Consider the following 57,671-nt stretch of genomic DNA (forward strand, 5'->3'; position numbering starts at 1 on the left):
GTATGCAAGCAGAGCATAATAAATCTCACGGTCGCCTGCATCCTTTACATCCTTTTTCAGTTCATTCTGTAAAAATGTCGCTAAATCAAGCATAATATTCCTCCATTTCCATGCTCTTTTTCAGTATTACTTTACCATAAGTTTCCATTCTTGTCTAATAGGATATGCTAAATTTTTGACAAACACCCACTATGATATAAAATTTCCCTCAAAAACACCGTCTATGCATTGACACAACAATAGAATTGCTCAAAAAAAAACGCAGGGCAAGAATTCCTCCTGCCATACGCTTTTCTCCCAAAACATAAAATTATTCTGCCGCTGCCTTCTCCACCTGGGCGATAGACGACTTCTGCATCGGAATCCTACAGTTTCTGTTACTTCCAAACTCAACAATCACATCACTGTCACTGATATCGATGAGCACACCGTAGAAGCCGCTTGTCGTGAGAACCGTATCCCCTACTTCCATCTCTGAGATCATAGCCTGAACCCGCTTCTGCTCCTTCTTCTGGGGCCTTAAAAAAATAAAATAAAAGCCGCCGAAAATAACCGCATAAACCAGAATCAGTAATGCCCAGCTTCCCCCAGCACTCTGCGTTGCCAATGTGTACATAAAATCCTTCCTCCTAATATCTGTCTTAATCTCTGTCTTAAAAAAACACTATTGCTATCATACACAAAAATCAGACATACATCAAGTAATTTTATAGAATTCTTGTTTTTTTCATTATATTTTAATGGTTTATGCCATGCCGCTAAGCTTCTTAGCCTTATACTCTCTATAACGACCTTCCTCGATTGCTTCCCTAATCTCCTCCATCATCGTATTATAGAAATACAGATTATGAAGTACGCACAAACGCATACCGAGCATCTCCTTGGCCTTTAACAGATGACGGATATACGCTCTGGAATATGTCCGGCAAGCCGGACACTGGCAGCCTTCCTCAACGGGACGCTCATCTAACTCATACTTTGCATTAAAAAGATTCAGCTTCCCTTGATTGGTATACACATGTCCGTGACGCCCGTTGCGGCTGGGATACACACAGTCAAAGAAATCAACGCCTTTGTCTACCGCCTCCAGAATATTCGCCGGCGTCCCCACTCCCATCAAATAGGTAGGCTTTGCTGTGGGCAGATAAGGCACCACCGCCTCCAGAATCCGGTACATTTCTTCATGGGACTCTCCAACTGCAAGCCCACCGACTGCATAACCATCAAGGTTAAGCTCTGTAATCTCCTGTGCGTGGCGGATACGGATATCCTCATAAACGCCCCCCTGGTTAATCCCAAATAACATCTGATGCCTATTGATGGTATCCGGCAGACTGTTAAGCCTGTCCATCTCCTTTTTACAACGGTTAAGCCAACGCGCCGTTCGAGCCACCGACCGTTCCATATACTCTCGGTCCGCCACACTGGACGGGCACTCGTCAAATGCCATGGCAATGGTGGAGGCCAGATTGGACTGAATCTGCATACTCTCCTCCGGCCCCATGAATATCTTTCTTCCGTCTATATGGGAGTTAAAATACACTCCCTCCTCTTTGATTCGTCTTAAGCCTGCCAGAGAGAATACCTGGAAACCGCCCGAATCCGTCAGGATTGGCTTGTCCCACGCCATAAACCTGTGAAGCCCTCCAAGCTTTCTCACCACTTCATCCCCCGGACGGACATGAAGGTGGTAGGTATTGGAAAGCTCTATCTGAGTCTTGATTCCTCTCAGGTCATCAGTGGAAACCGCTCCCTTAATAGCAGCGGCCGTCCCCACATTCATAAATACAGGGGTCTCAACGACCCCATGTACTGTATGCAATCTTCCTCTCTTGGCAAGACCATCCTGTTTGATTAACTCATACATGGTCTATTCTCCTTCTCTTAATAATGGCAGATTACTGGCACACCATCGTACATCAAATCATATAACTGCTGTGCAATGCTGTAGGGCAGGTTCACACACCCGTGAGAGCCATGGGTCTGATATCTTCTGCCGCCAAATGATGACTGCCAGGTCGCGTCATGGAATCCAATACCTCCGTTAAAAGGCATCCAGAACGCAACCGGCGTCTCATACTCATAGGTTCCGTCCGGCTGTTTTTCTCCTCTAAGCGTCCTGTTCTTCTGCTTCCAGGCCAGAGAATAGTAGCCCTGGGGCGTGGCATGCCCTTTATTCGGATTACCGGTAACACAATCGGACTGTAGTACCACCTGACCGTCCTTAATAAAATACATTCTCTGGTTCGTCAAATCAACCTCTGCGTACGTACTGCCCACATCGGTGCCTCCGTGGCTGATTCCCCGACTGGAATAGTTGGGCTCTCTGGTTACCGTCTCTGCATTCTGGATGTTGGCCAATAACGCGCCAAACTCCGCCTCCTGGTCGATTCTCCATCCGAAGCCGCCGCCTTCCACCGTCACCACATTGCCGCTGGCCGTGGTAAATGGCCTTGGAACTCCCTTGGTATTATACTTATCAGCCAAGGTCTGAATATACCCCCTGACTGCTTCCTCGTCAAAGGTTACATTCATCTCCCCGTCAACCCTCACCCACTGAGAGATTACGGATGAATCCACCACCTCTGTATTGGGGTTAAAATCATAAGTAATATTCGCTCCCAGGTAACTGTTCATAGCTGCTGCCGCTGCCGTTACCTCCGGAGAATCAGACACAAACCTTGGCAGGGCATAGCACCCCGTCTCGGAAAGGTCCAATGTGGGCTGGAAACCATTGATGGCCTCCGCCACCTTCGCATTAAATACCTCGCTGTTAATCTGGGTTCCCACCACCTCCGGCACCACCACAAACTGTCCCTCCTGAAACTCCGGGTGAGCGTCCACGGAGGGCGTCTGCGCCTCTGGATTCATACATCCAAGAGCCGCGATTGATGCACCCAGCGCCGCCTCGTCATACTGAACCCCAATCTCCGTCTCAATCTTCGGATGGTCCCAAAGAGATTTGGGCCACAAAAATCCATTCTGCTCCTTCACAATCTCGTCAAGCTTCCCGCCTGGCACATACTGAATTGAAATATCCGAACCAACAATCGTCTCTGTCCCTCCGCCGGATTCCTTAAGGGTCAGTGTATAATCTCCCACCTTCTTTTTCATCTCGTCTTCCACCTGGTCAACGCTTTTCATTGAACAATCTGTACCGTTAATCTCCGTGAAAAACATAAAATGACTGTTGAAATACATGGCAAAACCTATGTAAACTGCCAAGAGCACGCCCGCTACGCTTCCCACCGCAATAAGCGCCGCCTTCTTGGCCTTCTTACTCTTATTCTTGTCCTTTTTCTTCCTTCTCCCTCTCCTGCTCATCTTATCCTCATCTCGGTCGTCAAAATCGTCAAAATCGTCCATATCATTGACACGCTCCGTCTCATCAAGCTTTTCTGATTCCCGATCTCTCAACTTATCTTCACTATATGCTTTTTTCTTCCTGCGCTTATCTGAGACATCCTCTCTGGCTTCCTGTCTTCTCATTCCAGATACGTCTCTGTCAGAAGATACGCTAGAAGGGTTAGAGTTCTTCTTACGAGCCTTCCTTTTAGGCGGGCGATTCTCCTCCCTAGCCTCCCTGCGCGAAAGGGCTTTGGCAGAAGCATCTTCAGACCTTCTTTCCTTAGAGCCCCCTTTTGAAGACGCCTCCTTTTCCCCGCTCTGCCGCGAAGCCTTTCTGGGAGACTTTTCCTCCCTGGAGGAATTCTCCCTCTGAGCTTGATTATCCCTTCGTGGCTGCCCATTCCTTTGCGGAGTCTTTTTACCGGAAGATTTTTTTCTTGGAATATCATAACTACCATCCGTTTCTTTCCTAGATTTTGATTGGTTAAGGTCCTCAAAGCTCCTCTTTATGGATTCTTCGATTATATCCTCCGGCCTTTTATCTCTACTACTCATCAACCTTACTCCTCTGATCGAATTTCAAATCATGTCGGACAAAATCCCACCGTCAGGATATTCATTACAGCCACCCTGACAGTACACTTATACATTATAATATGCACATTTACAAAAGTACAGGAAAAAAAACCAAAAAAATAATGAATATTTCCTGAAGATATTGCAATTTTATTACAAATATATTAAAATTATACAATTTATTATTCTTCCATCTGACAGAAGTATATGCTAGAATAAATGAAATAACTACTTTACAACATCTGTTTTTCTGAATCAGAATGATAAAAAGGAGATTTACAAATGGCTGGATCAACATATGGGAACTTATTTTCAATCACAACATGGGGTGAATCTCACGGACCGGCAATCGGAGTTGTCATTGATGGCTGCCCTGCGGGTCTTCCCCTCACAGAAGACGACGTACAACAATTCTTAAACCGCAGAAAACCGGGCCAGAGCAAATATACCACCGCCCGCAGCGAAGCCGATAAAGCTTTGCTTCTCTCCGGTGTTTTTGAAGGCGTCACCACGGGAACCCCCATCTCTGTGATTGTACATAATCAGGACCAACGCTCACGGGATTACCAAAAGATTAAGGACTGCTATCGTCCGGGACACGCGGATTATACATTTGACGCCAAATATGGCATCCGCGACTATCGGGGCGGCGGAAGAACCTCCGGCCGCGAGACCATTGGGCGGGTAGCTGCTGGAGCCGTGGCCTCCAAGTTACTTCAAAGGCTTGGAATTCGTGTTATGGCCTATACCAAAGCCATCGGCAGCATTACGATTCCAGAGACGGAATACGACTATGGGTGTATCAACGACAATCCCTTGTATATGCCAAACAATGAATACGCAAAAAAAGCCGCCGACTGTCTGGAAAAATGTGTGAAAAACCAGGATTCCATGGGCGGCATCATAGAGTGTGTCATCGACGGTATGCCCGCCGGAATCGGGGAACCTGTATTTCATAAATTAGACGCTGCTCTATCCAAAGCCCTCATGTCCATCGGCGCTGTCAAGGGTGTGGAGATTGGCGACGGGTTTCAGGCCGCCTGTGCAGCCGGCAGTAAGAATAACGACGGATTCTATATGGAGAAAGGAAAGGTCTGCAAGCGAAGCAACCATTCCGGAGGAACCCTGGGCGGATTAAGCGATGGAAGCCAGATCGTGCTTCGTGCAGCGGTGAAGCCCACCCCGTCCATCTCACAGGACCAGGAGACGGTGAATGTATATGGGGAGGATACTCCCATTACAATTACCGGACGCCACGATCCTGTGATTGTGCCCAGGGCTGTGGTGGTGGTGGAGTCTATGGCGGCCATTACCATTGCAGACCTTTTGATGACAAATATGAGCGCAAGGGTGGAGTATTTGGAAAGAATTTATGGATGACTCTTTCGTATACAAAATAAACCGAATTACTTAGAATGTATAAACTAACAATAAAACAGTAACAAAAATCACGTAAGAGGTAGGTTACCCATCGCCTACCTCTTTTTAAAGATAAAAGATTCATTATCTAATTCAAACTTGGACATCAGTTTTCTGAAGGTATCTTGTCCATCCAGACAAGTGCCTGTCAGATAGCCTTTCTCCCGTTCCCATTCAGATAGCCCCCTGTAATAATACATTTTTTTGGCATCTTCAATGATAAACGGAGTAAGCCCGAAACGCAGGCACTCTTTTAAAGCAATCAGCCTGCCCACTCTGCCGTTGCCATCATTAAAAGAGTGAATACACAAAAAATCATATATAAAACAGGAAGCAATGCACCCAGCCATTTTTCCGTGACGCTAAAAGCAGCGTCTTTGGCCCGTATGTCAGATAAGGCTTTCGTTTCCTCCTGTAAAGCTCCTTCATTGGATTTCACTTCAGACGGTTCACCCACTCAGTTGACGCATCCATGGCAGTACGGCAGGCATTCGTCTGGTCCAGAGCGTTCAGCATCACAAAATCATGAATCGTCCCCTGTATCCGCAACGCTGTTACTTCCACGCCTGCACACCGGAGCCTTTCGCCAAATGCTTCCCCTTCGCTGCGTAAAACATCTGCCTGGCCGTTTATAATCATCGTCGGCGGAAAACACTTTAGACAATCTATATCCGTCCGGAGAGGGGATGCAGTAATCTGATTTCTATCTTCCATAGATGCTGTATACTGCCGCCAGAACCATTTCATCCCTTCCCGATATAGATAATAGTCCGCTGCAAATTGACGGTAACTTGGCGTGTCAAAACAGGCGTTTGTTACTGGATAATACAACAGCAGCTTGTGGATACACGGACCATGCCGCATAGATGACATCAGAACCATAGCGATTGCCATATTCCCACCAACACTGTCGCCTGCTACTGTGAGCGGGGCGCCGATTGCCATCGGAAAACAATTCCCCATGATTTCCCATATATGGGAAAGGAGAAAATAGCACTGTTCTATCGCTGTTGGGTATTTCGCTTCCGGCGACCGGCTATATTCGGGGAAAACGACCAGTGAATCCGTCCTTGCGGAAAGTTCCCTGACTAACTTTTCGTGTGTATGGAAGCTGCCAAACACCCAGCCTGCGCCATGGATATAAAATATAATGTTTCTGATCTTCCCATCCCTAGGCCCAATAAAATATACCGGAATGCTTCCCCATATCCCAGTATTGACACAAACTGAGGATATATCGGCAGGATATTTATATACAGACGTATCCTGCATTTCCTCTAATGCCCTCCTGCCTTGCTCTGGCGGCATCTGAAAGATCAGAGGAGGCACAGAGCTTTTATTGCAGACAAATTCTGCAGCAGGTTCCAACGGAACACATCGTTTCATATTTCATTCTTCCTCTATGCTATAAATGATTTTTATTATTATATGTAATTCTTCCGTTTTTGCATATCTGCCAAAAAATAAAAAACTACATCTTATGAATAACGCACTTTCAATCCCATATCTTCTCCTACACACTCTCACGCCTGCAATATATCCTCACCGTCAGAACCAAAAACAGCGGAATTTCTATCGCAGCCGCCCCTACTATAAGATACGGCGTCCAGATTACCGCAGGCCCCACATGGACAAAATCAGTCCCCAAAATCTCAAAGAGAAATGAATTTGTAAACCCTATTCCACCAGAGGGCAGAATACACCGGATAAGCTTCGCCAAATTTGCCGATGAAATCATGGAAATAATTGTAGGCAGTAAACCTAGCAGTACCGCAATTTTCAAGGAATCCTGAATGTTCTTACATCTTGCGGACAAAAATAGCGTACAACATACCGTGGCCAGAAGGGACAAGAACATACCTGCCGTCACCACCGCCTGGGTCTGCCCTATTGTAAGAGCCGGAATCACTAATACAGTATATAACATCTGCACTGATGCTTTCAATCCCTCTATGCCGAACGTCACATCCGTAATCAGCAGGAACACGGCCATTCCAATCAAAAAAGTCACTGTAAATACCGCTAATGCCGTCACAATCTTCGCAGCAGCCAAATGTACCCTTCCATACTTGGCGCAGCGCAGGATGCTGTCAGCCCCTGTCTGGTATTCAGCCGAAAATATGGGGGAAATAATCACCATGAACACCAGCATTATCAACAGAATATAGATGGTCAGGTACTCAAAAGACGTTATGTCATATCCTGAAATATACACAAAGGGCATCTTGATGTCCTTGCTCAATTCCTGAATCTTCTCCTGCTCGGCGTCACTGTTCCCCATCATAGCCAGCCGCTTTCGATACTCGTCATAAAGCCGCGGGGCGTCCTCAGGCGAGAGCTCCTCGTCCGTCATGGAATAAAGATTGATTCCATCCGGCAGCAGTACTGAGGCAGCCATGTAAATCACAGGATAAACAGGCTCAATCCTTCGGACATATTCCTCCCTTGGCATCTCCGGCGGAAAGATTGCGCCGTACTCTCGGTAACACTCTTGAAATATGGTAATTGCCTGACGAATCTCCTCCTGAGTAAGCACTCCGTTTATCCCCTTTTCCTTCTCCTTTAGGCAGTCGATTGCCTCCTTCCCTTCCAGGGAAATTAAATTCCCCTGTTCATCCACATCAAAGGTTTTTACAAATGATATGGGCAAATATGCCAGCACAGCCGACAAAAGCAGAAGCAATGCCAGCATCACCCAGGTAGACCTGGTTGTGACCACCCGTTTCAATTCCAAATAAATCAATCGTTTCATCTATATGCCTCCTCATTCTTATAACAAACATTTTCATACCGTCAATCTTCTTTCCCACTCTCCGGAAACAGCCACAGATACAAATCCTCCATCCGAGGTTCTTCACTCTTAGACCCAGGAATTACCTCTGTCTCGGCAAGATAACGCACCTTCACATCCCCGTTTTCTTCATTGTAAACATTTACCATGGGAATACGATGCTCATACTCCTCAAGCTCTCGGCTGTCGATATTGGCTGACCAGACCTTCCCTGACACCATCTGGACCAACTCCTTCGTCTTTCCCGTGGCAATAATCTTCCCTTCCTTCATGATGGCATTGCAGGTGGCAATGTACTCTATATCCGACACGATATGAGTGGAAATAAGCACAATCCTGTCGTGGGCAAATTCTGACAGAAGGTTTCTGAATTTTACCCTCTCACCTGGGTCAAGCCCGCTGGTCGGCTCATCCAGAACTAGCACCTCCGGCTCATTAAGCAATGCCTGGGCAATCCCGACCCGCCGCTTCATACCGCCGGAGAGCTTGGATATCTTTTTATTTCTGACATTGGAAAGGGACACCCTCTCAAGAAGTATCTGAATACGCTTAAGGGACTCAGCCTTTGTAAGCCCCTTAAGCGCGGCAATGTATTCCAGATAGTCCTGGATGCTAAAGCTTGGATAAAAGCCGAACTCCTGGGGCAGATATCCGAAAATATCTCGATACGCCTCCTTCAGTGTGCCAATCTCGATTCCATCATACCGGACGCAGCCCGATGTGGGCCGCTGGATTCCAGCAATCATCCGCATAAGCGTCGTCTTCCCCGCCCCGTTTGCGCCCAAAAGCCCCCATACTCCAGGGGTAAGCGTCAGCGAAACCTGGTCAACGGCACATTTATCCTTATATTGTTTTGTAATTCCACAGATTTCTAGTTCCATATTCTTCTCCTTCTTTTCAATCCTTCTTTATACTAATCAGCAGCTCGTTCTCCTACTTCCCCGCTTTCCTTTACCCACCTATAAACCGATATCAGAAACAGCGGAAGAATACATACCATAAACAGCGCCCACAGCCTGACATTGTCATAGACAACCGGCATTCTGTGATACAGAATAATTAACGCCGCCCCAAGACAGGCGCAATAGCCCACGCACACTCCGACTCTCTGGGATACCTCCTCCCACCCATCCGTACGCCTGATAATCTGCACACATCCCGTACACGCCAAAAACAGCGGAGGCAGAAAATACAAAGCCATACTCCCTGCCGAAAGCCCAGCCACGCCTGTTGTCAAGCCCGCAAAAAAAGCAAAAACTGCCAGATACTCCACGGCCAAAAGCATGATCTTCGCCATAAGAAGCCTTGGAAACGAAATTCGCGACGCCAATTCAACCTCTTGCATCTGATAGCGGCAGGACATCAGCAGTAGCGGTACAGAAGTCATCACCAACACAACCGCCAGGATTCCCATAAGCAGCGGTATATGACATATACTCAAATATTCCAGCTCCCCGTCCATCGTCCGATATATGACCAAGAACAGAACTGCCGCGGCTAACCCTTGGGTCATCCACATCTCTTTCCCCATAAATGGAAGCTGCCTTACCATGAATGCAAAAAAGCCGATTCTTTTTTGAGGCCGCCAAATAGACTCTAGCTTTCGTACAGATGCAAGCACCCTGGCCTTATTTTCCTCCAGACCTTTGCCCTCCAGACTCTCCCTGTGAAGATTTGCTTTATGCTCATTTCCATCACTCTTATCTGATACGTCAATCTTCAGAGCCCATCCCAATTCTTCATGTATTTTCTTCACAATGCCTCACACCTCTCCTTCCATCTCACGTTTCAAAAGCTTCAACGCTCTCCGAAGCCTAGACTGCACCGTCCGCATGGGAAGGTCCAGCACCATGGCAATCTCCTTAAAACTTAATTCCTGGGCATACTTAAGATATACAATCTCCCTTAATTCTTCCGGAAGCTTACGTACCATATGCTGGAAATTCACCTGTGCCTCCGAGTTTGCATACCCCGTCTCCAGAAACTCCATATCTTCCGGAAGCTCTGCCGCCTTTTTCTGTCTCCATAAATCCGTACAGGTATTGGACGCCACCTTATATAAAAAGCCTCGAAATTTCCCCCTGTCCTGATACTGAGGAAAGTAGCGTATTACCTTGAGAAATGTGTCCTGTACTGCATCCCTTGCCCCTTCCATGTCCGGCGAATGGTAGATACAGTATCTAAAGATATCTTCATAATATATGGACACCAATTCCTCCCAACATAAAGTATCTCCCTTTCTAATTCGATGCAGTAATTCATTTTCACGCGTCAAAATTCTTCCTCCTTGTAATGAGAGGCGTCCCTCTCTGTAATAGATAACGTACTACAAAGAGAAAATGATTTCAAATTTTAATGGAATTTTAAAATGGGTGAAACCCAAAAAGATAAAATAAGATCTGTACTGGCAGGAGAATAGATTTTCTCCTACCAGTGCCTGCTGTGGCAGCAGATATGTAAAATAAACTTTATTCAGTGAAAAGCCTTTTAAAAGCGACGGCCCTCCACCATACCCCTTTTGTAACATAATCGGTATCCACTAAAATATTTCCTCCCCTAAGTATTTGTCATGTGGAACTATTAAGCACTTTTCGATAGACTTCCAATAACTATTGTAAAGATTTTTTTGTGCTACTCCATAGCTTTCTTTCGTATCAAATTCCCAGTAAAGCATATACTTAACACTTTTTACAATACGGGTGATTTTAAGAGGTGGAAGCCCCTCCTTAATTTGCGCCATGTCTATGTGATACCCTCTTTTGACAAACCGAAGCAGAAGCAATCCCTCCTGTTTTTCCAAAAAACTTTTTGCCTCAAGCATCAGTGCTTCAAATTCTTCCACCTTTTGCGGCTTGACCTGATAAATACATATTTCAGTAAATGGCATATTTAATTCTCCTTCATTTTAATATTTCTATGTGGACGTTTGCCCTGTGAATGTTTTACCCGCTCATATCCCCGCAATATCAACCAATGTCAATTTCTTAATATCCGTATTCTCAAGACTGGTAATCAGCGCCTTCGCCGTATCAATAGCCGTCAGCACATTCACTCCCGTCTCAATGGCATTTCTGCGGATCACAAACCCATCCCGCGCTCTGTCTGCCCCCTGCTGGGGCGTATCAATAACAAGATCAATCTTATGCCCCAGAATCAAGTCCATAAGGTTTGGCGACTCCTGCTCAATCTTCCTGACCATATTAGCTTTTATGCCATTGTCCTTCAGCGCCTCCGCTGTTCCCTTGGTAGCAAAAATCCGATAGCCGATATTTTGGAATCTGCGTCCAATCTCCAAAGCCTCCTCCTTATCTTCATTCCGCACAGTCAGAATCAGATTCTTATGCCTTGGCAGGCGGATTCCTGCTCCTAAAAACGCTTTATATAATGCCTCGTCAAATGTTCCTGCAATCCCCAGACATTCTCCGGTGGACTTCATCTCCGGCCCTAAGCTTATATCCGCCCCTCGAATCTTCTCGAAGGAGAACACCGGCATCTTTACTGCATAATAATCTGCCTCCGGCTGTAATCCCGGCGTATACCCAAGCTCTCTGATTTTCTTTCCGGTCATCACCTTAGAAGCCAGCGGCACGATGGGTATCCCCGTCACCTTGCTGATATAGGGAACCGTACGGCTGGATCTGGGATTCACTTCGATGACATATACCTCCTCCCCGCACACGATGAACTGAATATTAATCAGTCCGATTACATGGAGAGAACGGGCAAGCTTTCTGGTATAATCCTCAAGTCTTTGCTTCGTATTCTCGGAAATACTCTTTGCCGGATATATGGAAATACTGTCGCCAGAATGGATTCCTGCCCGCTCAATGTGCTCCATGATACCTGGAATCAGAATATCCTCCCCATCACATACAGCATCCACCTCAATCTCCTTGCCCTGCAGATACTTGTCCACAAGGATTGGGTGATCCTGGGCAATCCGGTTGATGATTCCCATGAATTCCTCCACATCATGGTCATTGATGGCAATCTGCATTCCCTGTCCGCCCAACACATAGGAGGGTCTTACCAACACCGGATATCCAAGGCGATTGGCAACCTCCTTGGCCTCGTCTGCGGTAAATACCGTACCGCCGCTGGGTCTTGGGATACCGCATTTTTCCAGAATCTCGTCAAATAATTCTCTGTCCTCCGCCGCATCCACATTTTGGGCAGAAGTCCCAAGAATTGGTACTCCCATCTTCATTAAGGCTTCCGTCAGCTTGATGGCTGTCTGCCCGCCGAACTGAACCACCGCCCCGTCCGGCTTCTCCACGTCCACAATGCTCTCCACGTCTTCCGGTGTCAACGGCTCAAAATACAACTTATCTGCAATATCAAAATCCGTACTAACTGTCTCAGGATTGTTGTTTATAATAATGGTTTCATAGCCTTCTTTGGAAAACGCCCAGGTACAGTGTACGGAGCAGAAATCAAACTCAATCCCCTGTCCAATCCGAATAGGACCTGAACCAAGCACCAGAATCTTTTTCCTTTTCCCTTCATTCTCATCCCCATTTGCGAAAGAATCCCAAACCGCCTCATTTTCACTCCCGAACACAGAATAATAGTAAGGCGTCTCCGCCTCAAATTCCGCCGCGCAGGTATCCACCATCCGGTAAGCCGCAGTAATTCCCCACTGATGGCGCATTTGATGAATCTGTCTTACCGGCCTTTCTGTAAGCTTTGCTATAACCTCGTCAGGAAACTCCAAACGCTTGGCCTCTTTTAAAAGCTGCTCGTCCAACTGCTCTGTGCGAAGCTTCTTTTCCATTTCCACGAGAATCGCAATCTTATCAATGAACCACAGATCAATCTTGGTAATTCCATGAATTACCTCATAGGAAATACCCCTGCGTACTGCCTCGGCAATCTTCCAGATACGGGTATCGTCCACTCTTCCCAGTTCTTCCAGCAGCTCATCCTCATGAAGATGGGAAAAGTCATAGGACATGAGGCTGTCCACATGCTGCTCCAGAGAACGGATGGCCTTCATCAGCGCCCCTTCAAAATTGTCACAGATACTCATCACCTCTCCTGTGGCCTTCATCTGTGTGGTCAGAGTACGCTTTGCACTGATAAATTTATCGAAGGGAAGTCTTGGAATCTTCACCACACAGTAGTCAAGCATAGGCTCAAAGCTGGCATAAGTCTTTTTCGTAACCCCATTTTTAATCTCATCCAGAGTATACCCAAGGGCAATCTTGGCCGCAACCTTGGCAATGGGATAGCCTGTGGCCTTGGAGGCCAGAGCAGAAGAACGGCTGACACGGGGATTCACCTCAATCACACAATACTCAAAGGTCTTTGGATTAAGGGCATACTGAACATTACAGCCTCCCGTAATGTTCAGCTCGCTGATGATATTTAGGGCAGAAGTTCTAAGCATCTGGTATTCCTTGTCCCCAAGGGTTTGGGACGGGGCGACCACAATACTGTCCCCTGTATGTACGCCCACCGGATCAAGATTCTCCATGTTGCAGACCGTGATGCAGTTTCCCTTGCCATCCCGCACCACCTCATACTCAATTTCCTTCCATCCGGCGATACACCTCTCCACCAGAACCTGTCCCACACGGGAGAGGCGCAGCCCGTTTTCCAGAATCTCCTTAAGCGCCCTTCTGTTATCTGCTATACCGCCGCCGCTGCCCCCAAGAGTATAAGCGGGACGAAGGACCACAGGATAGCCGATTTCTTCTGCAAATCTTACCCCCTCCTCCACCGACTCTACTACCAGAGACGCTGCACATGGCTCCCCGATTTTTTCCATTGTGGTCTTGAATTCCAGACGGTCCTCCGCTTTTCGGATTGTCTCAGAGGTAGTCCCAATCAAAGCCACGCCATGTTCTTTTAAGAAGCCCTTTTCCTCAAGCTCCATGGCAAGGTTCAAGGCTGCCTGTCCCCCTAAGGTGGGAAGCACACTGTCTGGCTTCTCCTTTAAAATCAACTGCTCCACCACCTCCGCTGTCAGCGGCTCAATGTAGACATGGTCTGCAATGTCCTTATCCGTCATGATGGTCGCTGGATTGGAATTGAGAAGAACCACCTCAATTCCTTCCTCCTTCAAGGAACGGCATGCCTGCGTGCCCGCATAATCAAACTCCGCCGCCTGCCCTATAACAATAGGGCCAGAGCCTATAACCAGAACCTTCTTAATTGCATTATTCCTTGGCATAATTTACGCTCCTTTCATCATTTCCATAAACCGGTCGAACAGATACCCTGAATCCTGAGGCCCCGGACACGCCTCCGGATGAAACTGCACCGTAAAAATCTTCTTTCCCTCGTACACAAGCCCTTCATTTGTTCCGTCATTCACATTGACAAACGCCTCTCTTGCAACCGCCCTGTCCATACTGGCGGCATCCACAGCGTAACCATGGTTCTGGGAGGAAATATAGACCCTGCCATTTTCCAAATCCTTCACCGGATGGTTCCCACCCCTGTGCCCGTATTTCAGCTTATAGGTCCTTCCCCCATTGGCAAGGGCCATAAGCTGGTGGCCAAGGCAGATGGCAAATATAGGGATATCCGTTTCATATAATTTTCGTATCTCTTGGATGATGGAGGTATTCGTCTCCGGATTTCCCGGTCCGTTGGACAGCATGACTCCATCCGGCTTCGATGCGATAATCTCCTTTGCATATGTATGAGCGGGATAAACCGTCACCTCACATCCCCGACGGTTCAAAGACCTGGCAATATTGTTCTTTGCGCCGAAATCCAAAAGGGCAACCCGCGGCCCTTCTCCCTTTAAGACGTACCGCTGCTGGCAGGATACCGCGGACACCACGTCGCCAATCCTGTACTCTTTAAGACGAGGAAGGATTTTTTCTAAGTCGTAGTCTTCGTTGGTGGTAATCATCCCGTTCATGGTTCCCATCTCCCGCAGACGTTTGGTCAATGTACGGGTGTCAACTCCGGCAATTCCTGGGATATCCTGCTTTTTTAGGAAATCCGTAAGGCTTCCCTCACAGCGGAAATTACTTGGCATCCTTGAGATTTCCCGCACAATATAGCCGTCTGGCCAAGCGCGCCTTGACTCCATATCCGGCGTCACCCCATAATTTCCAATCAACGGATATGTCATCACCACCGCCTGTCCGGCATAGGAAGGGTCTGTCAATACTTCCAGATAACCTGTCATCGAAGTGTTAAACACAATCTCGCTGATCATCTCCCTGTCTGAGCCTATGCTGGTTCCTGTAAAGACTGTCCCGTCTTCCAATATAAGAAATGCTTTCATATACCACCTGTCCCCTTTCTCTCATATGGTAACTTCCTGCCATCCCCGCAAAAAAAGGCAGTATGCACATGCACAACTGCCTTATTATACATGGAGCAGCAGACCTCATCGTCTCCTTAAGTCCGAAAGTAATCGCCCCTAATGGGCGGACTTCATCCAACAAAGTATACTACAAAAAACAAGGATTTTCAAGACCTAGTCATACTGCCAGTAAACCGTAATCTTATTAAGCTCAGGCTCATCCATATACTGATACCTCACCTCGGTAAGCCCATACCAGTCCGCCAGATTCTGGGCGGCAGTTTTTATAACATCCTTAAGCACCTCCTCATGAGCCTGATCGTAGAGGGCGTCGGTTGCAAATTTCAGCACCACCGGATTCTCTCCAGATGAAATGACGTCATTCATCCGCATCAACACCAAATCCGGATCGTAGGAGGTATAATACATATTATTCATCATATAGTAATTCCGGTTCATGGTCGTACATGCCGGAAGGGGCACATCACGATCTGGAGTGTGATTTTTCAGAAGCTCCCCGTCGTCACAGAGCATAAAATCATAGCTGATCATCTGGAACTGATTGACGTCCTCTCCCTCGGAGGCCTTAAAAACCGGATCCCCCCAGGTAACGTCCATATAATAATAGTCCCCCTCACATTTCACCAGATTCCACGCATGGTTCTGCCCGCCGCTGGTGGTTCCTGTCACATAGGTACAGAACACACCAAGCCGTTCAAGAAGATACTGAGCTGCCTTTGAATAACCTGCACAGACAGAGCGCCGGTGCATGAATACGCTGTAAATGTTCTGATTATCCGGCGCCTCCAAATCATAATCAACCGTATTCACAATATACTCATAGACATACAAAATCTTATTGTAATCCAAGTCGCCTGCCGAGATTCCCGACAGACACTCAAACGCCTGTGCCTCAATCTCCGCCTTCATCCGCTCTTTTTCTTCCCCAGCATATGCATAGGTAGGCCTTAAGACCGTATAGGGCTCTGCGCCTTCATAGCTGGTGGCAGAAATCGTACCGTCACACCAAAAAATCTCCGGACAATCCTTTAAAATATACTGGAATATCTCGTTGGCCCGCTCGGCATCAGATGCATGGATATAGATTTCCTCTGTGTTTTGGTTCACACCCTCCAAAATCTCCCGATAGGTCAGCCGGTCCGCCTCATTTAGCTGCTGGTAATAGAATTTCTGTCCAACCTCCTCCTCCTGAATTACCACCTGCTGATAGGGAATCTCCTGCGGACCCGTAAGCTCCCGTTCAATCTCTTTCACCACATCCGGCTTAAATCCGATGCCATAGGCAATACAAAAGGATGCAACAGCCAGACAAAACAATCCGCTTGTCACCGCAAGGGTATGCAGGCATCCTCTTTTTCTTCGTCGTTTTTTCTTCATATCTACTCCTTGATGTATCTGTTCTAAACAGTCACACAACCGTCGATACTCTATATTATATTCACTTTTTCTAAAATATACAATATCAATCAAAAAACATACCCGTAGGCCTTGCGACTGTATAAAAGCTCTACATCAAGGGTGCAGCCGCCTTGACAAGCCGACCTGTAAGCTTCACCGTCCATTTTTCCCTGCGCACCATGTCCATCGTAACCAGTCTGCATTTTCCAAGAGTATTCTGGAAATCCTCCTCAAGCTCTTTGATACAGTCCACACCATAGAGATAAGTGGCACATTCAAAATGATGGTACAGACTTCGGTAATCCAGATTGATGGTGCCTACCACCGCCTCCCGTGAATCGCTGACAAACACCTTGGCATGGACGAAGCCCGGTGTATACTCATAGATCTTTACACCTGACTCAAGCAAAGAGGCATAGTGGGTTTTTGCCAGAGCATAGGGCACAAATTTATCAGGAATCCCCGGCAGAAGCAGCTTCACATCCACTCCCCTCTCAGCCGCGAATTTCAGCGCTGTCTCCATCTCCCCATCAAGAATCAGATAGGGCGACATGATATGTACATATTTCAGAGAGCGGTTCAAAATATCCATATACACCCTCTCTCCCAGCTTGTCTTCATCCAGGGGACAGTCGCCGTAAGGAATCACATATCCCTTTGCTGCTTCCACAGGAAAAGACGGGTAAGCCAAGAAGCGTCCATACTCCTCCTTTTCCTCCAGAATCCCCCACATCTGCAGAAACATTAGCGTAAAACTCTTAACTGCCTCCCCCTTCAGCATGACAGCAGTATCCTTCCAGTGGCCGAATTTCTCCTTCTGGTTAATATACTCATCCGCAAGGTTCACCCCGCCGTTAAAAGCCGTATGCCCGTCAATGACCAGAATCTTCCTGTGATCCCTGTAATTATAATGAGTGGAAACAAAAGGCGTCACAGGGGCAAAGATCTTGCACTTAATTCCCAGCTTGCGCAGACGCTTGGGATAATCCCTTGGCAGCAGGGCGAACTCACAGGAACCGTCATACATGACGCGGACATCCACGCCCGCCGAAGCCTTCCTTGCAAGAATCTCAAGAATCCTGCCCCACATCAAGCCCTCGTCCACAATAAAATACTCCATAAAGATAAAATGCTCTGCCGCCTCAAGCTGTCTAAGCATTTCCTCAAACTTATTCTCCCCAAGAGGGAAATATGTGACAGCGGTATGCTCATATACTGGATGGCATCCGCTTCTCTGTATATAATGAGCCAGTGACGCCACGCCCTGATTCTCTCTCGTGAGCATCTCCATCACATCTTCTGACTGTGGCACACTCTCCCTGGTATTGGCAATAATCTGGTTCATACGCGCCTTAAGGGCCCGATGCCCAATATCGCTTTGGGTATACGCAAACAAAAGGACGCCAAACACAGGCACAAGCATGATTGCAATCAGCCAGGTAATCTTTGCCGTAGGGTTAATCTTACTGTTAAGCAGGTAAATAACCATTACAACCGTAAACAGTGCCGTTCCACCCATGATATGGGGTAAAAATTCCTCAAACCATCGGAAGATGCCAAACAACATCAAAACCTGGATAATCAGAAGAAGCAGTATCAGTCCAAAACGGCTGAACACCCCATGGATGATCCCTTTTTGTCCTTTTTTCAAGAGGTTAAGCCCCTTACTCTTATAATCGGTCTGCATTTCCTAACCTCTCTTTCACACATTGTACTTATCTACTATTACATCATCATAAACCATCCGGTAACTGTACAGTCAAGTCTCAATCTTTATTTTATATCAAAGAATCCGGAGAGAAATTCTCATAATCAATCTCACAACGCTCAAACGCATTGATTATCTGGGTTTCCTGGTACACATCATGCCGCTTATGCCGCCTGCCGTAAGACATATGCACATGCCCATGTAAGAAAAACTTTGGTTTATATTTCTCAAGAAGGGCCCTGAACACTTGGAACCCCTGATGGGGCAGGTCCATTCCATCATTGAGCTGATACGCAGGAGCATGGGTAACCAGAATATCAAATCCCCTGTGCTTAAGCAGTTGGAACCACAGCTTTCTGACCCGATTCTTCATCTGCCACTCCGTATACTGATAATCCCCAGGCCGGTAACGCATGGAGCCTCCAAGCCCAAGAATCCGCACCCCCTGGTGAACATAGATCTTGTCATCAATGCAGATACATCCGTCCGGCGGAATCTGCCGGTATTTCTCATCGTGGTTCCCATGTACATACAGAATGGGCACAGATGTAAATGTCGCCAGGAATGAAAGGTATCTGGGGTCTAAGTCGCCGCAGGAAATAATAAGGTCAATCCCCTTAAGCTTACTCTTTTCAAAATAATCCCACAGATAGGCAGACTCTTCATCCGCAATCGCAAGTATTTTCATAAATCCATTCTAACCCTTCTTATTCTCAATTCCCTGCTGTGACACAACAGGTTTGGACTGCTCCTTCAATTCATCCTCCCTGGGTATGCTTCCAATCACATTTTCCGCCAGCCAGTCCATGGTAACAATCTCCTCCGGCGACAGCACCTTCGACGGGTCGTCCTGCACGACTCCCTCCTGGGAATACAAGATACCGGAAAAAGGATTAAACTGTCCCAAGGTTATGGTCTCCCGCAGCACCTCAATAAGCCGCTTCGTCCCAATAGGAAGATTCTGCGAGCACACCACGTCGATAACGCCAGCCGACATTCCCCACCAGTAATTGATCGCCTTCTTAGAGGACGGATCATCATCATATTTCCAGGTACCGTCCATGATGGTACGTATCATCTGCTCATAGAATTTCCCCCAATGCCACAGTGGCATGGCAAGGTTTCTGGCAACCTCTCCTTCCAGATGGTAGATTCCAAAGAACCTTGACCCCTCCTCCGGTATTACCATATCCTTACCGGAAATACAATCCACCTGCTTCCTTAGCACATTTTCCATCACGTCCGTATCCTTCTTGGCAGTCCATTCCAGATAAACCTGGGCTCTCGGATTAATCATCTTGGCTCCCAGCGCAAATGCATTGATATTCGCAATCGAGCCATAGATGGGATAATCTGCAATGTAAGCCACTCTGTTGTGGTCCGCCATAGCCCCTGCGATGGCTCCCATCAGGAATTTGGCCTCGTGCATACGGGCATAGTAAGTACGGATATACCGGTGGGAGGTATTAACCGAGCAATTTAAGATTCGCACATTCGGATTGGCGATAGCCGCCTTCACACTTGCCTGCACAAAGGAAGGCGTCGTGGTAAATATAATGTCGCAGCCGTCTGCGATGGCTTCGTCTATGCACTCCTCCGCATTGTCTAAAGTGACGTTCTCATAATAGACTGTACTGACCTCCTCTGGAAAGGTCTGCTCTAAGTGAAGCCGCCCTAACTCATGGGCATAGGTCCAAGCCGACGAGCCCGGCGTCTTCTCATAGATAAACGCAACCTTAAGCCGTGACAGTCCGAAGGGCATAAGCAGGCTTAACAGAGACTTCTTCTCTGTATTGGGGGCCATTTTCAGATCTACGTCCTCGTCCTCCTCCAGAAGCGAGAACTCCTCCCAGGATTTCTCCACCAGGTCTTTTAACTCCTTTGTGGTCAGCTCGTCGATTTCCTTATAGCCGTACAGCTTGATAAACGCAAGGAAAGCGTCACCCACGGTAACCGACATCTTCCCCTTGTCCTGTGCAGTATATTCTGCCATAAACCTACGATAAATCGAGCTGAACTCCAGCCGCTCGTCGTCGTTCCATTCTTCATCCTGCTCTTTTCCCACTGCCTCCAGAAGCTCTTTAAAGCTTCCTTCCTCCGAAAACCAGATATAGTTAATCTTGGTCAGCTCATAGAAATCCAAAAATTCAAAATAAATCCTATTCTCTTTATCATTGGTCCGCTTCGGCACAATCCGCGTCACAGTTCCGGGAACAGAAACCACTCCATAGTATTTCATAACGCTGACGCGTTTATTCCCCTCCAATACATAGAATTTGTTCATATATTCGTATGCCTTGATAGGCTCACGGATTCCCTCCTTCTCATGGCTTGAGCTGAGCTTCGCCCACTTCATGGCGAATTCCGAGGTCTCCCGCAGGATTGGCATGAAGTTGGCCGCAAATGCATTACTCCTTCCTCCGGTCTTGGTTCCCACAATCTGGTCGATTGGAATCTGAACCAAGCCTAACGGCACCTCAGAAAATGTACCCTTAGAAGGGATGATATCGTCTAATACCTCAAGCGTAGGCAGCTCTCCATGAAGCATCCGGTATTGATAATTCTTTTTTCCAAGCTTATATGCTTTCGCATAATCGGTTAATGACATATATATCCTCCTTAAAATAACTTAAGACTTGCTAACATTCCAGCCTATTATATACCATATATTGGAATGTCAGCAAGTCTTACATGCTTTTCTTTATAAATTCATTTACAAGATCTTCTCAAACCCAATGCGGACGTCACCATCCTCACATCCTCCCACCAGACGAAGCCTGCCGCACGCTTTGAAGCCCGCCTTATCCAAAGCCCTCTGCATAGGCAGGTTTTCTGGATGAGTGTCAATTTTGACTGACAAAAAACCTGCTTCTTTTGCCAGCAAAAAACCATACGCGAACATCCTGCCCGCAATACCTTTTCCCTTACAGCCGTCTGCTACGCATACCCTGTGCATAGAGGCATAGGCGCCGTCGGTCAGCCATCTTCCTTCGATTACCTGGTAGGAGGGGTCAGGAGTCGTCTGAAATGCAAACATTCCCAGAATCTCTCCATCCTCAACCGCCAGATAAGCGCAGCCTTTTTGAATGTCTGACAGCCACACCTGGCGGCTTGGATACCCTTTTTGCCACTGGTCAAGGGAAAGCCTCCTAAGCTGACTTTTTGCCTGGTCTGTAATCTCACACATTCTGTCTAAATGCTCTGATGCAGCCACTATGAACTCCATATCTTTTTCCTTTCACTTGTAAGGCATTTCTTGCCCTTACTGGATTCCTGTCACCTGGTAATCCAAAGCCTCTACCGTCTTTTTCAGTACCTCGTCTAAAACGTCGGCATTCAGCGTTACTACCGCTGTCCCTGCCTCATGGCTTACCTGGGCCTCCTCCACCTCTGTAAGAGCCTCCAAACACTTCTTTACACTTGCCTCACAGTGTCCGCACATCATTCCTTCGATTTTCATTGTCTTTGTCATCTTTGTTTCCTCCTGTTTTTGCTGTTTTTCAAATTTATTCTCAAAGCTGCTGTTCTGATTTACAGCTTTGTTCTTCCGTTTTTTGTCCCTTGACCCGTCATACATCCGAAACAAGTTTAACCTCAGCGCGTTGGTCACCACACAGAAGCTGGACAGACTCATAGCCGCTGCTCCGAACATGGGATTTAACTTCCATCCAAACAGAGGGTACCAGACTCCTGCTGCCAGAGGGATTCCAATCACATTGTAGAAAAATGCCCAGAACAGATTCTCGTGAATATTGCGAAGGGTGGCGCGGCTTAAGCGGATTGCCGCCGGAACATCGCTTAAGCGGCTCTTCATCAGCACAACGTTTGCCGCGTCGATGGCGATATCCGTACCTGCGCCGATGGCAATGCCCATGTCGGCTCTCGTAAGGGCAGGCGCATCGTTAATGCCGTCTCCCACCATAGCTGTCCTTCCCTTTTGGGAAAGGCTCCTGATTACCTGCTCTTTTCCATCCGGCAAAACGCCTGCAATAACCTCGTCAACCCCCGCCTGCTCTCCGATTGCCCTGGCAGTCCTTTCATTGTCTCCGGTCAGCATGACTACATGGATTCCCATATTCTTAAGCTCCTCCACCGCTTTGGGACTGTCCTCCTTGATTACGTCCGCAACGGCAATTATACCCATGAGACGTCCGTTTTTCCCAAAGAACAGAGGCGTCTTGCCCTCCTCGGACAGCCTGATTGCCCTCTGCTTCATTTCCTCTGAAACCTCTGCGCCGGCGCTTATGAAAGATAAATTCCCGCCTGTCAGCAGGTCGCCCTTTTGCATCCCGCGAAGCCCGTTGCCCGCCACAGCCTGAAAATCAGTCACCTCCAAACCAGACGGAGCGCCGCCCTTATCCTCATAAGCCATCCCCCTCTCCTTCGCAAGCCCAATAATAGCCTTGGCCAAGGGATGCTCGCTCTTTCTCTCCAGGGCATAGGCCATTTCCAGTAGCTCTTGTTCTGACACGCCATTTGCAATCACATCCGTAACCTTTGGCTCGCCGCTGGTGATGGTTCCCGTCTTATCCAAGGCAACAATCTGCATCTTCCCTGTTTCTTCGAGAGAAACCGCTGTTTTAAACATAATCCCATTCTTCGCGCCCATTCCATTGCCCACCATAATGGCAACCGGTGTCGCAAGCCCAAGGGCGCAGGGACAGCTAATAACCAGCACAGAAATCCCCCTGGCCAGAGCAAATCCAATCCCCTGCCCTGCTGCAAGCCACAAAAGGATCGTGACAATGGCAATGGCTATAACCGCCGGTACGAACACCCCTGACACCTTGTCTGCAATCTTGGCAATGGGAGCTTTTGTCGCCGCCGCATCGCTGACCATCTGGATAATCTGGGAAAGGGTGGTGTCCTCCCCCACTCTGGTTGCCTCACACTTAAGGAAACCAGACTGATTAAGGGTTGCCGCCGACACCTGACTTCCTGCCTCCTTATCCACAGGGATACTCTCCCCTGTCAGGGCAGACTCATTTACCGCGCTGCTCCCTTCCAGAACCACACCGTCCACAGGAATATTCTCTCCTGGCCTTACCACGAACACATCCCCTTTTAGCACTTGTCGGATGGGAATCTCCTGCTCCTTCCCCCTCCCTTACCACAACCGCAGTCTTAGGCGCCAGCTTCATCAGGCTCTTAAGAGCATCCGTAGTTCTGCCCTTGGAACGCGCCTCCAGCATCTTCCCTACAGTGATCAGGGTCAGAATCATTGCCGCAGACTCAAAATAAAACTCATGCATCAGGGACATAACCCTCTCCATATCCATATGCATCTGGGCGTCCGTCATGGCAAACAAGGCGTATGTGCTGTACACATAGGATGCCCCCGCCCCTAAGGCCACCAGGGTATCCATATTCGGCGCACGATGCCACAGGCTTTTAAATCCGCTGATAAAAAAACTTCTGGTTGACCATCATAACCGCTGTCGTAAATAAAAGCTGTATCATTCCCATTGCCACATGATTGCCCGCTAAAAACTTCGGAACAGGCCAGTTCCACATCATATGCCCCATAGAAAAATACATAAGCGGTATCAGGAAACACAAGGAGGCTATAAGCCTCTGCCTAAGCACAGGCGTCTCCATGTCCTTAAGCATCCCTTCATCCATTGCCTCTGCCTCAGACGACTCCTTTTGGCTCTTTTCCCTTTTCTGACTAGCCCCGTATCCCGCTGCCTCCACGGCTTCGATTACCTTAGCGGCGGAAACCTCCCCCTCTACTCCCATAGAATTGGTCAGAAGGCTAACCGAGCAGGAGGTTACTCCGTCAAGCTTTGAGACAGCCTTTTCCACACGCGCGCTGCACGCAGCGCAGCTCATGCCTGATACTGTATATTGCTCCATCTGTCATCACTCCTTTATTCTTTAGGCCAGTTCACGCCATATTCACACAATAAATACCATACCAGGGTATCATCTCATCAACTTCTGCAAGGTGGCCACCAATTCGTCCACCGTCTCATCCTTCCCCTGGCGGATATCCTCCGTCACGCAGGTACGGATATGGCTGGCGAGCAAAACCCTGTTGAAGCTGTTAAGCGCTGCGTTCACAGCCGATACCTGAATCAGAATATCCGGACAATACGCGTCATTCTCCACCATCTTCTTGATTCCGCGAACCTGCCCTTCAATCCGGCTCAAACGATTGATTAGGTCCTTGTATTCTTTCTCTAATCGTTCCTTTGTCTTGTGACAGCATTCCTGCCTTTCCTCCATATGCAACACCCCGCTTCCAAGTATATTATATACCCCACCAGGGTATAATGCAAGAGGCAATTCATAAATTCACAAAAAAATCCATTGGTTAAGGATAACATTTCCTTTCTGCCAATGGATTTTTCTTTTGTAACCTTTAGTCAACATCCAAATATTCTATCTCACACACCCGAAGTACATTTTCTTCAACCTGAAACCGCACCTCCATCCCTGCATATTCCATTCCGTAAATCCTGTGGGCATCCTCCTGATAGGAGGGCCGTGGATCCTGTGACAATACCTGCTTAAGAATCTCCCTGTGCTCTGTGGGTATCTTATCCATCCACACCTTGGGAATCTCTACCTGAAGCTCATACTCCTTAAGCCTCTCCCCAAATCCCCCTAACGCTTCTTCTTTGCAGTCCACATAAGGAAGATAGGGTTTAATATCGTAGATGGGCGTCCCGTCCATAAGGTCAGCGCCTCTGACATGGAGAAGGATTCCTTTCCCCGCCCTTCTCTCCATCCCCTCAAGGGTCACACAGGACAGCCCGATTGGGTTGGGACGAAAGGGCGAGCGACTGGCAAATACACCCACCCGTTTATTGCCGCCAAGCCTTGGGGGTCTTACAGTGGGACTCCATTCTTGCCGGATGGATTTAGAAAATCCCCAGAGCAGCCAGAGGTGTGAAAATTCATCAAGCCCCCTAAGGGCGTCTGGATTGCGGTATTTTGGCTCAAATATAATCTCAGCCCTGGTATCTGCAAGTCCGCTCTGCCTGGGAATCCCAAACTTCGCCGGAAAATCTGTCCGAATATGCGCAATCACTTCTAATGTTAGGCTCCTGTCCATTCTGTACTCTCCCTAAGTAAATCCCTATTCCTGTCTTTCATCAGTGGGCCAGTCTCTCCTTAAGCATCCAAATCTCCTCCTTATGCCCTTCGTCGTCAAGAGGCGTTTCCAGATAGAAGGGCAACTCCTTAAGGGCCGGATGGCGCATCACCCGAAGCAAAGGCTCTAAGCCAATCTCCCCCTCCCCCACGGCTGCATGTCTGTCCTTATGAGAGCCTAAGGGCATCATGCTGTCATTGAGATGAATGGCTTTCAGCAAATGAAGACCAAGTACACGGTCAAATTCTAAAAGCACACCCTCCAGGTCGTTTACAATATCATACCCTGCTGCAAATACATGACAGGTATCCAGGCAGATTCCGATTCTCTCCGGATGGGCCACTTGGTCCCGAATACTTTGTAAATGTTCAAACCTTGCGCCAATCTCCGTTCCTTTTCCCGTCATAGTTTCCAGTAATACTGTAATCTTCTCCTGTCCGGTAATCGCCTGGTTAAGTCCCTGAATAATGTTCTGGATTCCCCGCTTGGTCCCGATTCCTGTATGGCTTCCTGGGTGAAATACCAGGTATTCGATACCAAGGGCATCCATCCTGGCCACATCCTCCCGCAAAGCGGTGCATGCAAACTCATACACCCTCTTTGTATCGCTTGCAAGGTTCATAGTATAAGGGGCGTGGGCCAGAAGGGGGCCAAAATGGTGCTCTGTACGCAGCTTCTGAAACTTCTCCACCTCTTTGTCCGTATATACTTTAAAATTGGAGCCTCTGGGGTTCCGGCTGAATATCTGCATGGTGTTTGCTTCCATCCACACCACATTCTCGGCAGTCTTCGCCAACCCCTTGGCAATCGACATATGTGTTCCAATGGTCAACATCTATTTTCTCCCCACCCATTCTCTATAAGTGATCTTTATATGGTACAATCATTATATCAATGGGTACTCCTGGTGTAAAGCCCTTATTCTTTTAACCAAAACTGTTACTATTCGCTCACCAATTCTTTCACCGTCACTCTGTTAATTACCTTCACAACCACACATGTCCCTATAAATATACATACCGGCAGTAAACTAATCCCTGCCAATCCCCCTGAAAATGAACTAGCAAATGGAAATTCCGTAATCCCCAACCCTTTCGCATAGGGAGTCAGCATTCTCGGCACAATAAAGGTCCCCGCCAAAAGCCCCAGAGTATTCCCAAAAGCAGCAGCCAGACAATTTCTCCACAGATAAATCTTTAAAATCTGCCAGGAGGTCATCCCCACGGCTTTCAATAACCCAATCAGCTTTTTCTCTCGCCTGACCAGTAAAAACGTAAGATTCTCTGTAACCAGGACCAAAATCATAAGCAATACCGCCAGTATCGTCCCCACGGCAGGGGCTAACATCCCTGTAATATTCTCCCCGTTTGACTTTGAGGCAATAAACGTAAACATTCCATCATATTTCTCATTCAATTCCTCCGCGTATTTCCATTTATCCTGGGACTTAGAAAGCACAAGCATATAATCTCCGAAGCCTCCAGAAGCCTCCACAAACTCATCCAAATCCTTGGTCACCATGCGTATAACCTTTCCGGAGTTGGATAAGGTCTGGAAAATTCCTGTAATCTCATACTCCTTCTTTTCACCGTTTATAAACAATTCCATTGTATCACCGATTTTAAGCCCATATTCCTCTGCCAGCGTAAGCCCTATCCCAATCTCATTTTCTTCCTTGGGACGTCTGCCATACAGAGATTTGTCCTTAATTTTTTCATTCCACGGCAGCTCATAGAGCTCAGTCACCATGCTCTGCCATTCTTCTTTCCCCTGGGGCTGATACTTAGGATATACTTTATTTACCCCATATGTATAATCCACCCCTGGGTCCTTTTCCAATTCATCTATAACCGAGCTCACAGGCGTATTTTCTAAGGAGGTGACATAGATATCAGTCCTTATAAACCCCCATGCCTCCGGCTCTCTGTCAATATTCTTAACCGCATGAAGACACCCCATACAAACGCTAAGCAGACACCCAAATATCATTGAAATACCGGCGATATACAGATACCTGACCTTTTTATTCTCCATCCCTCTGACAGCATAGTACCATTCAAATGAACTTCCTCCGTCATAGTAGGTGGGCCCTCCTACTTTCCTTTCTTTTTTATCTGTTTTCCATATTCCATTTCTTATGGCATCGGAGGCATTTAACCTTCTTATTTTAAAAATAGCTCCAAAACATGCGACCATAATCACTGTCACCACAATAAACCATACCAAAACCGGATAATATTTTATCCCATTAAAGGAAATATTATAGATTCCCATATCTCCCAAAATTTTTGTTATGATCCCCTTGCTCATCCAGCCGCCTAGTGTGCTTCCCAGGGCTGCTCCTGCCGTTCCAATGATTCCGTAACAGAAAAGATATGCGCCTATGATTTGTCCCCCTGTCATGCCTAAGGATTGATAGATTCCCATATTCCTCACATCTTCATCCATATCGCTTTTGATCAAAAACAGGGCCAGCGCGATAACAGTAACGGAAAGGATGACGCTCACAAGGCACAATACTTTGCCCGCCATCTGGTATACTGACATATATCCGCCTTTAATCTGCTCATATGTGTAGAGCGTATCGCCCAATGGCATTTGAAAATATTCCTCTGTCTCACGGATAAATGTCTGCTCTGTCAAAGGGCTGTATTTGCCAAACCGAATTTCCAGATAGCTCACCGAATTATTTTCTGAAAGCGGAAAATCTGAAAGCATGTTGTACCCACACCACATCCGGTATACGTTGGTGCTGCTGCCGCCAAAGACAGGGTCCGCGACTATTTTCGCAACCTTGACCTTTACAGATGTATCGGCAAGCTTAAGAGAAACCTCGTCCCCCACTTTCAGCCCCAGAATATTTGCTATCTTCGTAGTAATCCATATCTCATCCTTTTTTGGCATCTCTGCCTCAGAATCCTCTAAAATCTTAGGCGAGAGCAAACTTATTTTGCTGCTTGGAGTATTTTCTTCTAACTCCCATCCCCTATGTATGTCCTTTGGAAGCTCTAGTAATATGCCGTTACTCAGCTTTACTCCATCCTTTTCAATATAATCTATGGTCTTTGTATTTTCTGTTATCTGGTAATGAAAATCCTGGGACGACCCTTCCAGATATTCCTCTACCGCATCACAGGAGACGGCTCCTTTACTCCACAGGCAGCACATTTGCGCCCCTTCCATTCCCTCGTATGCCCTGTTAAATATAACGTCTAATTCCTTCAAAAAGACAACGGCATTTACCAATAAAGCGGCTGTAATCATAATACAGATTCCCATCAGCAGATTGGGGATTTTCCTTCTTTTCACTTTTGCCAGTCCGCACATTATGCTTGCTCTCATATTACCACCCTCTTTTCCCCAGAAAACTCATTAATTTCTGCTCTCTGTCATTCCTTCTTTCCTGTTCTGTTTCCTCATATTCATTTTTCTCAAACTTCAGTTCTCCCTCCACACGTCCATCCTCAATATAGACCACCCGTTCTCCTCTGATGGCAACCTTCATATCATGTGTGACCAGAATAATCGTCTGCCCCTGTCTGTTAAGCTCATTTAACAAATCCATGACAAGCTCTGTCTGCGCCGAATTAAGGCTCCCCGTGGGCTCGTCGCACAGCAAAATCGGCGGTTTGTTTATGACAGAACGCAGGATTGCCGCTCTTTGCTGCTGCCCTCCTGATAACTGGGAAGGATATTTGCTCACATGCTCCTTTAATCCAAACTGGCTGCACAGATTGAAAATAGTTTCCTTCCTGGAAGCCCTAAAGTCTTGGCCCCTACCATGTCCTACATGGCTTTTTTCTCCTGTGGGCCGACGAACCAGCATCATGGGCAGCATAATATTTTCATAAACCGTAAGATCTGGAATGAGGCATTGCTGCTGAAAAACAATCCCTATGTTTGTACGCCGAAACAAAGCCTTTGCCTTTTCCCCCATATGACCGAAGCCCTCCCCCTCTGGACATATAGAATATTTCACTGTACCCTCATCACAAGTATCAATTCCCGCGATCAAATGTAAAAGGCTTGTTTTCCCAGAGCCGGATGCGCCCATAATCACAACAAATTCTCCCTTTTTAACCTCCATGCTTACATTGTCAACGACTCTGTTTTCCGTGGTTCCCTCATAGTACTTTTTTGTAAGATTTTTAATTTCCAATAGTTTTTCCATTCCTGTTTTCCTCCATTTCTCATACTGATTTCTTAAAATATTCTAATCAAACGTCCCTTGATCTGTACCTTTGTCAGCAAACATCCCCTTGATCCGAAATAACAGAATCACATAGCTTGTCTCTGCGATTGACGTATAAAAAAATGCCAATACAATCTGGGCTAATCCGGGCCCTATAATGGTAAGGTCATCTAAATAATTCAACAGAGAAAACAATCCAACCGACGCCATAAGACCTCCAAGAGTCAGCGATAACGCGGCCACGTATTTGACGGCTTGTACGGCTGATTTCATCTCTTTTATTGACAATTCCGTTCCTGCAAAGCATGCCTTCCATGCATTCAAATAATCATGAAATCGGCCAAAAATTGATAGAATCAGAATTTTTGCTCCAAACAGGTAAAACAATGTGGGCAAATCAAAAATATCAGCTATTCTTCCCATGGGCAGCGAAGAACCTATTAGTCCCATAAAAGCCAGAGCAATGCAGGCCATACCCAGTATTGTTCCAATGCCTCTGCCCTTTCTCTCTTTGGCATTTTCATTCAGTTCATCCACCAGCTTCACAAGATTGCTTTCTGACTTTTTCACATATTCTTCTGATGAAAATTCTTCTGACAGAAATTCTTCACCTGCAAGTAATTCGTTTACATCAATCTTCAATTCCATGCTAAGCTTAAGCAGAACTGACGCGTCCGGCATCCTGTTTCCTGTCTCCCATTTTGAAATGGTTTTATCGGTGACGCCAAGCCTCTGTGCAAGCTGCTTCTGTGACAGCTCTTGCTTCTTTCTCATAGCTGCGATAAATTTCCCAATTTTAATCTGGTCCATTGTCTTTCCCTCCGTCTTTCCCTCTTATTGCTGATAAAACTATATGATATTTTAGCTTATGGTTCAATCCCCAAATAGGCGATTGGCTCTCCGATTTGGAGAATCTTGATAATCAGCGGTTTTTCTGTGTTTTGAACATAAAAAGGGACATGACGATATCCGAAAATATCAACATGTCCCCAGATATAATTGCTGCTAATTGTGAAAAAAGTTCATTAATATATGCATTACGCAGTTCTTGTCAATTAATCCTCAATCTTTGCCCCACATAAATAAGATTAGGATTCCGAATCCCATTAAGCTGCATCAATCGTTGATACGTCGTACCGAACCGAGCGGCAATCCCGCTTAAAGTATCCCCCCGCTTCACCACATAATACGTCGGCTGTACCGGACCGGAAGAATCAACAGGAATCCTGATTACCTGCCCAACATAAATTCGGTTCGGATTCGCAATTCCATTTAGCTGGGCCAGAACCGCCACTGTCGTCCCATATCTGACGGCAATTTTGCTTAAGGTATCTCCACGCTTAATCCTGTAAGTAATCGTCGGCTGAGGCTGAGGCACAGGGTCTGGCAAAGGCGGCTCTACACTCCCTTCCTCTCTTGCATAGCGATCCCAGTCACCAGAGTCTCCATAAAATACGTCCAGGTCAAGATAACCATTATATCCTGGAAGCCTCCCCTCTGAGGTATACTGGTACAGTAACGCCCCTCCCCATGGTCCAAGCTTTTGGGGCAGCGGCGCATCGGGATTGTAGCCCATCGGCGTTCCATAAGCATAATAATACGCGTTCCACATAGGGTATCCCGCTGATGCCACAGCGTTCCAGTCAAGATGGTTCGCCATATAATTACTCATATAAATCAACGGCTTTACCCTTGTCAGTTCATAGACCCTGTCTAGCCACTGTTTCGACCAGATTGCCCCATTTTCCATATTCTGTATCTCGAAATCCAGCACCAGAATCGCTTTTCCAATATACCCCCTAATATTCCTTACAAAATATTCGGCTTCAGCCGCCGCATTACCGCCGCCTGCAAAATGATAGACTCCTAACTTCTTTCCAAGCTCTGCTGCCTGCCGAAAATGCTGATCACAATAAGGGTTCACATAAGTGGTTCCTTCTGTTGCTTTTATAACCACAAACTCGCAGGGAACTGCCGCCAGGTTGATTCCTGCCTGCCATCTGCTGATGTCTATTCCATTCATACTCATAAAAAATCACTCCTTCACTATATAAACTATGAAGGAGGCTGACAGCAAGTTCCAAAACAAACGAAAAATCAGAAAAAAGGGATGTTTTCAGCGCCCTAACACCGAAAACACCCCTCCAAGATCTTAACCGCCTCCCTAATCTGCTCCTCTGTCAGATTCGCATATCCCAGTAATATCGTCGCCTTTTCCTCTCCTGACTTAAGAATCCGGTAATCCGACAGCCCATACACCCGTACGTCCTTCTTAGCCGCCCTTTGAATCAGTTCTTCCTCCGACAGCCCATTTTGAAATGTCAAAAGAAGATGGACTCCTGCATGTTCCCCTGAAACCGTCAGGATATCCGACATACCCTTAAGCCCCTCCAGCAGCACATCATGGCGGCTCTTATACAGAGCCCTCGTCTTGTTGAGATGCCGTTCGTAATACCCATCCTCCAGAAATCTCTGCATAATCAACTGGTCTACCTTGGAAACGGTAGTATGTATGAAATCATTCTTTCTCTCATATTCCTCCATCAGCGGCTCAGGAAGCACCATATAGCTAAGCCTGATTGCCGGCGCCACCGACCTTGAAAATGTCCCTAGATAAATAACTTTTTCATGGGCATCATACCCCTTTAGCGCAGGAATGGGTTTTCCCTTATAACGGTACTCACTGTCATAGTCATCCTCCACTATGTACCGTCCCTTCCCCTTCTTTGCCCACCGCAGCAACTCCATCCTCCGGTTAATCGGCATCACAATCCCTGTGGGATACTGATGAGAAGGAGTCACATAAGCAATATCTGCCCCTGACTCCTCCAATTCACGAATCTTTATTCCATTTTTATCCAGAGACACGGGATGAGTCTCATAGCCTAATGCATTTGCCATATGATACGCCTGCTTGTAGGCAGGATCCTCAAAGGCTATCCTATGCTCTTTCCCTAAAACCATGCTAAGAAGCATCAAGATATAGTCGCTTCCCGCGCCCACAATAATCTGCTCAGGGGAGCAGTTCACTCCTCTCGCCTGGTGAAGATAACTGCTTATGGCGCAGCGGAAGCCATACTCTCCTTTGGAATCTCCACAGCGGAATAATTCCGTCCGGTCATCCATCAAAATATCTTTGGATAGCTTCCGCCATGCATTATACGGAAAACTCCTTAAGTCCACCCCATTTGGCGAAAAATCAAACTGAAACTTCTTCTTTTCCTGCTTTGAGGGCTTTGCCTTAGGCTTCTCACTCTTAAGATGGTACAACTCCTCCGTCTGCGCCACAAAAAAGCCTCTGTATGGCTCTGACTCAATATACCCTTCCGACAAAAGCTGCTCATAGGCAAGCTCCACCGTACTTCTGCTGACCTCCAAATGTCTGGACAGGGAACGGGTTGAGGGAAGCTTCTCCTTATATCCAATCCTTCCGCTTTGGATGTCCCTCTTAATATAGTCGTAAATCTGTTCGTAAAGGGGAATCTTAGAATGGCTCTTAAGATTCATCGTCAATTCATACATATATTATTTTGGCAGCTTAAACGAACTCTTCAAAGATACAATCCGGTTAAATACCAGCGCCTCCGGCGTCGAATCCTTAGAGTCTATACAGAAGTATCCGTTTCTCACAAACTGGAAGCTGTCGCACCCTCCTGCCTGTGCAAAGCTATCCTCCACATAACACTTGCGGACAGTCAAAGAGTTGGGATTCAGATTCAAAGAGCCGTCCTCCTTGTTGTAAACTCCCTTCTCCTCATCCACCAGATTCTCATAGAGGCGTACCTCTGCCTGCCTTGCATAAGGCGCCGCTACCCAGTGAATCGTTCCCTTCACCTTCCGTCCGGTAAAGCCTGTACCGCACTTCGTCTCCGGATCGTAAGTACAGTGAACCACAGTCACATTGCCCTTCTCATCCGTCTCATAGCCCACACATTTTACAAAATAAGCGTGCATGAGACGCACTTCATTTTCCGGAAACAGACGGAAATACTTCTTTGGAGGCTCAATCATAAAGTCCTCCCGTTCAATATAAAGCTCTCGGCAAAACGGCAGTTTGCGCATACCAAGCTCTGGATTCTCCAGATTATTCTCCACCTCCAGATACTCGGTCTCACCCTCCGGATAATTGTCGATAATCAGTTTAATAGGGTCAAGCACCGCCATCATGCGGGGACGCTTAAGCTTCAAATCCTCTCGGATACAGTATTCAAGCATAGCATAATCCACAGAGCTCTGGCTCTTAGATACGCCGCACATCTCGATAAACATCTGAAGGGATTCCGGCGTAAATCCCCTTCTTCTAAGCGCAGCTATTGACACAAGCCTTGGGTCGTCCCACCCGTCCACAATACCGTCTGTTACCAGCTTCTTAATATATCGCTTTCCAGTCACCACATTGGTCAGATACAGCTTGGCAAACTCAATCTGGCGCGGCGCAGGGCTAAATTCACACTCCTTTACCACCCAGTCATAAAGGGGTCTGTGATCCTCGAACTCCAATGTACAGATAGAGTGGGTAATCTTCTCCACCGCATCCTCAATTGGGTGCGCGAAATCATACATAGGATAGATGCACCACTGATCCCCTGTATTATGGTGCGCCATATGGGCCACACGGTAAATGACCGGATCACGCATGTTGATGTTGGGGGACGCCATGTCAATCTTGGCCCGCAAGACCCTCTCCCCGTCCTTCACCTTTCCGTCCTTCATTTCCTCAAACAGACGCAGATTCTCCTCTGGGCTTCGGTCACGGTAGGGGCTGTTCTTCCCTGCCTCCGTCAATGTACCGCGGTATTCCCGAATCTCATCCGCGCTTAAGTCACAGACAAAAGCTTTCCCCTTCTTGATTAATTTTACCGCACATTGGTACATCACCTCAAAATAATCCGACGCAAAATACAGATGGTCCTTCCAGTCTGCGCCAAGCCATTTTACATCCTCCTTGATGGACTCTACGAACTCCATATCCTCCTTTGTGGGATTCGTGTCGTCAAACCGCAGATGAAAGGTTCCGTTATACTTCTTCGCCAAACCGGAATTCAGCAGAATGGACTTGGCATGTCCAATGTGAAGATAGCCGTTTGGCTCTGGCGGGAACCTGGTACATACTTCAGAATAAACTCCCTCGGCTAAATCCTTATCTATCTCCTGCTCAATAAAATTTTTGGAAACTGTTTCTTCTCCCATATTACTCCTCCTTGTAGATACTTACATTCTGTCCCCTATCTTATCATAAAAAATATGGCGAAACAAGGTGGTTTTCTAACCGCTTCTTCAGAATCAATAATGCCTGGGTAATGATTGCCGCGTGGTCTGCCGCCGTCATTCCCTGCTCTATTACAATATAATTCTGTTCCTGAATAACTCCGTCTGTTCTGATGTGTTCCTCAACCAAGGCTTTCGTTGCCAGCCCTTTGTCTTCATTTTCCAGAGATAAGGCATAACTGTTCGTTACCTTTCCGCCCTCCTGTTTAGAAGAAACCAGCTTTAGCCCCACCTTGCACCATGCGGCGTCTGCGGCGTCATCTCCTGCTTTGACCCTCACGTCTTTTTCATTCACAAGAGCCATATACGCTGTGGTGATGACTCTGGAGCGGGGATCTCTGTCATAGCTTCCGTAGGTGGCAAGCTGCTCCATCACAAGCCCTTTCACCCCTGTTTCTTCCTCCAGCTCTCTCCTGGCAGTATCTGATAAGTCCTCCCTCATATTGACAAAGCCTCCTGGCAGCGCCCAGGTTCCGATGCAGGGGTGGTTACTCCGTTTTACCATGAGGAGACTTAAGCTTTCTAAGGATGGGGCAGGCTTTCCCGAATGGGCGAATATAAGTGCGTCTGTTGTACAGCTTGGGGATTCGTATTTTGTGGGGTCATATGCTTTTAGAAATTCCTCCAAAGTCTCCCCTTTAGCGTTGCGTTCTTCGGTCCCGCGAAAACGGGATATATCTTCTAAAAATGATGGCACGGTTCTCATCCTCCTAAAATCTAATTATAATGGCTGATATTCGGCTCCTCCGACAATATCAACATATCTGCTATTATATGCCATGCTTAGGTATCCTGTCAATTTATCACTCTTTATCGGAACATACTGCTTGCCACAGAACCCTAACATTTAACATATAAAAATAAAGATATTCCAAAGAATCATTTCCTTGAAATATCTTTACTTTAATAGTCTCAAAGCTGCCTAGCGGAATCGAACCGCCGACCTCCGCCTTACCAAGGCGACGCTCTACCGACTGAGCCAAGGCAGCATACATGTGATATGCAACATTGATACTATACAATATTTTGCCCCGTCTTGTCAATATCCTTTTTTCTTTTTTCTACATTTTTTTCTACATTTTATTTAATATTTTGTTATAGTAATCCCCCCCCAAAGCATATGAACCGGAAAAACCTATTTTAATTAATCCAAAGCAATGCTGGGCGGGCAAAATAATTTTTCCGTTTAGGGCTTTTAGCTTTGTCCTATAACTTATTAAAACCGGAAAAAGCAACGCCGTTTTTACAGGAAAATATTTAAGATTAAAATATAAAGATTTTGGTATACTAAAAACTACTAAAAAAAAAAATAGACTCACTTTCCTATCCCCTTTCTTCCTTTCGCCTGCTGAATCACAGCAAGCAAGGCAACGTACACAACCCCTCCTATAAATATCTTTGTCATAACATTCAGTAATTCTGAGGCTATGGGTAAATGAATGCCTTTAACTGCTAAAAACATAATCATCCCAATCACATACATATAACCGTCCTTCATGACATATTTCATCACTTGAACGTCAGACGATATCCGAATCACTTGGTAGCCGCACACAACAATCTCTGTAAAAAGGGTAGCGATTGAAGCGCCAACTGCGCCTAGTCTGGGTATCATAACAGCATTTATAACCAGATTCAAACCTGCACCTATGAAAATAGACTGAATATAGATACCGTCTCTCTTTTTGGGTATTAAAAACTGAGTCTTCATAACATTTCCAATTCCTACAAAAAAACAGCTCGGCAAAAGAAAGTATAAAACATCTATACTCTTTTCAAACCCCTCTCCCAAAAATACCGGTACAAATTCAGAACAAACTGCCATGATTCCAAAACAAATACTAGTCATGACAAAATTTATCAGCGTAACACTATTTGAAAACACTCTTTCCATTTCTGATTCTTTTGACTTTGAATTCAAATATGATATGCGGGGCAAGGCAACGGTTCCCAACGCCGTGACAAACATAATGGGAATAGCCTTTAATTTATCAGCGCTTTCATAATAACCAACTTCAACGCTAGAAGAAATAAGCCCAATCATCACCTTGTCCATCATATTATATAAGCTGACCCCCAAAACAGGAATAAACAAAATAAAGTTTGGGGCAATATGCCTTTTTATCTCTTTCCAACCAGGTTTTACAAGCCTAATCCTGCCCTTCAAAAAGGGCCAGATTGAAAGCTGCGTAAGCAAATAAGAAACAACTGTAATCCATACATATATAATCAGGTCATCTTTTTCCCTTATAAAAGTTAAAATCAACACAGTAGTACAAAGTTTAATCACCGTATTGCGAATAACCGTGATTTTAAATTCCTCCATTCCGAAGAAGAACCAATTAATATCGAACAGATATGATAACAAGTAAACTCCAAACACACAGGAAACCGTCGTTTTCGCTATACTGACACAATACCAGCCATATACAGATAATACCAATATTCCTGCCAATACCTGCATGATATATATGTTTACGAACAGACTGGATAACCTGTTGATCTCCCCTTTATTCATGGCAATCTCCTTTAAACATCCCATTCCTTTGGAAACATTAAATCCAAATAAGTTCGTATAACAGAACTTAGAATATTTATCCTCAAAATGAGAGAACTCTACCTGGGCAGCATTTAATGCACAGGGATACAAATACGTATACCCTCCGTACTTGCCCACACAAATATGATTCGACTCATATTTTTTATCGTCCCCATAACACTCAATATCCTCATATTTCATTTTCCAAAACTCGTCATCGTCATCCAAATAAAGAAAAATAAAAAATTTAAATGCCCAATAAGGAGAGCCATTTCTGCAAACTTTTTCGCTCTCGAAGAAAAAGCTTCACATATTTCGGTATCTTCTCCTTCCATTAGCGAGCAATAAATCAAAGAATAAAAATGAAAGGCAAAGCTGTTATAATAATCAATGCGGCTAGACTCGCCGTCGCTATAAATTCCATCGCCCCTATAAATTCATTAATCTGCTTCTGCCAGCCTTTTATTCTATCCCAGTCTAAAGGACTTAAATCTAATTTGTATAAGAGTACATGCACTAATAGTTGGAAGAAAAGCCAGTTATTCTTGGGCAGCTCTACCTTCTCAATACTACCGAGCCATTCCCTTATATGTTCAGAATTCTTCCTCCAGAACTCTGTTGGAATGAAGCGTCTGTTTTTAAATAAAAAAATGCTATGGAAAACATTTCCACATGCATTTGATCCATATTGTCTTTTATTCCCCAAAAATATTTATTTTCAGGATTCACTCCTTTTGCAATCGTCTCAAGGGCATAGTTCAGACGATTTCTGTTGGGCGCATTATAAATTAAGGGTCCAAGTCCAAGCAGCATTCTGGAAAAACATTCTAATCCAATCACCTTCTCATCATAAACAGAAAGAAATTTTTCATCAAATGAATCAAATTCCTGTCCAAAAAAAGGCTGAAGCATTCTCTCCAGCAAGTCTAGCATATATCTCTTATCTTCACACATATAAACTCCTTTATCCAACCATTTTAATCAGGCAGAAAATGATTCTCCATTTGATGGTTATTCCTGTAATCTCATAATTTGAAACATAATACCTGGCGTTGAATCTTTTGCAAAAGGCTTTGAATTCCCTTACTCTTTTTATCCAACTGATTTTTCTATTCCTATACATAGACTTTTTGTTTGATTTTCTTTTGTGATTTTGCAACAAATTTTTACAAAAGTAAATTAAGTGTTGATTTATTAGTTTTAGGTGGTTATAATAATTATGCTGTTAAAGCAAAAAATCGCAGAGTATTCTACTCTGCGATTTTTATAATTATTACAATCAGACATCATACCGTCTTCCACATTACAATTCTTCCACCCTGCAAGAATGTTTTTTCATCCTCCTGTCATAGCTAATCCCAACAGCCAAAACCCTCCCCTCAAACTTCGGCTTTTCCCCCAATTTCCCCTGAAAACGAAGGACATACCTTTTATCTCTAATCTGCCTAATTGCCTCCTCTGGCTTTCCATCAACCTTCAATTCCAGAATCAAAGCGTCTCCCCTTCTATGCTGCGGATAGAATATAAAATCCACATACCCCTTTCCCGCCTTATCCTCTCTCTCCACACGATACTCATCTCTCGCAGACAGATAGACCAGATTCACAAGGGCAGACAGTTCAGTCTCGTGATTATACGATAAGATCGGCGACTCCGTATCATGTGCAAATTCCAAAATCTGGGCCATTATCTTTGTATCGCCTGCCAGCGTAGCCGCAAGCATCTTCTCCGACTGCCTTGCCAGACTATAAACGTATCCAAGACTTTCCTTTGACAATAACAATTCGTCAAATCTGTCCATCAGCTCCTTGTTGGGAATGAACACCCTGCCAGACCCATCTTCATAAGTCAACAAACCGTAAACAACCATAGCTGAATAGATCTGGTCTTTTGTATCCAACCTGGCCGCAGTCGCCGCGTACTCCTGTATCCTGGCCTTCACACCTTCCCCGGACACCATCAGCACAAGATCATCTCTGATATCTTTAACATTATTTTTGATATAGTAATAGCACTCCTCATACGGACCGGAACCCGTCCAATAGCTTTTCAACTGATTATCCGTCAAAGCGCACACAACAGAACGGGGATTATAAAGTCTCTCGCCAACCGCCGTATAATAGCCGTCATACCAAAACCGCAGGTCATCCCGCGAAATCTTCGGTATCCTTGTAGTCTGTATATATATCTCAAATAGCCGGTCAACCTCTTTTTCCAAGAATCCGAAATATTCACCATACAATTCAGACGCAGCCATACTATATTCCTTGAACATGTTAATCTCTGAACCGCTGGAATATTTCGCTATTGGCAGAACTCCAGTCATATAAGCAAATTCTATATACGCCTTGTCCTTAAGCAGAGCCTTCAAAAGCCTCAGGAATTCCTGCCTATCCCCTTCGGAAATAAACGGCATATGAAATGCAGCATCCCACTCGTCGAACACGAACACAAACCTTTGCCTTGTCTTCTGAAAAATCTCTGTCATGATATCCCAGACTGCTTTGGATGTATCTGAAACAATTTCCGGATATGCAGAACTTAAATCTTCCTTTAATCCCTCTAAAATTCTCGTAATGTATTCATCAAAGCAGGAACATCTCTCCGGAATCTCACTAAAATCAATATAGACCACCGGATATCTGTTCATACACTCCCGAACCTGCTCTTTGTCTATGCCGAATTGAGCCGGGGTGCTTGTGTCCCCATCCGTCCGTCCTTCCTTTCTGTCTGACAGAATATTCAAACCTTCAAATATGGGCGCCCCGTCCGCTGTTCTTCCAAAAAAAGCGGCAACCATATCTGCCATCACACTCTTGCCAAACCTCCTCGGCCTGGTAATGCAGACATATTTCTGCCCGTCTATGCTGACTGCCGAAATTAACTCTGCAATCATCAAAGATTTATCAACAAAAAATCGAGTCCTCACAATATCCTTATAACGCTCTGACGGAACAATGCTGTCTAAAAACATCCCCATATTTAAGACCTCCTCTTTATGACTGATGATAACATGGCCATGGGATGTTTACAAGAAAAAGTTCGTCCCTTCTCACTTTGCCTTCCATCGTTCCATATTGCACAGCGCCCTCCAGGCCGTATACTTTCCCTTCAAAAAAGCATCCACATACTTCCGTTCTTTTTCATTGAGGAATACCTCATATTCCCCGGTAATCCTGCAAAGCAGCCGCCTAACCGTATAACACCCCAATTCAAAGGCCAACGGATGATATTTTTTATTCATCCGGTAAAACACAATCACCCCAAACTCGCGTATTGTCAACTTCAAAATATTCACGTCAACCTTTATCTTCTGACGATACATAAATTCCAGCGTCGCATACGCAAGGAATACATGGTCAAGCCCCTTGGGATTCACTTCCTTAGTTCCCCAGGTATGCAGAATTGATGTCGGATTATCTTTCCTATAACGATATAAGGGTAAATCAACATACTCAAACGTCTCCGCCATATAGAACAATAAATGTGCAATCATCATATCCTCATAAAGATACCCTGCCGGAAAACGAATCTCTTCCCACATCTCCCTTTTATAAACCGCACCCCACGCATACGTAAAACTTAGCATATCCTCCCCCTAATCCGTTATGATAGCTGGATTTTACCCGTCGGTACCTTCCGGACGGGAGTGTCGTACCGTCCGAATACATCTGATAAAAATCAGCCTTTACAATGTCAGCCTTGGCCTGTGCCGCTTTCTGCATTAAGACCTGGATATAATCCTGCTCTACACAGTCATCCCCATCCACAAAACTGATATACCGTCCTCTTACCTTCTCCAATCCTGCATTTCTTGCACAGGAAAGCCCCTTATTCTCCTGATGCACAACGCTGACCATTGGATAATTTTCGGCATACTTATCGCAAATCATCCCCGACGAATCCACTGAACCGTCATCCACCAGAAGCACTTCATAGACGAATTCCGTCTTTTGGTCCATCAATGACTGAATACACTGGCCAATGTATTTTTCAATATTATATACCGGCACAATCACGGATACATCCACTTGTGAATCTACTTCCCTATTCTTCCATGTATATTCATAGGGAAATTGATAAGAATATCCCAGAATTTCCGCCTTTTTTATCAAAGCTTCAATAGCACAGTCTCTCTCAAAATCCCCCCCCTTATATTTATAAGCCATATCGGTATACTCGGCCAAAAGCCAGACAAGCGCTCTTTTCACGCTTCTCTTAATTACGCCCATCCTGAATCTCTCCTTCTATTTCTCCCTCGGCATCCTACAGTCTCCCAATTTTGCTATTTCGCCCTCCACATCTCACAAGCGCCATATTCCAGTACGTCTCCAATCCTCCTGCTGGCATGGCCGTCCCCATACGGATTACATGCCTGCGCCATCTGATTGTAAGCCTCTTCATTTTCTAATAATTCCTTAAAATTTTCGTAGATAACCTCCTCCTTTACGCCCACCAGCTTAAGAGTTCCGGCCTCTATCCCTTCCGGTCGTTCCGTAGTGTCTCTCATCACCAATACCGGTCTGCCGAAAGAAGGAACCTCCTCCTGAATCCCTCCTGAATCCGTAAGACACAGAAAACACCGCGCTTCAAAGTTATGACAGTCAAATACTCCGATTGGCTCAATCATATGTATTCTGTCACAACCGTCAAGCTCCTCCTCGGCCGCCTTCCTGACTGCAGGATTCATATGAATGGGATACACCGCTTTACAATCCGAGTGCTCGTCAAGCACACGGCGGATCGCCCGAAACATCTGACGAAGCGGGCGGCCTAAATTTTCACGCCGATGAGCCGTTATGAAAATGAGTTTATCATGTCCAACCCAATCAAGCTCTGGATGAGTATAGTCCTCCCTCACGGTATGCGACATAGCGTCAATCACCGTATTGCCTGTAATATAGATGTGTTCCGGATTCTTTCCTTCTCTTATCAAGTGTTCTGCCGCAAGCTGCGTAGGCGCAAAATGATATCGGCTTATGATAGAAACTGCCTGACGGTTAAATTCTTCCGGATATGGGGAGTCAAGCTTATATGTCCTTAAGCCTGCCTCCACATGTCCCACGGGAATCTGCAAATAGAAACAAGCCAACGCAGTTACAAATGCTGTACTCGTATCCCCATGTACCAAAACCACATCCGGATTTACCTTCTCTAACACCGTCTTAACCTTCCCTAATATTGCCTCCGTAATGTCAAACAGAGTCTGTCCTTCCTTCATAATGGATAAATCATAATCCGCCGCAACCTCAAAAGCCCCTAACACCTGATCCAGCATCTGCCTGTGCTGGCCGGTAACACAAACCACTGTTTCTATCCCTTTTCGAGTTTTTAACTCACGAATCAAAGGACACATCTTTATTGCTTCCGGTCTTGTGCCAAAGACCAGCATTATCTTTTTTGTCATTGTGGATTTCCTTTCCTAATCAGTGAATATTGTATTTGGCACAAGACTATTAAGATGGCGGCTTGTATGAAAGCATACCTTCCAAGAGATGCCAAAAAACATTGAAGAATAAGCAATATAATGGATACAATCTGCTTGCTCCACTTCACTTTCATCATGATAATATTTCTTAAATCTAACGTTCTTACCAGCCATACCACAAAGTATCCCACAAACGTTGCAAACGCGGCCCCCATTGTTCCCCAAACAGGTATAAGCAGAAAATTCAGACAGGTGTTTACAAGGGCGCCCGCCATTGTTGTCTTGGACACGCTCTTTGTCCTCTTTACAGCAGTATATAAACACCCCTCAAATAAACTGATTCCGTTAAACACTGTGCCAATCATGAGTAACGGCACGTATTTCCATGCTTTATAAAAATCATTGGAATATAAAATCCCTGCAATCACGTTGTTGAAAAGCAGGATTACCGAGCAGCCAAGGATTGAGATGCCGCAATACAGATGATAAATATTGCCGACAAACCCATCCTTATCCTGGCTGTCGAATTCCTTGATTGCAGAAACAGACCATGCGTTGTAAAAAACACCCTGCAATGTGGATAATATTGTGGGAATCTTGTAGGAAACCGAATAGATTCCATTGGACCCCGCCCCGCAAAAATAGCTAAGAATATATCTGTCGCTGGCATTATTCAGCCACCACGCAAGAGAGTTAAAGATTAATGGAGTGCTGTATAAAAGCATGGTTTTTAACAATACAAAATCAAATCTTATCTTCAAAGTATGAATAATACTTGTGCGTAAAACACAATAGACCACCCCTGCCAGGGAACTGACAGCCTGCGCTATAAGATAGCCATTCACACCGATTTTCAGATATAACAGCAACAGCATATTCAGAATACAATTCAACAGCGTAGTCAGCAGAGAACTGACAACAATGACCTCCACTCTTTCTGTGGCTTTCAGATACATTTGAATGGAATTAAAAAAGGCTGCTACCGCAAAGCTAATAAATAAAAATGCAAGGTATTTATCCTCGATTGCAAGTACACCCAAAAACTTCAGTAGATAAAGGAGAATACCCAGAAAACATGTGTTGATTGAAATCGTCTTTACGCTTACCGAAATCACCTGCTCCGAATAATATTCTTTATCCAGGCAGAATCTTAAAACCGCATCCTGAATATTGAATGTAAACACAGGAAGCAAAAGCGATACCGTGGTTGTCATCAAATCCGCAGTCCCATAGTCAGAAGTAGATAATACATATGTATATAAAGGGACGAGTAAAAACGAAATAATTTTTGTACCAAAATTACTAAGGGTAAACAGGAGTGTATTCTTTGTCAAATCTTTATATTTAGAATTTTTTATAAAATTTCTCATTTAAACAACGCTTTCTTCAATCTCCTCTTTACGAAAACCAGAACAGGCCCCACCTTTTCACAGAATCTTCTTTCCTTCTCAAGAGGCGCCACATACACGCTCACAAGCTTTTCAAGCCTAGTAGAGTTCTCCTGCAATTCTCCCAAAAATTTCTCCCGATTCAGCGGTTTGGGAACATTTACCGTTTGCTGATAACGGAAATAGTTCTCGCTGCCTGCCGCTTCTATCCGTCCTTTTTGGCTCTTTTCCAACTCCTCCATCCATGCCCTGCCTGTCTGCGTCAAAACCACCGCCATGCTAACGCCCGTTTTATCACTGTCATACATGGGGCCCCAAAAATCCCCGATTCTTAAGTCCGCCTCGCTTTTATCCCTAAAGGGACATTCAAAACATTGCTCTGCGTAACAGATTCCATGCTCAAACGAAAGGAAATAGGGATCTTTACTCTGATGGCAGATATGTTTTTTCCTAGAATCAGCCGTATATATATATATCTCTCTCCAGCCACTTTGCTTATATCTGAAAATGATATCCATATGCCGGGTGTCCATGCTATAAGTCCTGGCCAGGTAATCCTGATATTTTTTATACAGATTGTAAGAGGGAACGCCGTGGCAGATTAAATCTATGTAAACCCCATCGCCTCCTCTCAATTTCCTGGCGGCGCTAATCTGACAGGGCAGGCCAAATATAACGGCCTTTTTACTGTCTACCAAAAGCTTTGAAGCCCTCTCAAAATCACTCTGCATATATTTACTGCCCTGTAACCGATGAAGTTCCTCCCTGCTGCTAACAACGATATGCTCTGCATTCTGACGGCTCCTGTCAAACGCACAGCCACATACGTCATAGTGAGAATCCAGTGCAAGCTCGCTTAGGGCATAGGCTAACCCGCCGCTGGACGATACGCTTAGCACACTGTTTCTTAAGTCCTTATAAGAATATACTTCATGGCCTTCGATACCCTCTCCCCTTATGCCCACAAAAGGACATACCTTTTCACATTTGCCACAGGAGATACACTTAAGGCCGTCAATCACCGCTTCTTTGAACCCGTCGCGGGAATACTCTATGGAAATGGCATTTGCGGGACACACGCAAGAACAGACGCCGCATCCGCAGCACAGAGTATGGTTTGTCCTGATATTCTTCTTTTTCGGATTCCCTCCGCTTTCCAGATACCTTTGGATTTGCTCTAAAGCTTCTTTTAAATAAGAGACAGACTCTTTTCTTAACATTCCAATCACTTGATTCACTCGCCCAAAATCAATCTTCTTTACATAGTCATCCCATCTTTTGCCTGGTTTGAAGATCCTCTCCGTAAGTCCGGTAAGCTCAAGTATATGATGGATTCTGGAATTCTGGTTGTTGGAGTCTCTCTTTTTAAACCGTTCAAACACACAAAACGGCTTGTTAAAATTCATAGCAAATATTGTCCCGTGAAAGGAATCCGTAAACACAAAAGACGCGCCGTCAATCAGCGCTATAAACTCCTGAGGGCCAACCGGCTCTTTCAGGCATCCCGCCCGTTTAAAGTCTCTTTCATATACCGGAATAACCACAACAGGAATTCTCGCTTCTTTTGAAAAAGAGCCAATTCGTTTCCAATGGCTCTCCTCCTGCCCTAACATATATACAAGCCCATATCCCTCTTGTTTGATATACTTCCTTTTTGCTATCTTCATCCATTCGTCTCGTTCTAATAATAAGGTCGGGTCAAGGACCGTCGCCGCCGATCTGCCGGTCAGCTCTGAAATCAGCCTCGCTCCCGAAGCCTCACGCAGCGAAAGATGGCTAAAACGTGACGCCAGCTTTTTTATTCGATTCTCAATTTCTTTATTGTTAATGGAAAATGTGCCAATACTAGGCGCATAAGACAACATTCTGTTTGAGTCGGAAACAAAATCCAGAAAATAGTGGGAATCAAAACACAGAGGCGACCAGATCTGATCCGAGCCGCAGATAAACGCGTCAAGGCTGTCATTGAGATCCTCCAGCTCGCCAAGGGTCGCACATCTTTCGGTAAATTTTACATTCTTTTCAAGAAAATCCTGAAACTTGCGCCTCCTGCCGCTGTCGCCATAGACGCTCTTATAAAAATAACCGTTTATCAAATTTTTCATCTTAACCGCTATTTTCTGCCTGCCGGAAGTATTTTTAGCCAAATAGTTAATCGTATAAGCGTCATACCCAAGATTCCGGCATTTTTCGTTCAGCGCATATAACTGAAGTGCGGTTCCATAATTATGGTATTGAAACCATGTCATTATTCCGATCTTCATCTTCTCCTCCTTAGCCTGTTAATGGCAATAAAAGGCAGGGAAATACATCTTCTGATTCTGTATTCAATCCTATGCTTTGCCGGATCGCAACGGTTCAGCCTGTCAATCAGCAATTCTAAGGGAGTATGCCATGAAGCGTCAAAATGATGGATACAGACGGTGCGCTCAGTGATGCAGATCTCCCCTGTATCCGCATTTTTCGGACACAGATAGTCATTAGGCAACAGCGTAAATCCCCGTATGGTCTGTTCTGTATTATTGAGCTTTAGCCCATATTTTAAACAGGTATTCGTAATCCTTGTCACATTTGTGGTAACATCAAGGCTTCCGTCCTCCCTTTTAAAATGAATTCCCTGGTACTCGTTCAGAAACTCTGTAAAAAGCCCATGCCCCTCCCGACAGGTCATTAGACCTGTCTGGATTCGGGTCTGCGACTCGAATCCAGACAGCGCGTCATAGGGAAGGATTTCATCTAACGGACGGATAACCTCTACGTCCGTATCCATGTAGATTCCCCCCATCTTCACCAGAGCATACAGGCGCGCCACGTCTGACACGAAGGCCCATTTCTTCGCGTCATAGGCTTCCCTCACATACGGACAATAATCAATGTCGAAATTATCCTCATTCCACTCAATAATCTCATAATCCGGACAATACTTTCGCCAGGAAGCAATGCATTTTTTTGCCATTTTCGTCAGCGGATTTCTCCCAAACCAGCAATAGTGAATTATTTTAGGTATCATTTCCAATTTCCCCTTCTTTTAGCGATTCTTAAATTTCCGTATCATCATCTCTGAACCGTACACGCCAAAAATCTTCTGGAAAAGCCTGAATACCACGGAAAACTTAAATTCTTCATATTTCAAAAGATATGAATATCTTTTTATAACAGCGCACAGAGAGTCTTTTTTCTCTGTATCTATATAGTCTGCAGCATTATAACAAAGGGTAATATAAATCAGCGCCATTTTTCGGAATGTAACTGCTCTCTCAAGCCTAGAAATACCTGCCCGTTCTTTCTGCAAGTCTAGCTTATCGAGAATGATTAAATACGATTCCGTATGCCGGTAGGATAAAACCTGCATAATAGACGCCTCTCTATTCACCCTGTAGCAGCACAGGAAATTTCGGTTATAGCTCATAGAACCTGCCCTTGTCATAATCATATGGCTCCACAAATCATCTTCATGAAGTATTCCAGGTTCAAAAAACAGATTATTATATACTAAAAATTCCCTTCTGACCACCAAACTCCATGCAGTCATTGTAAAGTCTTTGTGATTTAACAGCCCCTGATACTCATTCAAAACATCAAACATCAAACCACTGTCATTGCTCAGATAGTTATATTTTTCTAAGTTATCTGCATTGCCTTCAAACTTCATAGAATTGCAGACTATCACATCCGGTTCCCCGTCCAGACATTCCTGTAGATGCACCAACGAATCTTTATAAAATATATCGTCCGAATCCAGAAAAACCAGGTAATTCCCCTTAGCACACCTGATACCCGTATTTCTTGCGCCGCTTAAGCCCTGATTCTCCTGATGGACCGACACAATATTCTCATGCTTTGCGGCATATTCGTCACAGAGTTTTCCGCTTACATCTGCGGAACCATCGTCCACAAGAATGATCTCATACTCTGTTTTGCCGTAATTTTGCCGCAATACGGAATTCAGACATTCATCCAGATATGCCTCCACATTATAAACCGGTATGATAATTGAAAACGTCATGTATTACTCCTACTCAAAGATATTGATTCTAAATTGGTATGGAAACATATTCGGCTGCGTATTCTCCAATGTCAGATAAAAATAAACGGCATACATACAGGCAAAAAGAATCAAAAGAAATCCAATATCAAACTTTCCGATTTTGGGGATTCTTCGTCTGAACCAGCAAGGTATGAAAGCCGCAAATATAAACGTATACCAGTATGCCCTATGAAACCATCCCACTATCAACGTGATAAAATATACAAATAGCGTTATTGCCATAGCATCCGACACCTTTTTTGCTTTCTCATAACGTTCCTCACAAAAATACGCAGAAGCAACAAGATAAACATATATAGCCGATAGAAATATAACCGTAACTGCCGCGCCCTCGCTGGATCCGAAATTTGTCTTTAAAGTATAGTAGGCATACCGTTTAAAGTATTCTACCAGCCTTCCAATCATTGCTAAGGAATAGGAATTGGTTCCTATGAATAATGCCACAGCCAGAGCGACGATTCGAGTGACATTGGACTCAAAAATCTTACTTTTAAAAAGTAAATAAATCGGAATTAAAACAATGGCGCCTGTATGGGACAGGCATGCAAGCAAAAACAGTACCCCTAACTCAACATACTCCTTTTTACTTTTAAAATCTCTTGAAAAAATATAGGCAATAATCGCAGCCGACATGAACTGTCTCATTATTGTAAAATAGGTTGTGAACATAAATGCATAAAAAAAAGTAATGAATATAGCTGCCTCCATTTTGCTGCTGCACATATTGTTCATGGTTAAATAGATAAAACTAAAACTGACTATGGCATGAATCAGCACAACAGCCTGGAAATTCAAATGCAGAAAATGCACCAGATGGACAATCACCCTGTACAGCACCTCATAATCTGTTGCAATGCCGTTTATGATTCTATAATAAACAAACTCATAATTATTTAAATCGCTGCCTGTATGATACCGAAACCCCACAATACATGTCATCATGACAAGAGGTATTATCATATATCGTTTTAATGAGATTCGATAATCCATTCCGATTAATAAGAACAGTAATATTATCGAAAACATACCCAAATAGACCATCTGTTTCCCCCACTCGCTATATCAAATTATTTTCCCATTATGTAAGTATGAAAATAAGCCATCACTCTGCATATGAGAAAACACCTGTAATAAACCATCCTGATATATACGGCCTTTATCCGATTCAGCGAAGCAAAATACTTGTTATTGATATACTGAGGATTTTCCTTCCTGAATTTTTCTACGGATGCCAGAATCTCTCTCCTGCTGATTCCTGCCTTAAACGCCTGCAATGTTCCGGCGTAAATCAGATTCTTAATCCCTGTGAAAACCAACTCATCCCTATACTCTGCCTCCATGTGAAGTTTTAATATAGAATACCCTTCCACAGCGTCATAAAAGCTACGCTTAGAGGGCCTGGCATGCGCCGCGGATTCTCTCATATAGTAATAATAATATGGCTTTTTACAGAAAATCGGGTGTTTTGCTTTTATCAAAAGCTGCAGAAGAACCATTCCGTCCTCTCCGTAATACAGGTCATAGAATGTAACTTGATTCAACAGGGCCTTTAAGACCACTGTTCTGCAAAGAGACATGGGCGCATAGGCAAGGATTTCCCGTCTGCTTCCGGCACCGGCGAGTTTTGTTATCACATCATCCACCGTGAATTTGTTATCATTGACTCTGTAATTATTAAACATACATAAATCCGCGGCTTCTTTTTCTAATTCCTCAACCACTTCCTTCACATATGCCCTGTCTACCCAATCATCACAGTCGCAAAAACCTACATATTTTCCTTTACAATAATCTGCTGCAATTCTTCTGCTCTTTCCGGGCCCGTAATTTTTATCGTTACGGATAACGGTTATTTGTAAATCAGATTTATTCTGATAATCTATCAGCCTGCCGTATGTATCGTCCGACGACCCGTCGTCAACGATGAGCAATTCAAAATCATGATTGGTTTGGCTTTCAAATGCCTCCAGACATCTACCCATATATCGAAAACCATTAAAACAGGGGATAATGACCGATAATTTCTTTTCTTCCAATCGTTTTCTCCTTTTATCGCTTCACAATTCTTTCTCCTTGCTTTAACCTGCAAAGAACGTCTTCCCACGGAATTCTGCTCAAATCCCATGCATTGACTCTGCTCTTATGTGCAAATTTCTCCCATGTGGAAATTACCTTTGCAGGATTTCCACCTACAATCACATTGCTTTCTTTCACGCTGGAGGTCACAACGCTTCCTGCCGCTATAATCACATTGTCGGCAATCTCAACCCCATACAGGAGTATCGAATGGCTCCCAATAAAGCAATGATTCCCTATCGTAATACTCCCAAATAAATCCGTTGCATCCGGCAGGACTTTTATAATGCTATTATCATGAGTCACGAATGTCACGCCGTTGGAAATGGTCACATCTGAACCGATTCGGATTAGCTCGCTTTCAGGGGTAAGTATATTGGAATAAATTCTTACCCCCCCCTATGGAAATTCCGTTTTTACGGAAAAAACGAAGAACCGTCTCCTGCTCTCTGTCTTTTTTCAGCCTGCCAAGTATCTTGGCAAGCATATATTGTATATCTTTCATATTTAGCCGCCTTTCTAAAATCGCCAGTAGGACAGTTTCACATATCTGATTTTTCTTTATCAAGCAGTTCATAGATTCTTCTCGAATTCCTTCTGTCACTGTATGCAAAAATATGTGAATATTCATTTAAATATCTCTCTGATACCTTATAACCATTTTCTATTTCATGTGATAATGCCTCTATCACTTCCTCAGATGCAGAATATGACGTCCCAAAAGCATTACTATGATAGTCAAACCATCCCTGTTGATATTGATATTTTCGATATTCTTCTTCGTCAAATTGATAAAATATGACGGGTTTCTTCATATAAACCATATCAAAAAATACGCTGGAATAGTCCGTAATCATAAGCTTGGATGTGAGCAAAAGCTCCTGAATATCATAGTCCTTCCATGATGCAATCACAATTTTTTCATTCACACCTTGAAAGGCTTCGATATAACGCTGCATATTTCTGTGTAAAAAAAACACCACTTTTAAATTATGATTTATAATCAAATAATCAAGCTCTTTTGAATTCAATAATTCCATCCATTTTTTAAGATATTCAGAACAGCCAAACGGGGTCTTGACGTCCTGTGAACCCTTCGATTTCAGATTAAACCAGTTCCGCCATGTGGGCATAATAAGAATCTGATTTTGATTCGTCTGGTTTGGGATAAGGGAGTCATATCTTGGAAATCCTGTAAGCCTGGCCACACCATCCTTATATCCATAGTAATCTTTAATCATATTGTGTTCTGGTATTGCAGCGGTAATAAAAAAATAAAAATTACATTTATCTGCAAAAAGCCATTCCGCCATATCCTTTGTGATTCCGTGCTGCAAAAAAACATTTCGCGGTTTAAATACCCCATTCATCTCCATGAACGCACACATGGCAGGATTGGGTTTACCGCCTTTTTGAGAACTGATATTATACGCACATAAAAAATAAGCAAGCCAATGCTGTATACTTCCGTATTCGACTGTTAATCCTATTTTTTGTACTTTTTTCGCATCTACCGACTCTTTCTTAACCGCATAATAACATTTCTGCTGCGGCTGCCGTTCACACATATATCGAAAAAAATGATAACCATTGTCCCTTGCTTCGTAAGGTTCTTCACAAATCAACCATGTTCCCTGGTACCTTTCTCTATAAAACGGTTTCAAAATCAAAGCAGTTATCATCGGAAATACGGAAAAGTAATCTTTTATTTTTACATCTTTTATTTTATTTACTCAAACTTCGCACTTGAATAAGTACCTATGCACCTTGAAAATTCAATAATAACTGACATAAAAATAGCATGAAACCGTCTGGTTTTGATATAATTGAGTTGTTCAGAAACAATCATATATCCGGAGGCTCATGCTATGAATAAAAGTATAACACAAGACAATCAAAATGATAACCAGATTTCGAAATCTATCAGAAGATTTTTTACACGGTTTCATCTTTCTTCTGCATTGAAAACTGCTAATGCCTACAAAAAGAAGGGAATTTCTGCAGCACTGATTTTTCAGTATCTGTTTCTTTTGATATTTTCAAACAGAAGTATGTATATGAACCTGCTGATTGGAAAAGACTCACCGGATTTTGCAAAAGATACGGTTTATCGTTTTATGAAAATGCTCCAGATTAACTGGATTCGGTTCACAACGGTTTTATCCAGCCGAATCATTAGGGATGCCATTGCTCCACTTGATTCCGCAGACCGTGTCAACGTACTGATCATTGACGATTCCATGTTTGAACGTAACCGTTCCAAAAAAGTGGAACTTCTTGCAAAGGTATATGACCATGCAAAACATTGTTATAAATTTGGTTTTCGCATGCTTACATTAGGCTGGTCAGACGGAAGCACTTTTCTCCCGGTCAACAGTGTCCTTCTCTCCACCGAAAATAAAAAGAACAGAATCAATGAAGCAAAGGAAACGGATAAAAGAACGGTTGGATATAAGCGCCGTATGCTTGCTGTCAAGAAAGGAACGATCGCCATGCTGGAACTTTTAAAATCTGCTAAAAAGGCTGGTATTCCGGCTAAATACGTTCTGTTTGACAGCTGGTTCTCTTCTCCAAGCTCTCTTCATGCTGTCAAAGAAATCGGATATGATGTAATTGCAATGGTAAAGAAAACACCTAAAATGTTCTTCCGGTATAACAGCGAAGATATGCCGCTGACAACTATTTACAAGAAAAACAGGAAACGGCGTGGACGTTCCCGGTATCTGCTTTCCGTCATGGTAGATGTTGTAAAGGAAGGAAAAACCATCCCTGCCAAAGTGGTCTATATCCGTAACAAAAACAAGAGAAAGGAATATCTTTGTCTCATTTCCACAGACGTGAGTCTGAGTGAAGAAGAGATTATCCGCATTTATGGAAAACGTTGGGATATTGAAGTATTCTTTAAAGTCTGCAAGAGCTATCTTAATCTAAGTAAAGAATGCAGATCCCTATCTTATGATGCAATGACTGCCCATACAGCAATCGTTTTTACAAGATATATGATGCTTTCCCTGGAGAACCGGGAATCTAATGATACCCGTTCTATGGGGGAACTGTTTTTATACTTTTCTGATGAGATGTCTGATATCACATGGATACAGGCTTTTCAAATACTGCTTCAAATGTTCAGAACTCTGCTTGTGGATCAGATAGATATATCTGATGAAAAAATCGACGAGCTGGTAAAAGCATTTATGGATGCAATACCTGCACTTTTAAAATCGAAGCTGCAAGTGGCATAATTGACTGAACATTGACAACTAAATACTGCCAGATATTGAATTTTCAAGGTGCATAGCTAAAATCTATGTGCGAAGTTTGAGTTATTTATTAAATAATGAAAACTAATCATCTGCACTTTTCCCTCGCAAACTTCCGGAATACCCATCCTCGTACCTGATTGGGCATCAGCACTTGAACTGTGAAGCGCTTACATATGTTTTCAGCAAATACGATGCCGCAAATCATCCTTCTCTTAAGCATATATCTCTGCAGATAAAGCTCGCTTTCAAAATATTTCCTGCCGCCACGCCGCTTATACATATCTGTTCCCACACGTACATTTACCAGTACCGTTCCTGTGTTCGCCATCTTACATCCCTGCCAGGCCATACGTATCCACAGGAAGTAGTCCTCATTCCAATAGAGATTCCGGTAACCGCCGGCTTTTAAAACCGCTGATTTTCTGTACATGACCGTCATATGGTTAAAGGGGCATCTTTTTTTCATGTATTCTTTTATTTCCGCATCCGTAGCAGGCACCCTTCTTTTTCCTATTTTGTTCTGTATATCGCCTGTGAATTCTTCGATATCCCCTCCGACAATATCTATATCCGGATTCTCCGCCATAATCTGTAACTGAGTTTCAAAGCGCGTCAGGACTGCAATATCATCGCTGTCCATCCTGGCAATCATCTCATTGCTGCATTGCTCCACAGCAATTTTTAAAGCATTGCCAAGTCCCTGGTTTTGGGCAAGCCTCACTTCCCTGAATAATATTCCCTGTAAGTAACAGCTTTCCCTATATTCATGGATAACCTGCACAATAGGCTCAGGAATCGGCCCGTCAACCACCAAAACAATCTCGTCCGGTTTGACCGTCTGATTGACAACGCTGTCCAACGCCTGGGCAAACCAATTTGCCTTATCCTTTCCGTATACGGACATGACCACAGAAAAAGGCGGATATTCCTGACGCCTTATTTTCCTTTCCTGCTTAGCGCCATCGTCCATGTGTTCTGCTGCCAAGGCATTATACATCCTTCTTGCCTCCAACTGTTTTCTGTCATACTCATTCTTACTGACCTTTCCCCTGCGCAGCAGATAATCTCCAAAGTCCTCCGCTGTCGCCATATCTCCATTGGTAATCCCCTCGTGCTTCACAAAGGATTTTAAAACGGTCTGCCAGATGAGCTCTAAGTCCCCCAAAAAGGTTATTTTTTTTATGTATTTCAAATCCCACTCCAGTTTTTCTTCCCAATCTATATTGTTACGGCCATTCACCTGGGCTAAGCCGCTTAATCCAGGACGGACCGTATGTCTTAACCTCTGTTCTTCTGTCATAAACACCATATCGCGGATAAGCTGAGGGCGCGGACCCAAAATCGACATATCTCCCTTAAGGATATTAAAGACCTCCGGTAACTCGTCTAGGCTGGTGCTGCGCAGCCATTTCCCAAAAGATGTCATTCTCGCTTCATCCGGCAGTAATTCGCCGTTTTCATCCCTCTCATCCGTCATAGAACGGAATTTGTACATCTTAAATATCCGTTCACTTTTAGTCTCAGAATCCATCATCCCCGGACGAAGCTGTATAAACAAAACAGGCGAACCTAACTTCATCCGCACCAAAACTGCCACAATCCCATACAGCCAACTAAAACAAAATAGGGCAAGACAGGAACATACGATATCGAAGCCACGCTTTACATACTTTTCATAAAAACCTTGTTTTTTCTGTGTGTACTTGTCCATAACTGACGCCTCATTCAAAACAAGCCCTGATTACTTCGATAATCCGATTCTGTTCTTCCTCCGTCATCTTTACATGGCTTGGAAGGCACAGTCCCCGATTGAAAATATCCATTCCAACATCCAAACTGCTGCTTCCCAAACAGGAACCCTCCCTGCCGATAAACTCGTTTCTCCTGTAGATTGGCTGCATATGCATCGGTTTCCAGATTGGCCGCCCTTCCGCACGGATGAAGCCCATTGCTTCGAGAATTTCCGTAGGACAACTCTTGCCATGCTCTGGTACATAACAACTATCCCGTTCTCCCCGTACCTGCCTGCACATGGCTTCCGGTTTAATGAGCATACATGACAGCCAAAAGTTCGGCTCACTGTTCTTTTCGTCATATGGATTCATGGATACAGGCAGCCCTTCAAGCCCCTTTTTATATCTTTCATAAATCCTCTTTTTCAATGCAATATGTTCTTCAAGATATGGAAACTGCCCTCTTAACACTCCGGCAACTACATTGCTCATACGGTAGTTATATCCTAATTCCTCGTGCTGATACCACGGCGCATCTTCTCTGCTCTGTGTACTCCATTTCTTTACCTTCCTGCTTGCCTCAAAAGAATTTGTCACCAGCATACCGCCGGCTGTGCCTGTTATGATTTTGTTTCCATTGGCTGACAGACACCCTGCCATCCCCAAAGACCCCGTTTGCCTTCCCCGATATACCGCGCCGAAAGACTCTGCCGCATCTTCTATCATAACCGCGCCGTTTTTGTCGCAGACAGCTTTTATTTCATCCATCTTTGCAGGCGTCCCATAAAGATGGGCTATCACAACAATTTTTACCTCCGGATAAAGCTTGAAAGCTTTTGCCAATGCCTCAGGGTCCATATTCCAGGTCTCATACTCTGTATCAATGAAAACAGGGATTCCTCCTTCGTAGACAATGGGATTGCATGAGGCGTCAAAAGTACAGTCACTGCAAAAAACTTTTTTCTGGAACAGGGCGCCAAATCCGATCTTCGGCTTTCCATAGACAGCCTCTCCAGCCAGCTTCAAGGCCATGTGTAGTGCGGCTGTCCCGGCAGACAAGCCAACGCAATACTTTACTCCAATCTTCCCTGCCGTAAGCCGTTCCACTTCTTCGATATTCTTTCCTGCCGTGGTCATCCAGTTTGTTTCATAAGCCTCTGTCATATAGGTTTGTTCCGGCCCGTGCATAAACGGCTTTGCAAGCCATACTTTTTCCTCAAACGGCCTATAATTCTTATTTACAAACATAATTATTTTCTCTCCCTTTTACCCACAAAAATAAGAAGGTCATCCCTTCTCAGTTTGCTTCCCTGTCTTCTTTTAGTTTTATCCCCAGGTAAATCTTCCTCTTCTCCCCTAAAAACTCCTGTTCCACACAGACATAACGTTTCCGGAGCCTCTGCCTGACTACATGTCTTAGATACACTCCCACAGCGCCGTCTGCACTCACAATCGTCCCTTCTTCATCCACCTCAACCAAAGACCGCCGAACGATATGCTCTTGATTCTGTACATTTTTTAAAAATATTTCTTCTTCCTTTGACACGCAAAAAAATGTATCTTCTTCATCACTCAGCAGCTTTGTAAGCTTCGGAACCCGTTTTAACTCCAAATACATCTGCCTGGGGCTGTCTGTCACTACAAAAATATATGCCGGAAACAAGGGACGTAAGAATGTCTCATATCCTTTTTCCGTCTTTCTGGCACATTCTCTATTCATACAAAAACATTCTTTATAATGCTTTTTGGAAATCATTTTCTCAATTAATCCTACCAGTTTTTCTTCATCCCCTGTTCGGGTCTGAATTACATACCACATTTCATCACCTCTTTACAGGTTTTTCTTATAAAAATGTATACCCAAAGGGCATCCCGTAATCCATGCCCCTAGCGGGGCGGGCGGACTGCGTCCATTAAGGTATGCTTCGCCATATCCACAGCTAAAAAAGCTCTGAACTCTTTTTTTGCACCATTATTACAGACTCCCACCAAATCATGGCACTAACCACAACCTGATTTTCTGAACCTGTTTTTGTTGCTTCTTTCCTAATGTGCCGACACATTTACTTTCAGACAAATGACGCAGCACACTAGTTTTTCTCTACAATC

General features: G+C 44.7%; 49 protein-coding genes, 1 tRNA gene and 2 pseudogenes (2 of these 52 cut by a window edge). 2 read left to right on the top strand and 50 right to left on the bottom strand.

Annotated elements, in window-relative coordinates; translation table 11 throughout:
• The 4 genes from GN277_RS13685 to GN277_RS13700 form a co-directional block, all read right to left on the bottom strand.
• Positions 1 to 93 carry the start of a glycogen/starch/alpha-glucan phosphorylase gene (locus GN277_RS13685; protein ID WP_159751545.1) on the bottom strand. It extends 2,166 nt beyond the left edge of the window, so only the first 93 of its 2,259 coding nucleotides appear in the window; its start codon is at positions 91 to 93; the stop codon falls past the left edge of the window.
• A gap of 217 nt (positions 94 to 310) precedes the next feature.
• A complete protein-coding gene (yajC, locus tag GN277_RS13690) occupies positions 311 to 616 on the bottom strand; it encodes a preprotein translocase subunit YajC (RefSeq protein ID WP_159751546.1) in 306 nt (101 codons plus the stop codon).
• Positions 617 to 745: 129 nt separating this feature from the next.
• Positions 746 to 1,867, bottom strand: a complete 1,122-nt coding sequence (gene tgt, locus GN277_RS13695) for a tRNA guanosine(34) transglycosylase Tgt (RefSeq protein WP_159751547.1) — start codon at positions 1,865 to 1,867, stop codon at positions 746 to 748.
• Between the two features lie 17 nt (positions 1,868 to 1,884).
• A complete protein-coding gene (locus GN277_RS13700) occupies positions 1,885 to 3,903 on the bottom strand; it encodes a L,D-transpeptidase family protein (protein ID WP_159751548.1) in 2,019 nt (672 codons plus the stop codon).
• 303 nt (positions 3,904 to 4,206) lie between these two features.
• Here GN277_RS13700 and aroC point away from each other — a divergent pair, with 303 nt between their 5' ends.
• Positions 4,207 to 5,304, top strand: a complete 1,098-nt coding sequence (gene aroC, locus GN277_RS13705) for a chorismate synthase (protein WP_159751549.1) — start codon at positions 4,207 to 4,209, stop codon at positions 5,302 to 5,304.
• 95 nt (positions 5,305 to 5,399) lie between these two features.
• Here aroC and GN277_RS13710 read toward each other — a convergent pair whose 3' ends face one another.
• The 42 genes and pseudogenes from GN277_RS13710 to GN277_RS13920 all read right to left on the bottom strand — a co-directional run bounded on the left by GN277_RS13710 (position 5,400) and on the right by GN277_RS13920 (position 52,248).
• Positions 5,400 to 5,654 carry a Fic family protein gene (locus tag GN277_RS13710; protein ID WP_322101288.1) on the bottom strand — a complete coding sequence of 85 codons (255 nt, stop codon included), beginning with the start codon at positions 5,652 to 5,654 and terminating at the stop codon, positions 5,400 to 5,402.
• Positions 5,606 to 5,782 carry a hypothetical protein gene (locus GN277_RS29440; RefSeq protein ID WP_204162861.1) on the bottom strand — a complete coding sequence of 59 codons (177 nt, stop codon included), beginning with the start codon at positions 5,780 to 5,782 and terminating at the stop codon, positions 5,606 to 5,608. Before GN277_RS29440 ends, GN277_RS13710 begins: the two co-directional genes overlap by 49 nt.
• Entirely contained in the window at positions 5,779 to 6,729 is a 951-nt protein-coding gene (locus tag GN277_RS13715; RefSeq protein ID WP_159751551.1) for an alpha/beta hydrolase, read from the bottom strand. Before GN277_RS13715 ends, GN277_RS29440 begins: the two co-directional genes overlap by 4 nt.
• A 127-nt stretch (positions 6,730 to 6,856) precedes the next feature.
• Complete coding sequence (locus tag GN277_RS13720; RefSeq protein ID WP_159751552.1) at positions 6,857 to 8,095, bottom strand: ABC transporter permease subunit; 1,239 nt, start codon at positions 8,093 to 8,095, stop codon at positions 6,857 to 6,859.
• Between the two features lie 41 nt (positions 8,096 to 8,136).
• A complete protein-coding gene (locus GN277_RS13725) occupies positions 8,137 to 9,015 on the bottom strand; it encodes an ABC transporter ATP-binding protein (protein WP_159751553.1) in 879 nt (292 codons plus the stop codon).
• Between the two features lie 32 nt (positions 9,016 to 9,047).
• Entirely contained in the window at positions 9,048 to 9,890 is an 843-nt protein-coding gene (locus GN277_RS13730) for a hypothetical protein (RefSeq protein ID WP_159751554.1), read from the bottom strand.
• A 6-nt stretch (positions 9,891 to 9,896) separates the two neighbouring features.
• Positions 9,897 to 10,409: an RNA polymerase sigma factor gene (locus tag GN277_RS13735; RefSeq protein ID WP_159751555.1), complete on the bottom strand. Its 513-nt coding sequence runs from the start codon at positions 10,407 to 10,409 to the stop codon at positions 9,897 to 9,899.
• Between the two features lie 264 nt (positions 10,410 to 10,673).
• A complete protein-coding gene (locus tag GN277_RS13740; RefSeq protein WP_159751556.1) occupies positions 10,674 to 11,021 on the bottom strand; it encodes a hypothetical protein in 348 nt (115 codons plus the stop codon).
• A 63-nt stretch (positions 11,022 to 11,084) separates the two neighbouring features.
• Entirely contained in the window at positions 11,085 to 14,309 is a 3,225-nt protein-coding gene (gene carB, locus GN277_RS13745; protein WP_159751557.1) for a carbamoyl-phosphate synthase large subunit, read from the bottom strand.
• A 3-nt stretch (positions 14,310 to 14,312) separates the two neighbouring features.
• On the bottom strand, positions 14,313 to 15,380 hold the full coding sequence (locus tag GN277_RS13750) for a carbamoyl phosphate synthase small subunit (RefSeq protein ID WP_159751558.1): 1,068 nt from the start codon (positions 15,378 to 15,380) through the stop codon (positions 14,313 to 14,315).
• A 195-nt stretch (positions 15,381 to 15,575) separates the two neighbouring features.
• A complete protein-coding gene (locus GN277_RS13755) occupies positions 15,576 to 16,799 on the bottom strand; it encodes a transglutaminase domain-containing protein (RefSeq protein ID WP_159751559.1) in 1,224 nt (407 codons plus the stop codon).
• 130 nt (positions 16,800 to 16,929) lie between these two features.
• On the bottom strand, positions 16,930 to 18,507 hold the full coding sequence (cls, locus tag GN277_RS13760; RefSeq protein ID WP_204162749.1) for a cardiolipin synthase: 1,578 nt from the start codon (positions 18,505 to 18,507) through the stop codon (positions 16,930 to 16,932).
• 91 nt (positions 18,508 to 18,598) lie between these two features.
• A complete protein-coding gene (locus tag GN277_RS13765) occupies positions 18,599 to 19,216 on the bottom strand; it encodes a metallophosphoesterase family protein (RefSeq protein ID WP_159751560.1) in 618 nt (205 codons plus the stop codon).
• Positions 19,217 to 19,225: 9 nt separating this feature from the next.
• A complete protein-coding gene (locus GN277_RS13770; RefSeq protein ID WP_159751561.1) occupies positions 19,226 to 21,136 on the bottom strand; it encodes a BMP family ABC transporter substrate-binding protein in 1,911 nt (636 codons plus the stop codon).
• Between the two features lie 105 nt (positions 21,137 to 21,241).
• Positions 21,242 to 21,754 carry a GNAT family N-acetyltransferase gene (locus GN277_RS13775; RefSeq protein WP_159751562.1) on the bottom strand — a complete coding sequence of 171 codons (513 nt, stop codon included), beginning with the start codon at positions 21,752 to 21,754 and terminating at the stop codon, positions 21,242 to 21,244.
• A 36-nt stretch (positions 21,755 to 21,790) separates the two neighbouring features.
• A pseudogene (locus GN277_RS13780) lies at positions 21,791 to 24,384 on the bottom strand (heavy metal translocating P-type ATPase).
• A 69-nt stretch (positions 24,385 to 24,453) separates the two neighbouring features.
• Positions 24,454 to 24,756: a metal-sensing transcriptional repressor gene (locus GN277_RS13785; RefSeq protein WP_159751563.1), complete on the bottom strand. Its 303-nt coding sequence runs from the start codon at positions 24,754 to 24,756 to the stop codon at positions 24,454 to 24,456.
• Positions 24,757 to 24,892: 136 nt separating this feature from the next.
• The gene (gene tsaA / locus GN277_RS13790) at positions 24,893 to 25,588 is read right to left on the bottom strand and encodes a tRNA (N6-threonylcarbamoyladenosine(37)-N6)-methyltransferase TrmO (protein ID WP_159751564.1); all 696 of its coding nucleotides are present in this window, start codon (positions 25,586 to 25,588) and stop codon (positions 24,893 to 24,895) included.
• A 40-nt stretch (positions 25,589 to 25,628) separates the two neighbouring features.
• Positions 25,629 to 26,462 carry a deoxyribonuclease IV gene (locus GN277_RS13795; protein ID WP_159751565.1) on the bottom strand — a complete coding sequence of 278 codons (834 nt, stop codon included), beginning with the start codon at positions 26,460 to 26,462 and terminating at the stop codon, positions 25,629 to 25,631.
• A gap of 107 nt (positions 26,463 to 26,569) precedes the next feature.
• Positions 26,570 to 28,969 carry an ABC transporter permease gene (locus tag GN277_RS13800; RefSeq protein WP_159751566.1) on the bottom strand — a complete coding sequence of 800 codons (2,400 nt, stop codon included), beginning with the start codon at positions 28,967 to 28,969 and terminating at the stop codon, positions 26,570 to 26,572.
• A 1-nt stretch (position 28,970) separates the two neighbouring features.
• Entirely contained in the window at positions 28,971 to 29,798 is an 828-nt protein-coding gene (locus tag GN277_RS13805; protein WP_159751567.1) for an ABC transporter ATP-binding protein, read from the bottom strand.
• 42 nt (positions 29,799 to 29,840) lie between these two features.
• Positions 29,841 to 30,629 (bottom strand): helix-turn-helix domain-containing protein, encoded by a 789-nt coding sequence (locus tag GN277_RS13810; protein ID WP_159751568.1) that lies wholly within the window; start codon positions 30,627 to 30,629, stop codon positions 29,841 to 29,843.
• 241 nt (positions 30,630 to 30,870) lie between these two features.
• Entirely contained in the window at positions 30,871 to 31,848 is a 978-nt protein-coding gene (locus tag GN277_RS13815; RefSeq protein WP_159751569.1) for a LysM peptidoglycan-binding domain-containing protein, read from the bottom strand.
• A gap of 95 nt (positions 31,849 to 31,943) precedes the next feature.
• A complete protein-coding gene (gene pdxR, locus GN277_RS13820; protein ID WP_159751570.1) occupies positions 31,944 to 33,341 on the bottom strand; it encodes a MocR-like pyridoxine biosynthesis transcription factor PdxR in 1,398 nt (465 codons plus the stop codon).
• A 3-nt stretch (positions 33,342 to 33,344) separates the two neighbouring features.
• Positions 33,345 to 35,009, bottom strand: coding sequence for a glutamine--tRNA ligase/YqeY domain fusion protein (locus GN277_RS13825; protein WP_159751571.1), 1,665 nt, complete (start codon positions 35,007 to 35,009; stop codon positions 33,345 to 33,347).
• Between the two features lie 43 nt (positions 35,010 to 35,052).
• Positions 35,053 to 35,784: an NUDIX domain-containing protein gene (locus tag GN277_RS13830; RefSeq protein ID WP_159751572.1), complete on the bottom strand. Its 732-nt coding sequence runs from the start codon at positions 35,782 to 35,784 to the stop codon at positions 35,053 to 35,055.
• A gap of 219 nt (positions 35,785 to 36,003) precedes the next feature.
• Positions 36,004 to 36,076, bottom strand: a tRNA-Thr gene (locus GN277_RS13835).
• Between the two features lie 326 nt (positions 36,077 to 36,402).
• On the bottom strand, positions 36,403 to 37,827 hold the full coding sequence (locus tag GN277_RS13840) for an oligosaccharide flippase family protein (protein WP_159751573.1): 1,425 nt from the start codon (positions 37,825 to 37,827) through the stop codon (positions 36,403 to 36,405).
• A pseudogene (locus tag GN277_RS32410) lies at positions 37,824 to 38,580 on the bottom strand (DUF2264 domain-containing protein). Before GN277_RS32410 ends, GN277_RS13840 begins: the two are co-directional and overlap by 4 nt.
• Positions 38,581 to 38,929: 349 nt before the next feature.
• The gene (locus GN277_RS13860) at positions 38,930 to 40,606 is read right to left on the bottom strand and encodes an AAA family ATPase (RefSeq protein WP_159751576.1); all 1,677 of its coding nucleotides are present in this window, start codon (positions 40,604 to 40,606) and stop codon (positions 38,930 to 38,932) included.
• 72 nt (positions 40,607 to 40,678) lie between these two features.
• Complete coding sequence (locus tag GN277_RS13865) at positions 40,679 to 41,215, bottom strand: hypothetical protein (protein WP_159751577.1); 537 nt, start codon at positions 41,213 to 41,215, stop codon at positions 40,679 to 40,681.
• Positions 41,178 to 41,858 (bottom strand): glycosyltransferase family 2 protein, encoded by a 681-nt coding sequence (locus tag GN277_RS13870; protein WP_159751578.1) that lies wholly within the window; start codon positions 41,856 to 41,858, stop codon positions 41,178 to 41,180. The genes GN277_RS13865 and GN277_RS13870 overlap by 38 nt, the downstream gene beginning before the upstream one ends.
• A 53-nt stretch (positions 41,859 to 41,911) precedes the next feature.
• Positions 41,912 to 43,033: a non-hydrolyzing UDP-N-acetylglucosamine 2-epimerase gene (wecB, locus tag GN277_RS13875; protein ID WP_159751579.1), complete on the bottom strand. Its 1,122-nt coding sequence runs from the start codon at positions 43,031 to 43,033 to the stop codon at positions 41,912 to 41,914.
• Complete coding sequence (locus tag GN277_RS13880) at positions 43,030 to 44,424, bottom strand: oligosaccharide flippase family protein (RefSeq protein ID WP_159751580.1); 1,395 nt, start codon at positions 44,422 to 44,424, stop codon at positions 43,030 to 43,032. The genes wecB and GN277_RS13880 overlap by 4 nt, the downstream gene beginning before the upstream one ends.
• On the bottom strand, positions 44,421 to 46,706 hold the full coding sequence (locus GN277_RS13885; RefSeq protein WP_159751581.1) for a polysaccharide pyruvyl transferase family protein: 2,286 nt from the start codon (positions 46,704 to 46,706) through the stop codon (positions 44,421 to 44,423). Before GN277_RS13885 ends, GN277_RS13880 begins: the two co-directional genes overlap by 4 nt.
• Entirely contained in the window at positions 46,703 to 47,452 is a 750-nt protein-coding gene (locus GN277_RS13890; RefSeq protein WP_159751582.1) for a glycosyltransferase family 32 protein, read from the bottom strand. Before GN277_RS13890 ends, GN277_RS13885 begins: the two co-directional genes overlap by 4 nt.
• 18 nt (positions 47,453 to 47,470) lie before the next feature.
• Positions 47,471 to 48,448: a glycosyltransferase gene (locus GN277_RS13895; RefSeq protein WP_159751583.1), complete on the bottom strand. Its 978-nt coding sequence runs from the start codon at positions 48,446 to 48,448 to the stop codon at positions 47,471 to 47,473.
• A 9-nt stretch (positions 48,449 to 48,457) separates the two neighbouring features.
• Positions 48,458 to 49,531, bottom strand: a complete 1,074-nt coding sequence (locus GN277_RS13900) for an EpsG family protein (RefSeq protein WP_322101258.1) — start codon at positions 49,529 to 49,531, stop codon at positions 48,458 to 48,460.
• Positions 49,532 to 49,557: 26 nt separating this feature from the next.
• Positions 49,558 to 50,526, bottom strand: a complete 969-nt coding sequence (locus GN277_RS13905; protein WP_159751585.1) for a glycosyltransferase family 2 protein — start codon at positions 50,524 to 50,526, stop codon at positions 49,558 to 49,560.
• A 13-nt stretch (positions 50,527 to 50,539) separates the two neighbouring features.
• A complete protein-coding gene (locus GN277_RS13910) occupies positions 50,540 to 50,899 on the bottom strand; it encodes an acyltransferase (protein WP_159751586.1) in 360 nt (119 codons plus the stop codon).
• Between the two features lie 28 nt (positions 50,900 to 50,927).
• A complete protein-coding gene (locus tag GN277_RS13915; RefSeq protein WP_159751587.1) occupies positions 50,928 to 51,071 on the bottom strand; it encodes a hypothetical protein in 144 nt (47 codons plus the stop codon).
• 37 nt (positions 51,072 to 51,108) lie between these two features.
• Positions 51,109 to 52,248 (bottom strand): CDP-glycerol glycerophosphotransferase family protein, encoded by a 1,140-nt coding sequence (locus GN277_RS13920; protein ID WP_244324718.1) that lies wholly within the window; start codon positions 52,246 to 52,248, stop codon positions 51,109 to 51,111.
• A 186-nt stretch (positions 52,249 to 52,434) separates the two neighbouring features.
• On the opposite strand from GN277_RS13920, the gene GN277_RS13925 reads away from it, so the two are divergent.
• Positions 52,435 to 53,808: an IS4 family transposase gene (locus GN277_RS13925; RefSeq protein WP_159749856.1), complete on the top strand. Its 1,374-nt coding sequence runs from the start codon at positions 52,435 to 52,437 to the stop codon at positions 53,806 to 53,808.
• Positions 53,809 to 53,914: 106 nt separating this feature from the next.
• Here the strand turns inward: GN277_RS13925 and GN277_RS30910 are convergent, their stop codons facing one another.
• The 4 genes from GN277_RS30910 to GN277_RS13945 all read right to left on the bottom strand — a co-directional run.
• Positions 53,915 to 55,540, bottom strand: coding sequence for a sugar transferase (locus GN277_RS30910; RefSeq protein WP_159751589.1), 1,626 nt, complete (start codon positions 55,538 to 55,540; stop codon positions 53,915 to 53,917).
• A 10-nt stretch (positions 55,541 to 55,550) separates the two neighbouring features.
• Positions 55,551 to 56,810 carry a DegT/DnrJ/EryC1/StrS family aminotransferase gene (locus tag GN277_RS13935; RefSeq protein WP_159751590.1) on the bottom strand — a complete coding sequence of 420 codons (1,260 nt, stop codon included), beginning with the start codon at positions 56,808 to 56,810 and terminating at the stop codon, positions 55,551 to 55,553.
• Positions 56,811 to 56,859: 49 nt separating this feature from the next.
• Positions 56,860 to 57,381 carry a transcription termination/antitermination NusG family protein gene (locus GN277_RS13940; RefSeq protein WP_159751591.1) on the bottom strand — a complete coding sequence of 174 codons (522 nt, stop codon included), beginning with the start codon at positions 57,379 to 57,381 and terminating at the stop codon, positions 56,860 to 56,862.
• A 271-nt stretch (positions 57,382 to 57,652) separates the two neighbouring features.
• Positions 57,653 to 57,671 carry the 3' portion of a transcription termination/antitermination NusG family protein gene (locus GN277_RS13945; RefSeq protein ID WP_159751592.1) on the bottom strand. The gene runs 497 nt beyond the window's last position, so 19 of the gene's 516 nt are visible here — the last part of the coding sequence; its start codon lies beyond the right edge, outside the window — the gene reads right to left on this strand; the stop codon is at positions 57,653 to 57,655.

Source organism: Sporofaciens musculi, from assembly GCF_009830285.1.
GTDB classification, from domain to species: Bacteria; Bacillota; Clostridia; order Lachnospirales; family Lachnospiraceae; genus Sporofaciens; species Sporofaciens musculi.

What these genes read in the sequence shown, in the direction of transcription:
- GN277_RS13800 (WP_159751566.1), bottom strand. Translation starts at nt 28,969, where the DNA reads ATGAGAGCAAGCATAATGTGCGGACTGGCAAAAGTGAAAAGAAGGAAA.
- GN277_RS13770 (WP_159751561.1), bottom strand. Translation starts at nt 21,136, where the DNA reads ATGTCATTAACCGATTATGCGAAAGCATATAAGCTTGGAAAAAAGAAT.
- aroC (WP_159751549.1), top strand. Translation starts at nt 4,207, where the DNA reads ATGGCTGGATCAACATATGGGAACTTATTTTCAATCACAACATGGGGT.
- GN277_RS13740 (WP_159751556.1), bottom strand. Translation starts at nt 11,021, where the DNA reads ATGCCATTTACTGAAATATGTATTTATCAGGTCAAGCCGCAAAAGGTG.
- GN277_RS13865 (WP_159751577.1), bottom strand. Translation starts at nt 41,215, where the DNA reads ATGCTAAGTTTTACGTATGCGTGGGGTGCGGTTTATAAAAGGGAGATG.
- pdxR (WP_159751570.1), bottom strand. Translation starts at nt 33,341, where the DNA reads ATGTATGAATTGACGATGAATCTTAAGAGCCATTCTAAGATTCCCCTT.
- GN277_RS13895 (WP_159751583.1), bottom strand. Translation starts at nt 48,448, where the DNA reads ATGACGTTTTCAATTATCATACCGGTTTATAATGTGGAGGCATATCTG.
- yajC (WP_159751546.1), bottom strand. Translation starts at nt 616, where the DNA reads ATGTACACATTGGCAACGCAGAGTGCTGGGGGAAGCTGGGCATTACTG.
- GN277_RS13915 (WP_159751587.1), bottom strand. Translation starts at nt 51,071, where the DNA reads ATGAAAGATATACAATATATGCTTGCCAAGATACTTGGCAGGCTGAAA.
- GN277_RS13885 (WP_159751581.1), bottom strand. Translation starts at nt 46,706, where the DNA reads ATGAAGATCGGAATAATGACATGGTTTCAATACCATAATTATGGAACC.
- GN277_RS13870 (WP_159751578.1), bottom strand. Translation starts at nt 41,858, where the DNA reads ATGGGCGTAATTAAGAGAAGCGTGAAAAGAGCGCTTGTCTGGCTTTTG.
- GN277_RS13940 (WP_159751591.1), bottom strand. Translation starts at nt 57,381, where the DNA reads ATGTGGTATGTAATTCAGACCCGAACAGGGGATGAAGAAAAACTGGTA.
- GN277_RS13795 (WP_159751565.1), bottom strand. Translation starts at nt 26,462, where the DNA reads ATGTTGACCATTGGAACACATATGTCGATTGCCAAGGGGTTGGCGAAG.
- cls (WP_204162749.1), bottom strand. Translation starts at nt 18,507, where the DNA reads ATGCAGACCGATTATAAGAGTAAGGGGCTTAACCTCTTGAAAAAAGGA.
- GN277_RS30910 (WP_159751589.1), bottom strand. Translation starts at nt 55,540, where the DNA reads ATGGACAAGTACACACAGAAAAAACAAGGTTTTTATGAAAAGTATGTA.
- GN277_RS13725 (WP_159751553.1), bottom strand. Translation starts at nt 9,015, where the DNA reads ATGGAACTAGAAATCTGTGGAATTACAAAACAATATAAGGATAAATGT.
- GN277_RS13765 (WP_159751560.1), bottom strand. Translation starts at nt 19,216, where the DNA reads ATGAAAATACTTGCGATTGCGGATGAAGAGTCTGCCTATCTGTGGGAT.
- GN277_RS13715 (WP_159751551.1), bottom strand. Translation starts at nt 6,729, where the DNA reads ATGAAACGATGTGTTCCGTTGGAACCTGCTGCAGAATTTGTCTGCAAT.
- GN277_RS13815 (WP_159751569.1), bottom strand. Translation starts at nt 31,848, where the DNA reads ATGAGTATGAATGGAATAGACATCAGCAGATGGCAGGCAGGAATCAAC.
- GN277_RS13925 (WP_159749856.1), top strand. Translation starts at nt 52,435, where the DNA reads ATGAATAAAAGTATAACACAAGACAATCAAAATGATAACCAGATTTCG.
- GN277_RS13810 (WP_159751568.1), bottom strand. Translation starts at nt 30,629, where the DNA reads ATGGACCAGATTAAAATTGGGAAATTTATCGCAGCTATGAGAAAGAAG.
- wecB (WP_159751579.1), bottom strand. Translation starts at nt 43,033, where the DNA reads ATGACAAAAAAGATAATGCTGGTCTTTGGCACAAGACCGGAAGCAATA.
- GN277_RS13900 (WP_322101258.1), bottom strand. Translation starts at nt 49,531, where the DNA reads ATGGTCTATTTGGGTATGTTTTCGATAATATTACTGTTCTTATTAATC.
- GN277_RS13785 (WP_159751563.1), bottom strand. Translation starts at nt 24,756, where the DNA reads ATGGAGGAAAGGCAGGAATGCTGTCACAAGACAAAGGAACGATTAGAG.
- carB (WP_159751557.1), bottom strand. Translation starts at nt 14,309, where the DNA reads ATGCCAAGGAATAATGCAATTAAGAAGGTTCTGGTTATAGGCTCTGGC.
- GN277_RS13755 (WP_159751559.1), bottom strand. Translation starts at nt 16,799, where the DNA reads ATGAAGAAAAAACGACGAAGAAAAAGAGGATGCCTGCATACCCTTGCG.
- GN277_RS13840 (WP_159751573.1), bottom strand. Translation starts at nt 37,827, where the DNA reads ATGAAATATGAGGATATTGAGTGTTATGGGGACGATAAAAAATATGAG.
- GN277_RS13700 (WP_159751548.1), bottom strand. Translation starts at nt 3,903, where the DNA reads ATGAGTAGTAGAGATAAAAGGCCGGAGGATATAATCGAAGAATCCATA.
- tgt (WP_159751547.1), bottom strand. Translation starts at nt 1,867, where the DNA reads ATGTATGAGTTAATCAAACAGGATGGTCTTGCCAAGAGAGGAAGATTG.
- GN277_RS13935 (WP_159751590.1), bottom strand. Translation starts at nt 56,810, where the DNA reads ATGTTTGTAAATAAGAATTATAGGCCGTTTGAGGAAAAAGTATGGCTT.
- GN277_RS13890 (WP_159751582.1), bottom strand. Translation starts at nt 47,452, where the DNA reads ATGATACCTAAAATAATTCACTATTGCTGGTTTGGGAGAAATCCGCTG.
- GN277_RS13805 (WP_159751567.1), bottom strand. Translation starts at nt 29,798, where the DNA reads ATGGAAAAACTATTGGAAATTAAAAATCTTACAAAAAAGTACTATGAG.
- tsaA (WP_159751564.1), bottom strand. Translation starts at nt 25,588, where the DNA reads ATGGACAGGAGCCTAACATTAGAAGTGATTGCGCATATTCGGACAGAT.
- GN277_RS13720 (WP_159751552.1), bottom strand. Translation starts at nt 8,095, where the DNA reads ATGAAACGATTGATTTATTTGGAATTGAAACGGGTGGTCACAACCAGG.
- GN277_RS13860 (WP_159751576.1), bottom strand. Translation starts at nt 40,606, where the DNA reads ATGGGGATGTTTTTAGACAGCATTGTTCCGTCAGAGCGTTATAAGGAT.
- GN277_RS13880 (WP_159751580.1), bottom strand. Translation starts at nt 44,424, where the DNA reads ATGAGAAATTTTATAAAAAATTCTAAATATAAAGATTTGACAAAGAAT.
- GN277_RS13825 (WP_159751571.1), bottom strand. Translation starts at nt 35,009, where the DNA reads ATGGGAGAAGAAACAGTTTCCAAAAATTTTATTGAGCAGGAGATAGAT.
- GN277_RS13750 (WP_159751558.1), bottom strand. Translation starts at nt 15,380, where the DNA reads ATGAAAGCATTTCTTATATTGGAAGACGGGACAGTCTTTACAGGAACC.
- GN277_RS13920 (WP_244324718.1), bottom strand. Translation starts at nt 52,248, where the DNA reads ATGATAACTGCTTTGATTTTGAAACCGTTTTATAGAGAAAGGTACCAG.
- GN277_RS13775 (WP_159751562.1), bottom strand. Translation starts at nt 21,754, where the DNA reads ATGGAGTTCATAGTGGCTGCATCAGAGCATTTAGACAGAATGTGTGAG.